The sequence below is a fragment of the Dickeya parazeae Ech586 genome (assembly GCF_000025065.1).
In the GTDB taxonomy this organism is placed as follows: domain Bacteria; phylum Pseudomonadota; class Gammaproteobacteria; order Enterobacterales; family Enterobacteriaceae; genus Dickeya; species Dickeya zeae.
In genome coordinates, this window is the sequence record NC_013592.1 from 2191518 (window position 1) to 2249188 (window position 57671).

General features: G+C 50.9%; 55 protein-coding genes, 1 riboswitch and 1 other annotated feature (1 of these 57 only partly in view). Of the genes, 28 read left to right on the top strand and 27 right to left on the bottom strand.

Annotated features, from left to right (window positions below; translation table 11 throughout):
* The 3 genes from mnmA to rluE form a co-directional block, all read right to left on the bottom strand.
* Positions 1–1098, bottom strand: the 5' portion of a protein-coding gene (gene mnmA, locus DD586_RS09575) for a tRNA 2-thiouridine(34) synthase MnmA (protein ID WP_012884610.1). 15 nt of this gene lie to the left of the window's left edge; 1098 of the gene's 1113 nt are visible here — the first part of the coding sequence; its start codon is at positions 1096–1098; the stop codon falls past the left edge of the window.
* A 189-nt stretch (positions 1099–1287) separates the two neighbouring features.
* Positions 1288–1746, bottom strand: coding sequence for an NUDIX hydrolase (locus tag DD586_RS09580; protein WP_012884611.1), 459 nt, complete (start codon positions 1744–1746; stop codon positions 1288–1290).
* Positions 1739–2365: a 23S rRNA pseudouridine(2457) synthase RluE gene (rluE, locus tag DD586_RS09585; protein ID WP_041164915.1), complete on the bottom strand. Its 627-nt coding sequence runs from the start codon at positions 2363–2365 to the stop codon at positions 1739–1741. The genes DD586_RS09580 and rluE overlap by 8 nt, the downstream gene beginning before the upstream one ends.
* Positions 2366–2496: 131 nt before the next feature.
* Between rluE and icd the strand changes: the two genes are divergently transcribed.
* From icd to ihfA, 15 genes are all read left to right on the top strand, one after another.
* The gene (icd, locus tag DD586_RS09590) at positions 2497–3750 is read left to right on the top strand and encodes an NADP-dependent isocitrate dehydrogenase (RefSeq protein WP_012884613.1); all 1254 of its coding nucleotides are present in this window, start codon (positions 2497–2499) and stop codon (positions 3748–3750) included.
* 849 nt (positions 3751–4599) lie between these two features.
* Positions 4600–6768 (top strand): sensor domain-containing phosphodiesterase, encoded by a 2169-nt coding sequence (locus tag DD586_RS09595; RefSeq protein ID WP_012884615.1) that lies wholly within the window; start codon positions 4600–4602, stop codon positions 6766–6768.
* Between the two features lie 510 nt (positions 6769–7278).
* Positions 7279–8163 (top strand): protease HtpX, encoded by an 885-nt coding sequence (htpX, locus tag DD586_RS09600; RefSeq protein WP_012884616.1) that lies wholly within the window; start codon positions 7279–7281, stop codon positions 8161–8163.
* Positions 8164–8383: 220 nt separating this feature from the next.
* Positions 8384–8842, top strand: a complete 459-nt coding sequence (gene tnpA, locus DD586_RS09605; RefSeq protein WP_012884618.1) for an IS200/IS605 family transposase — start codon at positions 8384–8386, stop codon at positions 8840–8842.
* 347 nt (positions 8843–9189) lie between these two features.
* Positions 9190–10356, top strand: a complete 1167-nt coding sequence (gene ogl, locus DD586_RS09610) for an oligogalacturonate lyase (RefSeq protein ID WP_012884619.1) — start codon at positions 9190–9192, stop codon at positions 10354–10356.
* Positions 10357–10566: 210 nt separating this feature from the next.
* Complete coding sequence (gene kdgR, locus DD586_RS09615; RefSeq protein ID WP_012884620.1) at positions 10567–11358, top strand: DNA-binding transcriptional regulator KdgR; 792 nt, start codon at positions 10567–10569, stop codon at positions 11356–11358.
* 169 nt (positions 11359–11527) lie between these two features.
* Positions 11528–11824: a YebO family protein gene (locus DD586_RS09620; RefSeq protein ID WP_012884621.1), complete on the top strand. Its 297-nt coding sequence runs from the start codon at positions 11528–11530 to the stop codon at positions 11822–11824.
* A 327-nt stretch (positions 11825–12151) separates the two neighbouring features.
* Positions 12152–14080, top strand: a complete 1929-nt coding sequence (gene thrS / locus DD586_RS09625; RefSeq protein ID WP_012884622.1) for a threonine--tRNA ligase — start codon at positions 12152–12154, stop codon at positions 14078–14080.
* A 3-nt stretch (positions 14081–14083) separates the two neighbouring features.
* Positions 14084–14626, top strand: coding sequence for a translation initiation factor IF-3 (gene infC, locus DD586_RS21375; protein ID WP_012884623.1), 543 nt, complete (start codon positions 14084–14086; stop codon positions 14624–14626).
* Positions 14627–14722: 96 nt separating this feature from the next.
* The gene (rpmI, locus tag DD586_RS09635) at positions 14723–14920 is read left to right on the top strand and encodes a 50S ribosomal protein L35 (protein WP_012769670.1); all 198 of its coding nucleotides are present in this window, start codon (positions 14723–14725) and stop codon (positions 14918–14920) included.
* A gap of 43 nt (positions 14921–14963) precedes the next feature.
* A complete protein-coding gene (gene rplT, locus DD586_RS09640; RefSeq protein WP_012769671.1) occupies positions 14964–15320 on the top strand; it encodes a 50S ribosomal protein L20 in 357 nt (118 codons plus the stop codon).
* A 168-nt stretch (positions 15321–15488) separates the two neighbouring features.
* Positions 15489–15612: a sequence feature (Phe leader region), on the top strand.
* The gene (gene pheM, locus DD586_RS22005; protein ID WP_106120997.1) at positions 15494–15538 is read left to right on the top strand and encodes a pheST operon leader peptide PheM; all 45 of its coding nucleotides are present in this window, start codon (positions 15494–15496) and stop codon (positions 15536–15538) included. (Overlaps the previous feature by 45 nt.)
* Positions 15613–15729: 117 nt before the next feature.
* Positions 15730–16713 (top strand): phenylalanine--tRNA ligase subunit alpha, encoded by a 984-nt coding sequence (pheS, locus tag DD586_RS09645; RefSeq protein ID WP_012884624.1) that lies wholly within the window; start codon positions 15730–15732, stop codon positions 16711–16713.
* 15 nt (positions 16714–16728) lie between these two features.
* Positions 16729–19116: a phenylalanine--tRNA ligase subunit beta gene (gene pheT / locus DD586_RS09650; protein ID WP_012884625.1), complete on the top strand. Its 2388-nt coding sequence runs from the start codon at positions 16729–16731 to the stop codon at positions 19114–19116.
* A gap of 3 nt (positions 19117–19119) precedes the next feature.
* Positions 19120–19419, top strand: coding sequence for an integration host factor subunit alpha (ihfA, locus tag DD586_RS09655; protein ID WP_012769674.1), 300 nt, complete (start codon positions 19120–19122; stop codon positions 19417–19419).
* A 123-nt stretch (positions 19420–19542) separates the two neighbouring features.
* Here ihfA and DD586_RS09660 read toward each other — a convergent pair whose 3' ends face one another.
* The 3 genes from DD586_RS09660 to nadE form a co-directional block, all read right to left on the bottom strand.
* Positions 19543–19890: a nitrous oxide-stimulated promoter family protein gene (locus DD586_RS09660; RefSeq protein ID WP_012884626.1), complete on the bottom strand. Its 348-nt coding sequence runs from the start codon at positions 19888–19890 to the stop codon at positions 19543–19545.
* A 74-nt stretch (positions 19891–19964) separates the two neighbouring features.
* Positions 19965–20873 carry an aromatic amino acid DMT transporter YddG gene (yddG, locus tag DD586_RS09665; RefSeq protein WP_012884627.1) on the bottom strand — a complete coding sequence of 303 codons (909 nt, stop codon included), beginning with the start codon at positions 20871–20873 and terminating at the stop codon, positions 19965–19967.
* Between the two features lie 137 nt (positions 20874–21010).
* The gene (gene nadE, locus DD586_RS09670; protein ID WP_012884628.1) at positions 21011–21835 is read right to left on the bottom strand and encodes an ammonia-dependent NAD(+) synthetase; all 825 of its coding nucleotides are present in this window, start codon (positions 21833–21835) and stop codon (positions 21011–21013) included.
* Positions 21836–22063: 228 nt separating this feature from the next.
* Between nadE and osmE the strand changes: the two genes are divergently transcribed.
* Positions 22064–22393, top strand: a complete 330-nt coding sequence (osmE, locus tag DD586_RS09675) for an osmotically-inducible lipoprotein OsmE (RefSeq protein ID WP_012884629.1) — start codon at positions 22064–22066, stop codon at positions 22391–22393.
* Between the two features lie 70 nt (positions 22394–22463).
* Here osmE and DD586_RS09680 read toward each other — a convergent pair whose 3' ends face one another.
* The 11 genes from DD586_RS09680 to kduI all read right to left on the bottom strand — a co-directional run bounded on the left by DD586_RS09680 (position 22464) and on the right by kduI (position 34805).
* The gene (locus DD586_RS09680) at positions 22464–23855 is read right to left on the bottom strand and encodes an L-cystine transporter (protein WP_012884630.1); all 1392 of its coding nucleotides are present in this window, start codon (positions 23853–23855) and stop codon (positions 22464–22466) included.
* A gap of 144 nt (positions 23856–23999) precedes the next feature.
* On the bottom strand, positions 24000–24578 hold the full coding sequence (locus DD586_RS09685) for a metal-dependent hydrolase (RefSeq protein WP_012884631.1): 579 nt from the start codon (positions 24576–24578) through the stop codon (positions 24000–24002).
* Positions 24579–24655: 77 nt separating this feature from the next.
* A complete protein-coding gene (paeX, locus tag DD586_RS09690) occupies positions 24656–25624 on the bottom strand; it encodes a pectin acetylesterase PaeX (protein WP_041164401.1) in 969 nt (322 codons plus the stop codon).
* A 270-nt stretch (positions 25625–25894) separates the two neighbouring features.
* Positions 25895–26605 (bottom strand): oligogalacturonate-specific porin KdgM, encoded by a 711-nt coding sequence (kdgM, locus tag DD586_RS09695; RefSeq protein ID WP_012884633.1) that lies wholly within the window; start codon positions 26603–26605, stop codon positions 25895–25897.
* Positions 26606–26857: 252 nt separating this feature from the next.
* Positions 26858–28150, bottom strand: a complete 1293-nt coding sequence (locus DD586_RS09700; RefSeq protein WP_012884634.1) for an ABC transporter substrate-binding protein — start codon at positions 28148–28150, stop codon at positions 26858–26860.
* A 14-nt stretch (positions 28151–28164) separates the two neighbouring features.
* On the bottom strand, positions 28165–29292 hold the full coding sequence (locus DD586_RS09705) for an ABC transporter ATP-binding protein (protein ID WP_012884635.1): 1128 nt from the start codon (positions 29290–29292) through the stop codon (positions 28165–28167).
* Between the two features lie 13 nt (positions 29293–29305).
* Positions 29306–30208, bottom strand: a complete 903-nt coding sequence (locus DD586_RS09710) for a carbohydrate ABC transporter permease (protein ID WP_012884636.1) — start codon at positions 30206–30208, stop codon at positions 29306–29308.
* Positions 30201–31091, bottom strand: coding sequence for a carbohydrate ABC transporter permease (locus DD586_RS09715; protein WP_012769686.1), 891 nt, complete (start codon positions 31089–31091; stop codon positions 30201–30203). Before DD586_RS09715 ends, DD586_RS09710 begins: the two co-directional genes overlap by 8 nt.
* Positions 31092–31134: 43 nt before the next feature.
* Positions 31135–32766, bottom strand: a complete 1632-nt coding sequence (gene pelW / locus DD586_RS09720) for a pectate disaccharide-lyase PelW (RefSeq protein ID WP_012884637.1) — start codon at positions 32764–32766, stop codon at positions 31135–31137.
* Between the two features lie 260 nt (positions 32767–33026).
* Positions 33027–33788 carry a 2-dehydro-3-deoxy-D-gluconate 5-dehydrogenase KduD gene (gene kduD, locus DD586_RS09725; RefSeq protein WP_012884638.1) on the bottom strand — a complete coding sequence of 254 codons (762 nt, stop codon included), beginning with the start codon at positions 33786–33788 and terminating at the stop codon, positions 33027–33029.
* 180 nt (positions 33789–33968) lie between these two features.
* Positions 33969–34805, bottom strand: a complete 837-nt coding sequence (kduI, locus tag DD586_RS09730; protein ID WP_012884639.1) for a 5-dehydro-4-deoxy-D-glucuronate isomerase — start codon at positions 34803–34805, stop codon at positions 33969–33971.
* Positions 34806–35127: 322 nt separating this feature from the next.
* Here kduI and DD586_RS09735 point away from each other — a divergent pair, with 322 nt between their 5' ends.
* Both DD586_RS09735 and DD586_RS09740 read left to right on the top strand, forming a co-directional pair.
* The gene (locus tag DD586_RS09735) at positions 35128–35460 is read left to right on the top strand and encodes a cupin domain-containing protein (protein ID WP_012884640.1); all 333 of its coding nucleotides are present in this window, start codon (positions 35128–35130) and stop codon (positions 35458–35460) included.
* A gap of 268 nt (positions 35461–35728) precedes the next feature.
* Complete coding sequence (locus DD586_RS09740) at positions 35729–36277, top strand: YniB family protein (RefSeq protein ID WP_012884641.1); 549 nt, start codon at positions 35729–35731, stop codon at positions 36275–36277.
* A gap of 137 nt (positions 36278–36414) precedes the next feature.
* On the opposite strand, the gene DD586_RS09745 is transcribed toward DD586_RS09740, so the two are convergent.
* Entirely contained in the window at positions 36415–37272 is an 858-nt protein-coding gene (locus tag DD586_RS09745) for a fructosamine kinase family protein (protein ID WP_012884642.1), read from the bottom strand.
* 1226 nt (positions 37273–38498) lie between these two features.
* Between DD586_RS09745 and DD586_RS21380 the strand changes: the two genes are divergently transcribed.
* From DD586_RS21380 to rlmA, 3 genes are all read left to right on the top strand, one after another.
* Positions 38499–38615: a DUF2627 domain-containing protein gene (locus tag DD586_RS21380; protein WP_071526204.1), complete on the top strand. Its 117-nt coding sequence runs from the start codon at positions 38499–38501 to the stop codon at positions 38613–38615.
* Positions 38616–38654: 39 nt separating this feature from the next.
* Positions 38655–38864 carry a transcription antiterminator/RNA stability regulator CspE gene (cspE, locus tag DD586_RS09750; protein WP_012769694.1) on the top strand — a complete coding sequence of 70 codons (210 nt, stop codon included), beginning with the start codon at positions 38655–38657 and terminating at the stop codon, positions 38862–38864.
* A 66-nt stretch (positions 38865–38930) separates the two neighbouring features.
* Positions 38931–39758, top strand: coding sequence for a 23S rRNA (guanine(745)-N(1))-methyltransferase (gene rlmA, locus DD586_RS09755; protein WP_012884643.1), 828 nt, complete (start codon positions 38931–38933; stop codon positions 39756–39758).
* Between the two features lie 67 nt (positions 39759–39825).
* Here the strand turns inward: rlmA and mntP are convergent, their stop codons facing one another.
* The 5 genes from mntP to manX form a co-directional block, all read right to left on the bottom strand.
* Positions 39826–40398: a manganese efflux pump MntP gene (gene mntP, locus DD586_RS09760; protein WP_012884644.1), complete on the bottom strand. Its 573-nt coding sequence runs from the start codon at positions 40396–40398 to the stop codon at positions 39826–39828.
* Between the two features lie 7 nt (positions 40399–40405).
* Positions 40406–40589: riboswitch (yybP-ykoY riboswitch) on the bottom strand.
* A 195-nt stretch (positions 40590–40784) separates the two neighbouring features.
* Entirely contained in the window at positions 40785–41243 is a 459-nt protein-coding gene (locus tag DD586_RS09765; protein WP_012884645.1) for a DUF986 family protein, read from the bottom strand.
* A 169-nt stretch (positions 41244–41412) separates the two neighbouring features.
* Entirely contained in the window at positions 41413–42249 is an 837-nt protein-coding gene (locus tag DD586_RS09770; RefSeq protein WP_012884646.1) for a PTS mannose transporter subunit IID, read from the bottom strand.
* 14 nt (positions 42250–42263) lie between these two features.
* On the bottom strand, positions 42264–43061 hold the full coding sequence (locus DD586_RS09775) for a PTS mannose/fructose/sorbose transporter subunit IIC (RefSeq protein ID WP_012884647.1): 798 nt from the start codon (positions 43059–43061) through the stop codon (positions 42264–42266).
* Positions 43062–43129: 68 nt separating this feature from the next.
* Positions 43130–44086, bottom strand: coding sequence for a PTS mannose transporter subunit IIAB (gene manX / locus DD586_RS09780; RefSeq protein ID WP_012884648.1), 957 nt, complete (start codon positions 44084–44086; stop codon positions 43130–43132).
* Positions 44087–44670: 584 nt separating this feature from the next.
* Here manX and DD586_RS09785 point away from each other — a divergent pair.
* Positions 44671–46221, top strand: coding sequence for a TerC family protein (locus tag DD586_RS09785; protein ID WP_012884649.1), 1551 nt, complete (start codon positions 44671–44673; stop codon positions 46219–46221).
* Positions 46222–46322: 101 nt separating this feature from the next.
* On the opposite strand, the gene DD586_RS09790 is transcribed toward DD586_RS09785, so the two are convergent.
* From DD586_RS09790 to pabB, 3 genes are all read right to left on the bottom strand, one after another.
* Positions 46323–47684, bottom strand: coding sequence for an L-serine ammonia-lyase (locus DD586_RS09790; RefSeq protein ID WP_012884650.1), 1362 nt, complete (start codon positions 47682–47684; stop codon positions 46323–46325).
* A gap of 271 nt (positions 47685–47955) precedes the next feature.
* The gene (locus tag DD586_RS09795) at positions 47956–48579 is read right to left on the bottom strand and encodes a CoA pyrophosphatase (RefSeq protein ID WP_012884651.1); all 624 of its coding nucleotides are present in this window, start codon (positions 48577–48579) and stop codon (positions 47956–47958) included.
* An 18-nt stretch (positions 48580–48597) separates the two neighbouring features.
* Positions 48598–49968 (bottom strand): aminodeoxychorismate synthase component 1, encoded by a 1371-nt coding sequence (pabB, locus tag DD586_RS09800; RefSeq protein ID WP_012884652.1) that lies wholly within the window; start codon positions 49966–49968, stop codon positions 48598–48600.
* Positions 49969–50114: 146 nt separating this feature from the next.
* On the opposite strand from pabB, the gene DD586_RS09805 reads away from it, so the two are divergent.
* Positions 50115–50300, top strand: coding sequence for a YoaH family protein (locus DD586_RS09805; protein ID WP_012884653.1), 186 nt, complete (start codon positions 50115–50117; stop codon positions 50298–50300).
* 61 nt (positions 50301–50361) lie between these two features.
* Here the strand turns inward: DD586_RS09805 and DD586_RS09810 are convergent, their stop codons facing one another.
* Positions 50362–50709, bottom strand: coding sequence for a RidA family protein (locus tag DD586_RS09810; RefSeq protein ID WP_012884654.1), 348 nt, complete (start codon positions 50707–50709; stop codon positions 50362–50364).
* A 273-nt stretch (positions 50710–50982) separates the two neighbouring features.
* Here DD586_RS09810 and DD586_RS09815 point away from each other — a divergent pair, with 273 nt between their 5' ends.
* The 5 genes from DD586_RS09815 to rnd all read left to right on the top strand — a co-directional run bounded on the left by DD586_RS09815 (position 50983) and on the right by rnd (position 57617).
* Positions 50983–52902, top strand: coding sequence for an ATP-dependent DNA helicase (locus tag DD586_RS09815; protein WP_012884655.1), 1920 nt, complete (start codon positions 50983–50985; stop codon positions 52900–52902).
* A 65-nt stretch (positions 52903–52967) separates the two neighbouring features.
* The gene (gene tsaB, locus DD586_RS09820) at positions 52968–53669 is read left to right on the top strand and encodes a tRNA (adenosine(37)-N6)-threonylcarbamoyltransferase complex dimerization subunit type 1 TsaB (protein WP_012884656.1); all 702 of its coding nucleotides are present in this window, start codon (positions 52968–52970) and stop codon (positions 53667–53669) included.
* A gap of 75 nt (positions 53670–53744) precedes the next feature.
* Positions 53745–54374 carry a Slp family lipoprotein gene (locus DD586_RS09825; protein ID WP_012884657.1) on the top strand — a complete coding sequence of 210 codons (630 nt, stop codon included), beginning with the start codon at positions 53745–53747 and terminating at the stop codon, positions 54372–54374.
* A 255-nt stretch (positions 54375–54629) separates the two neighbouring features.
* On the top strand, positions 54630–56300 hold the full coding sequence (gene fadD / locus DD586_RS09830) for a long-chain-fatty-acid--CoA ligase FadD (RefSeq protein ID WP_041164404.1): 1671 nt from the start codon (positions 54630–54632) through the stop codon (positions 56298–56300).
* A 195-nt stretch (positions 56301–56495) separates the two neighbouring features.
* The gene (gene rnd / locus DD586_RS09835; RefSeq protein WP_012884659.1) at positions 56496–57617 is read left to right on the top strand and encodes a ribonuclease D; all 1122 of its coding nucleotides are present in this window, start codon (positions 56496–56498) and stop codon (positions 57615–57617) included.
* The last annotated feature ends 54 nt before the right edge of the window (positions 57618–57671 follow it).

Consider the following 57671-nt stretch of genomic DNA (forward strand, 5'->3'; position numbering starts at 1 on the left):
CAGGCGTTCTTCGATGATGCCGCCGCCAAGGCAGACTTCGCCCTGATAGAATACGGCGGACTGGCCCGGCGTGACAGCGGCGACCGGTTCCTCAAAGCGGACGTCGATACGGTCTGCATCCAGCGGTGTCAGCAAACACGGGATATCTGCCTGACGATAACGGGTTTTTACCGTGCAACGCAGCGGGGCGCTCAGCGGTTCGCGGTCAACCCAGTGGAGTTGTTGGGCAATCAGACCGACGGACATCAGACGGGGGTGCTCATGCCCTTGTGCGACGTACAACACATTGCTGGCGACGTCTTTATCAACCACGTACCACGGGTCATCACCGCCTTCTTTAACGCCACCAATGCCAAGACCTTTGCGTTGCCCCAGCGTGTGGTACATCAATCCCTGATGTTCACCCATCACCTTGCCATCATCAACAGATAATATCGGGCCGGGCTGGGCAGGCAGGTAACGAGCCAAGAAATCACGGAACTTGCGCTCGCCAATAAAACAGATGCCAGTCGAGTCTTTTTTCCTGGCGGTTGCCAGGTCCAACTGCTCGGCAATTTTCCGCACTTCGGGTTTTTCCAGCTCACCCACCGGGAACAGACTTTGCGCCAATTGCTGGTGACTGAGGGTATAAAGGAAATAGCTCTGGTCTTTGTTGCCGTCCAGACCACGCAGCAGACGGCTTTTACCGTCGATATCCTGACGGCGGACATAATGGCCGGTGGCGATGTAGTCGGCGCCTAAATCTTCTGCCGCAAACTCCAGGAAGGCTTTGAATTTGATTTCTTTGTTGCACAGAATATCCGGGTTAGGTGTCCGACCCGCGCGGTATTCCGCCAGAAAATGCTCAAAAACATTGTCCCAGTACTCGGCGGCGAAATTTACGGTGTGCAGCGTTATGCCTAACTTGTCGCAGACCGCTTGCGCATCGGCCAGGTCGGTGGCGGCGGAGCAATACTCCGTGTCGTCATCCTCTTCCCAGTTTTTCATGAACAGGCCTTCCACCTGATACCCTTGCTGTTGCAACAGATAGGCGGATACCGATGAGTCAACACCGCCGGACATACCGACAATGACTTTTTTCTGGCTGTTATCTGACATGGACATCTCGCGAACTCAAACTCAGTGAGGTGGTGTAAAGCGTTAAAGCGAAAAACAAGCGCGATAGGTTAACACATTTATTGTGATCACACATTTTCTTGCGCGTCATTGACCTGATAGCGCGATACCTGAAAACCGGCTTTCAGGTGAAACGAGTTCGCCGCTGGCTAAACGGCGAATCGGAAGATATCAGGCAGGGATGGGAAATGGCCAGTTAAACGCTTCCAGCAGATCCAACGGATAACGCTGGCCGCGTTGATAACAATGCAGGCTGGCGGCCACCAATGGCGAGCGTAAACACGATGCCTGAAGAATCTCCTCCGGCTTCAGCCAGTGGCAACAAAGAATATCGCTATCGTGCGGCGTGGTTGGGAGGCGCTCGGGTAGATCAATGGTAAAGCTAAAACGCAGGAAAGGGGTGCTATCTGGCGCGATCCACTGGTGAAGTTGCAGAAAATGTTGTGGCATGGCACGGATGCCGGTTTCTTCGAACAGTTCACGTTGGGCTGCCTGAATCAGCGTTTCGTCCGCTTCCAGGTGGCCTGCTGGTTGGTTCCAGAGTCGACGATGGTTAATTTCTTCTTCCACCACCAAAAAATGGCCTTCTGCCTGTACGACACAAGCCACGGTTACGTGCGGTTTAAACATGATCAATCTCCTTCCAGTCGCCGGGGAGTAATCCATCAAGAGTGAGGTTAGCCATACTGTAGCGAATCAAACGTAGCGTCGGATAGCCGATATGCGCCGTCATCCGTCTTACCTGGCGGTTACGCCCTTCGTAGAGTGTGATTTTTAGCCAGCTTACCGGAATGTTTTTGCGTTGGCGGATAGGCGGCTGGCGTGGCCATAGCCAGACAGGCTCGTCCACACATTCGGCGCCAGCGGGTAGTGTTGGACCATCGTTTAACACCAAGCCGGTGCGAAAAGCACGCAACGCGTCTTCATCGGGAATGCCTTCAACCTGGGCATAGTAAATTTTGGGTGTTTGCTTGCCGGGTTGGGTTAGCCGAGCTTGCAATTTGCCGTCATTAGTCAGGATGAGCAGGCCTTCGCTGTCGCGGTCTAATCGCCCGGCGGCGTAGATATCGCGAAAGGGAACGTAGTCTTTTAGCGTAGGGCGGCCGCCCTCGTCGGTAAACTGAGAAAGCACATCGAACGGTTTATTAAGCAAGACGATGCGCCTTTGGGTAACGACGACAGGCTCATTTTTTTTTGGTCGAGAGCTGAATCGTTTAAGTTGGTGATTTCTAACAGGGAATTTATTCATCTTATTACTGGCTGTGAATGACAAAAACATTATACTCGAAATGGTTTGTGATTGGCTCAGGCTAAATATTCAAGTAGTATTGACACGCATCTTACAAGTCATTAACAAAATGGCGCTCGAAGGAGAGGTTAATGGAAAGTAAAGTAGTTGTACCGGCAGAAGGGCAGAAAATCACGGTTGACGCCCAGGGTAAACTGGTCGTGCCTGCTAATCCGATCATTCCGTTCATCGAAGGTGACGGTATCGGTGTTGATGTTACGCCAGCCATGATTAACGTTGTCGATGCCGCGGTAAACAAAGCCTATCAGGGTAAGCGCAAAATTTCCTGGATGGAAATTTACACCGGTGAGAAATCCACCCAGGTGTATGGTCAAGATGTTTGGTTGCCAGATGAAACGCTGGATCTGATCCGCGAATATCGCGTTGCTATCAAAGGGCCGCTGACTACGCCGGTAGGTGGTGGTATCCGTTCTTTAAACGTGGCACTGCGTCAGCAACTGGATTTGTACGTCTGTCTGCGTCCGGTTCGTTATTATGAAGGTACACCGAGCCCGGTGAAACAACCTGAACTGACTGACATGGTCATCTTCCGTGAAAACGCTGAAGACATTTATGCCGGTATCGAGTGGAAAGCTGGCACACCGGAAGCGGACAAAGTCATCAAGTTCCTGCAAGATGAAATGGGTGTGAAGAAAATCCGTTTCCCGCAGCAGTGTGGTATCGGTATAAAACCATGTTCCGAAGCTGGGACTAAGCGTCTGGTTCGTGCCGCCATTGAATACGCTATCACCAATGATCGCGATTCTGTCACGCTGGTGCACAAAGGCAACATCATGAAGTTCACCGAAGGCGCGTTCAAAGACTGGGGTTACCAGCTGGCTCGCGAAGAATTCGGCGGCGAACTGATCGATGGTGGGCCGTGGGTGAAAATCAAGAATCCGAAAACCGGCAAAGACATCATCGTTAAAGATGTGATTGCCGATGCCTTCCTGCAACAGATCCTGCTGCGTCCGGCGGAATACGATGTCATCGCCTGTATGAACCTTAACGGTGACTATATTTCTGATGCGCTGGCAGCTCAGGTCGGCGGGATCGGTATCGCTCCAGGGGCTAACATTGGTGACGAATGCGCACTGTTTGAAGCTACTCACGGTACGGCGCCGAAGTATGCCGGTCAGGATAAAGTGAACCCTGGTTCCGTGATTCTGTCTGCTGAAATGATGCTGCGCCACCTGCAGTGGTTTGAAGCGGCTGACCTGATCGTGAAGGGGATGGAAGGCGCTATCAGGAACAAGACGGTCACCTATGACTTCGAACGTCTGATGGAAGGCGCTACGCTGCGTAAATGTAGCGAGTTCGCTCAGGATATCATCAGCAACATGTAATCGATGGCGACATCGAGTCAAACCTCACGGCGGCCAGGCTTCCGTGAGGTTTTTTTTATCTCTAGCTACGTACGACTCGTGCGGCCTCTCCGATGTATTCCCCTGTAGACCTTGCTAATTTTGCGGTTATTGCCCTCTGCTTTTTTCCTCCTTCGCTTTTTTGTGCTATCAATTTTGAACCATCACTTTACGTTCTTTTCTCGTTTTTGATGCTTTTTATCCACATTTATCGCCGAGTTTTGATTGTTATAACGCCAGAGGGTGAATAGTACTTTGTTTTGTTGCTCATTTTGGCATCGAATCAGAATAGAAACTGAGGTTGATATATCATCAGTAGGCTAATTGTTATTTTGATTTTGTACGTCGATTCCCTTAAAGAAAAAGTCTTTTCCAGTATTTAACCGTTCGGAGAAAAAATATCCGGTGATTGGTTGGCTGTGAAAAGTTACCGACAATAACATTGTATAGCGATAAGTTATCAAGTTCTGATTGATGATTGGGAATAACGATCTATTAGGATAATTAACCACTTGCGTTTATCGCTATTTTTATTAAAAGCAGAGAATCTCAGAAAATGTTGAAAACAGGGTCTTCCTCCTCGTCGGCATTTTGCTATTCTGTTGGCGCTGCCCGATAATTTGCATGAACGATGTGCTCCCTGGTGTGGGGAAGAGACAGAGCAAAGAGGGATAGTAGCCAGTTATCGTTTTAAATTTAATCGAAAGATATCGATGGATTTTATTCGTCGATGATTTTTTTTGCGTGAAAAGTTACGGTAAGTGCCGTCGCGGCAACAGGCTACAATTTTTTCTGACAGAAAAAACAATGGATAATGTGAGGGGAACCCCCATGAGTCGAGCCCCAGCAAATAAAGATGAGACAAGCCGACTTGCGGCATTAAGAGAGTACGGCATTAGCAAGCCGCTGTCTGATCCTGGTTTTGATAATCTTATCAATTTGGCGGCTAACGTTTTTAACGTACCTATCGTGTTGATTTCGCTGGTAGAGGAAGAGCGACAGCTGTTCGCTGCCAGCATTGGCATGCCGATATGCGAGACCTCCAGAGACGAATCCTTCTGTGCTCATGCGATTCTCAAAAAACGGATCATGGTGATCCCCGATACGCGCAAAGACCCCCGCTTCCAAGATAACCCACTGGTCACTGGCGAACCGCACATCCGTTTTTATGCCGGTATTCCACTGCGAACACCTGGCGGCTTTCCTATCGGCGTGCTGTGCATCATCGACAATAAACCCCGTTCTTCTCTTAGCGCCCGTGATGCGCATAACCTGCAGGATTTTGCTGCGCTGGTGATGGACAAGCTGGAAATGCGGCGGTTGGATTTGGCGCGCCGGGCCAGTCAGGCTCGCTTTGAAAGCATTGCCGAGTCGTCTCCGGACGCCATCTTGTGCGTCAACGACAGAGGGACTATCACCTTCTGGAATGAGTCTGCGGAAAAAATGCTGGAATACAACCGCGAGCAGATTATCGGCGAGCACATCAGCATCATCGTTCCGGATATGTTTGTTGTGCAGTTGCACCATCTGGCGACGGACAAAACCGCAATTTTTAAAGGCAGTTCGATTGAGCTGGAAACCCGCGCGCTGTCTGGCTCGTTGATATCCACCGAGCTGACGGTGTCCATGTGGCGGGATGGTAATCAGACGCGTTATGGCATCATTCTGCGCGATATGACGGAAAGACAGCGTTACGAGGAGCGGCTCTTTTTGCAGGCGCACCGTGATCCGCTTACCGGACTGGCTAATCGAACCTTGCTGACGTCCACGCTGGATCAGGTGCTAAAAAACGGTGAACCTGCCGCCATCATGATTATTGATCTGGATGGCTTTAAAGATATCAATGACAGCCTCGGTCATGCCAGCGGTGACGAAATTTTGGCCAGCGTGGCCAGAAGACTGCAGGACAACGCTCATTCCGGCGATCTGGTTGCCCGCATGGGGGGCGACGAGTTCGCGATTTTGTTGCCAAACCAGAGCGATGAAGGGCAGGTTGCGAGACTGGCGGAAAAAATCATTCATGATATTTCGCAAGCCGTTCCCGTTGATGACAAACAAATCAACACTAGCGCCAGTATTGGGTTAGTCATGTACCCGGCGCATGGAACTACTGTGCAGGACTTGCTGACTAGCGCCGATCTGGCGCTGTACCAGGCGAAGGCTGACGGGCGAAACTGCTATCGCTTCTTTACCCGGGAGTTGAGGGAAGTCTTTCAGGCACGTCATGCCTTTCAACTGGAATTCATCCGGGCGTATGAGCAGGAGGAGTTTGAGGTGTTCTATCAACCTCAGGTCAATCTGGTCAATAACCAGATTGTAGGGGCAGAGGCGTTGCTACGCTGGCGTCATCCCTACAAAGGATTGCTGGGCCCGGCGGCGTTTATGTCAGCACTGGAGCGCGGTCCCTGGGCAGAACGTATTGGTGATTGGGTTGTGCGCTCAGCCTGTCAACAGGCCTCCGACTGGTGCCGAGCCGGGGCAAAAAATTTCCGGATCAGCATCAATTTGTTTGCAGCGCAGTTCCGCTCAGGCATGTTGGCGCAGAAAATCAGGGATGTCCTGGCGCAAACGGGCTTGAAACCCAGTGCGCTGGAGCTGGAAATTACAGAGAACATCATATTGCGACATGACGAAAATATGATGAAGCCGCTCAATGAGCTGCGTAACAGCGGTATTGGTATCGCGTTTGACGACTATGGCACGGGCTATGCGTCACTCAGTATGTTGAAACATTACCCGGTTACCCGGCTTAAAATCGATCAAACCTTCGTGCGTGCCATGTGCGAGTCAGCACCCGATGCGGCGATTGTCCGCGCTATTCTGTATCTAGGTAAAAGTTTTGGTCTGGATGTGATTGCCGAAGGCGTGGAAACCCAGGACCAGTGTGAAAGATTGCTTAATAAAGGGTGTGAGCAGGCTCAAGGGTATCTTTTTGGTCGGCCGATGCCAGCAGCGGAGTTCGAGAAATTGCTCGACCTGGAGGATACGCCTCTGGGTTGATGCTTCACCAGGCAATGTAGCCGCGTCGGCCCGTCAACGAATGGCAGATAAAGGCGGGGCATTTCTTGTCATCAGTGCGGAGCAGTGTGAAAGCGGCAGACAATTTCTGTATTGCTGCCATTAACCATGCAGTTTTGGCATCGATGGTTGGGTTAGAGCGATAGGATGGTGCGATTGGCCTTGATACGGTGAGCATTCCTTCACTATATTACATTCGTTATATTTACTTACACCCCGTTTGCGGGTTAGTCAGGTACTCGCCTGATTTCGGATTGCACACAAACTGTATGTCCTGCTAGTTGTCCTATTCAAAATAGCGTTCAGAGACAACCCGTGCTCTGAGCCTCTAACCTCCTTGTTTTATCCGAATTACGCATAAACAAAAGTGTAAAGTTATGTTAATTTAGTAACATAAAGGTTATGGATGCTTGAAAATGATGGCGCAGCCCATACGATGTGGTTGTTGCAAACACTTTTGTTGCTTTTGCTGAAAGAGGAAATCTTAATCATATGATGCGTATTGCGCTTTTCCTGCTCACCAACCTGGCGGTGATGGTGGTATTCGGGCTGGTACTCAGTCTGACGGGAGTCCAGCACAACAGCATGGCGGGCTTGATTATCATGGCCGGTGTGTTTGGTTTCGGCGGGTCGATTGTTTCGCTGCTGATGTCTAAATGGATGGCGCTGCGCTCCGTCGGCGGTGAGGTGATTGAACAGCCACGTAATGAAACCGAACGCTGGTTACTGGATACCGTGCGGATGCAGTCTCAGCAGGTGGGTATCGCTATGCCACAGGTTGCTATCTATCATGCTCCCGATATCAATGCATTTGCGACAGGTGCCCGTCGCAACAGCTCGCTGGTCGCGGTGAGCACCGGACTATTGCAGAATATGAGCCGTGACGAAGCCGAAGCGGTTATTGCTCATGAGATCAGTCACATCGCTAACGGTGACATGGTTACGATGACGTTGGTACAAGGGGTAGTGAATACCTTCGTTATTTTTATCTCCCGCATCATTGCGCAAATTGTTACCGGTTTTCTTTCCGGCAACCGTGACGATGGTGAAGAGGGTGGTAACGGTAACCCGCTGGTTTATATGGCGGTTTCCATGGTGCTGGAACTGGTATTTGGTATTTTGGCCAGCATCATCACCATGTGGTTCTCCCGCTACCGTGAGTTCCATGCTGACGCCGGCTCGGCGAAACTGGTTGGCCGCGAGAAGATGATTGCTGCGTTACAGCGCCTGAAAACCAGCTATGAGCCGCAGGAGGCCAGTAGCATGATGGCGTTTTGCATCAACGGCAAGTCTAAGTCTCTTAGCGAGTTGTTCATGTCGCATCCGCCGCTGGACAAACGTATTGAGGCGCTGCGTGCTGGTGAGTATCTCAAGTAATCCGTGCGTAGTAATCAATCTGCAAGTCTTCAATGAGATGGTTTTATGTGCAAAGGCCCTGCGGGGCCTTTGTTTTTTGTATATAGAAACCCCCAGCTAGGCTGGGGGTTCCGTAAAGCTTCCAGCTTTGGGGCGGATATAAAAACCCCTTTTGATTTGTTAAAACACCTTGTGGTCTGGCAACTGCAATGGTCAAACAAGAAATCAAAAGGGGGTCCCAATGGGGGACGAAAAGAGCTTAGCGCACACTCGCTGGAACTGTAAATATCACATAGTTTTCGCACCCAAATACCGAAGACAGGTCTTCTACGGTGAGAAACGGCGTGTAGTAGGGAGTATCTTAAGAAAGCTGTGTGAATGGAAAAATGTGCAGATTCTGGAGGCGGAGTGCTGTGCTGATCACATACATATGCTCGTGGAGATCCCGCCGAAGATGAGTGTATCGAGCTTCATGGGGTATCTGAAAGGCAAAAGCAGTCTGATGCTCTATGAACAATTTGGTGATCTGAAATTCAAATATAGGAACAGGGAGTTTTGGTGCCGAGGGTATTATGTAGATACGGTGGGTAAAAATACATCGAAGATCCGGGACTACATAAAGCACCAACTGGAGCAGTATAAACTGGGCGAGCAGTTATCAATCCCGTATCCAGGTAGCCCGTTTACGGGCCGTAAGTAAAGGATTTGGATGCAAATGTCAGATTGCGATGCGCCTGTTAGGGCGCGGCTGGTAACAGAGCCTTATAGGCGCATATGAAAAACCTCCGGCTATGCCGGAGGATATTTATTCTGGTAATCAGCCTGCTATACCACTGCCTTATCCGATTCCTTGTCTGGCAAAATAATCTTGCGCAAACGCAAACAGTCAGTGAAAAGCGAAAGAATGTTTTATAAAATAAAACCATGATCACGGAAAAGTGAAACATTGTTTCTACAATACCGGTATAACAAGGCGATTTGCCGGAGTGACAGGTTCTTTCACCTGGCGGCGTCTGATTTTTCACGATAAGCGCTAAGGATTTACGGATGGCCAAAGGTAAAAAGCTTTCTTTTACGTTCCATACCTACCAGGACTCAGTCACCGGCACCGAAGTGGTGCGTCTCACCCCTCCCGATGTCATCTGCCACCGCAACTACTTCTACCAGAAGTGTTTTTCCAATGATGGTAGCAAACTGCTGTTTGGCGGAGCATTTGATGGGCCGTGGAACTATTACTTGTTAGACCTGAAAACCCAGCAGGCTACCCAACTGACCGAAGGTACTGGCGACAATACCTTTGGCGGCTTCCTGTCTCCGAACGACGACGCACTGTATTATGTGAAGAATGTCCGCAACCTGATGCGCGTTGATCTTAATACACTGGAAGAAACCAATATCTATCAGGTACCGGATGACTGGGTCGGATACGGTACCTGGGTCGCCAACTCTGATTGCACCAAGATGGTGGGGATCGAGATTAAAAAAGAAGATTGGAAACCGTTGACCGACTGGAAAAAATTCCAGGAGTTCTATTTCACCAACCCGTGTTGCCGTCTCATTCGTATCGATCTCAAAACCGGTGAAGCCACGACCATTTTGCAGGAAAAACAATGGCTGGGTCACCCGATTTACCGTCCTGGCGACGATAATACGGTCGCGTTCTGTCATGAAGGCCCACATGATCTGGTGGATGCCCGGATGTGGTTTATCAATGAAGATGGCACCAACATGCGTAAAGTGAAAGAGCATGCTCCGGGTGAAAGCTGTACTCATGAATTCTGGGTGCCGAATGGCTCTGCGCTGGCTTATGTTTCTTATCTGAAAGGCAGCACTAACCGCTTTATTTGCAGTGTTGACCCCGTTACGCTGGAAAACCGTCAACTGACAGAAATGCCGCCGTGCTCGCATCTGATGAGTAACTATGATGGCACGTTAATGGTGGGTGATGGCTGCAACGCCCCGGTAGACGTGAAAGATGATGGCGGCTACAAGATTGAAAACGATCCTTTCCTGTATGTGTTCAACATGAAAACCGGGAAACATTTCCAGGTTGCTCAGCACAATACGTCATGGGAAGTGCTGGAAGGCGATCGCCAGGTTACGCATCCGCATCCATCATTTACACCAGACGATAAACATATTCTGTTTACGTCGGATGTTGATGGTAAACCGGCGCTCTATCTGGCCAAAGTGCCTGATTCTGTCTGGCACTAACAGCACCTGCAACCGTGCCCATCGAGGGCGCGGTTTTTTTTCGCTTTACCATAAGATTATTAATCCGGCAGTACTATTGCAGTGGGCAATATTTAATCATGTTGTCTGTTATAGTAATGCCTGATTGCCATATTCAGAGCGTTCCCTTTATACTAAAACAAGTGTTCTATTTTTTTTAAAACAAAAATACTGAGTAGGGTAACCAAAAAAATGGCTATTGCAGATTTAGATAAACAACCCGATTCCGTGTCGTCAGTCTTAAAGGTTTTTGGTATTTTGCAGGCATTAGGCGAAGAGCGTGAAATTGGCATCACTGAACTATCACAACGTGTGATGATGTCTAAAAGTACGGTTTATCGGTTCCTGCAGACGATGAAATCTCTGGGATATGTTGCTCAGGAAGGTGAGTCAGAGAAATATTCACTGACGCTGAAATTGTTCGAACTGGGTGCTAAAGCATTACAGAATGTGGATTTGATTCGCAGTGCGGATATTCAAATGCGCGAATTGTCGGCATTAACACGCGAAACTATCCACCTCGGCGCGCTGGATGAAGACAGTATTGTCTATATTCATAAAATTGATTCTATGTATAACCTGCGCATGTATTCTCGTATTGGCCGCCGTAACCCGCTGCACAGTACCGCGATTGGTAAGGTATTATTGGCCTGGCGCGATCGTGAAGAGGTGAAAGGCATTCTGTCACATGTCGAGTTCAAACGTAGCACTGTGCACACCATCGGTAGTACGGAAGAACTGTTGCCACAACTTGATCTGGTTCGCCAGCAAGGCTTCGGCGAAGACAACGAAGAGCAGGAAGAAGGGCTGCGTTGTATCGCTGTTCCGGTCTTTGATCGTTTTGGTGTAGTGATTGCCGGCCTGAGTATTTCTTTCCCGACGATTCGTTTTTCAGAAGATAACAAGCATGAGTATGTGGCGATGTTACATACCGCAGCACGCAATATTTCTGATCAAATGGGATATCACGATTACCCGTTCTGAGAGGGGAGTGTGCATTACCGCTCTCTGGCAATTAGCCTGTCCCAGTGACAGGCTTTTTTATGGGCAGAAGCTGCTTTTCAGCCGGGGAATTGCGGTATGACTGTCGAATTGTCTGGCGGCACAGTGCTAGAATGCGCGCCTGAGTCAGGTTATGTAACAGGTTTTAGACATGAGTAGTTTTGCTTCAGACATGCTGGAAGTGGTTTTTGTTGCATTGATCGTACTGCTGGTGATCCTGGTGTGGTTCTTTATCAATCGTGCCAGTGTCCGGGCCAATGAGCAGATAAGATTGTTGCATGAGATTGTCGAGCAGCAGCAACAACAAATCACGTTACTACAAGCGCTGGTGCCGGTAACGGTAACAGAGCCGCAGAGCGTAGAACCGGCAACGGAACAGCCAGTATTGCCTGAAACTAAAGAAAGCGAAGTTGAGACCTTGTTCAAGGACATGATCCCTGAGCGGTAGTCGTTTGATGTGTAGCGATATACAGCCGAACGGACTCAATACGTCTACATTCTTTGGTGTCTTATCGATTATCTGTCGCCTGTTTTGGTCCAACGGGTGGCATCGCCCGGAGCATGGTGCTACTCTACGCCGTCGGGCTATTATTGGCGTACCTGGCTGAACCGTTGTACCGTGCGTCAGCCATCACCATGTTACCTGTCAACAGGATGGGACTGATTTAACAATTGTGGGTTAAATCCTTTCTCTCCAACTTTCTATATATCAAACACAATTATCTTTTGTATGTGGGCTTTCGTGTGGCTCACCACTGCAAATAAGGGAATTTACATGCCTGTTATTACGCTTCCTGACGGCAGTCAGCGTCATTATGATCATGCCGTTTCTCCTCTTGATGTCGCGTTGGATATCGGCCCTGGCCTGGCGAAGGCTTGTATTGCCGGTCGGGTTAATGGTGAACTGGTTGATGCGGTCGATGTCATTGAATCTGACGCACAGCTGGCCATCATCACCGCCAAAGACGACGTGGGGATGGAAATTATCCGCCATTCCTGTGCGCACTTGCTGGGACATGCAATCAAGCAACTGTGGCCGGATACCAAAATGGCGATTGGTCCGGTAATCGACAACGGTTTTTACTATGATGTTGATCTGGAACATACGCTGACGCAGGAAGACCTGGAACTGCTTGAAAAGCGGATGCATGAGCTGGCTGGCAAAGACTACGACGTTATCAAGAAAAAAGTCAGTTGGCAGGAAGCGCGTGATACGTTTGCGGCGCGCGGCGAAAGCTATAAAGTGGCGATTCTTGATGAAAATATCAGCCATGACGATCGCCCTGGGCTGTACCATCATGAAGAATATATCGATATGTGCCGTGGCCCGCACGTACCGAATATGCGTTTCTGTCACCACTTTAAACTGCAGAAAACGTCCGGTGCCTACTGGCGCGGTGACAGCAAAAATAAAATGCTGCAGCGTATTTATGGTACTGCCTGGGCGGATAAGAAACAGTTAAGCGCTTACCTGCAACGTCTTGAAGAAGCCGCTAAACGTGACCACCGTAAAATCGGTAAGCAATTAGACCTGTATCATATGCAGGAAGAAGCACCGGGTATGGTGTTCTGGCATAACGATGGCTGGACGATTTTCCGCGAACTGGAAGCCTTTGTGCGCATGAAGCTCAAAGAATACCAGTATCAGGAAGTTAAAGGCCCGTTCATGATGGACCGTGTGCTGTGGGAAAAAACCGGGCACTGGGAAAACTATAAAGAGGCCATGTTCACGACCTCGTCTGAGAACCGTGAATATTGCGTCAAACCGATGAACTGCCCAGGCCATGTGCAGATCTTCAATCAGGGGCTGAAATCCTACCGTGACCTGCCGTTGCGTATGGCGGAGTTCGGCAGTTGCCACCGTAATGAGCCGTCAGGTTCCCTGCATGGTTTGATGCGTGTACGCGGCTTTACGCAGGATGATGCCCATATCTTCTGTACCGAAGAGCAGGTGCGTGACGAGGTAAACAGCTGCATCAAGATGGTCTACGACATGTACAGCACCTTCGGTTTCGAGAAAATCGTGGTGAAACTGTCAACGCGTCCTGAAAAACGTATCGGCAGTGATGACATGTGGGACCGGGCTGAAGAAGACCTTGCTGCTGCATTGACTGAAAACGCTATTCCGTTTGAGTATCAACCGGGCGAGGGTGCGTTCTACGGTCCGAAAATCGAATTTACGTTGCATGACTGCTTGGATCGCGCCTGGCAGTGCGGTACGGTACAGTTAGACTTCTCGTTGCCAGGCCGCCTGAGTGCATCCTATGTCGGCGAAAACAACGAGCGTCAGGTTCCAGTCATGATTCATCGAGCTATTCTCGGGTCGATGGAGCGTTTTATCGGGATTTTAACCGAAGAGTTTGCCGGTTTCTTCCCAACCTGGCTGGCGCCGGTTCAGGCTGTTGTCATGAATATTACCGATAGTCAGTCTGATTATGTCAGCGAATTGACAAGAAAATTGCAAGATGCGGGCATTCGCGTTAAAGCGGACTTGAGAAATGAGAAGATAGGCTTTAAAATCCGCGAGCACACTTTACGGCGTGTTCCCTATATGCTGGTTTGTGGCGATAAAGAGGTGGAAGCAGGAAAAGTCGCTGTTCGCACCCGCCGCGGCAAAGATCTGGGAAGCATGGACGTCAGTGAAGTAATCACGAAGCTGCAAGAAGAGATTCGCAGCCGTAGTCTTCATCAGTTGGAGGAATAAGGTATTAAAGGCGGAAAACGAGTTCAACCGGCGCGTCCTAATCGCATCAACAGAGAAATTCGCGCACAAGAGGTACGTCTGACGGGCGTTGATGGCGAACAAATTGGTATTGTTAGCCTGAATGAAGCGTTAGAGAAAGCTGAGGAAGCAGGTGTTGATTTAGTTGAAATCAGCCCGAACGCCGAACCGCCGGTTTGCCGAATCATGGATTACGGCAAGTTCCTTTACGAGAAGAGTAAGGCCACTAAAGAACAGAAGAAGAAGCAAAAAGTTATTCAGGTCAAGGAAATCAAATTCCGGCCTGGTACCGATGATGGCGACTATCAGGTCAAACTACGCAACCTGGTTCGCTTTCTGGAAGATGGTGATAAAGCCAAGATCACACTGCGTTTCCGCGGTCGTGAAATGGCGCACCAACAGATCGGTATCGAAATGCTTAACCGCATTCGTGATGATCTGAATGAATTATCTGTCGTCGAGTCGTTCCCAAGCAAGATCGAAGGGCGTCAGATGATTATGGTGCTGGCACCGAAGAAGAAACAGTAAGGCATTCAAGTAACAACATCCGCGCTGCCTTCGCGTAGCGCGGTTTTTGTTCGCCTTATCTGATTCATTGTTTAACAATGCGAAGTGGAAATAACAATGCCAAAGATTAAAACTGTACGTGGCGCCGCTAAACGCTTCAAAAAAACCGCCAGCGGTGGTTTCAAGCGTAAGCATGCTAACCTGCGTCATATTCTGACCAAAAAAGCGACTAAACGTAAGCGTCACCTGCGTCCGAAAGCCATGGTTTCCAAAGGCGATCTGGGCCTGGTTGCAGCATGTCTGCCTTACGCATAAGTAACTTTTTTTAACTCAGAATTAAGACTTTAGGAGAGAGCATATGGCTCGCGTAAAACGTGGTGTGGTTGCTCGTGCACGTCACAAAAAGATCCTGAAACAAGCGAAAGGTTACTACGGTGCCCGTTCGCGCGTTTATCGTGTTGCCTTCCAGGCAGTAATCAAAGCTGGTCAGTACGCTTACCGTGACCGTCGTCAGCGTAAACGTCAGTTCCGCCAGCTGTGGATTGCACGTATCAATGCAGCAGCCCGCCAGAATGGCTTGTCTTACAGCAAATTCATCAATGGCCTGAAAAAAGCCTCTGTTGAAATCGACCGTAAGATTCTGGCTGACATCGCCGTATTCGACAAAGTGGCTTTCAGCGCACTGGTTGAAAAAGCGAAATCAGCTCTGGCGTAAGTCAGATGGAAGAGGGAGCTTGTCTCCCTCTTTTCGTCTCTGCCGCCGTGAAAAAAGCTGACAATGTTCCATTATCGTGGATGAAAGACTTTCAGAACGAGTGAAATTGGTATATTGTCAACGGGTTAGACAGTAATAGCCCATCAACGATGACAGCAAAAGGTAACGCAAGTATGAACGCTGCTATTTTCCGTTTCTTTTTTTACTTTAGCGCCTGAACGTCGGGGGCTTTGCGCGTAAGAAGAGAAACGAAAAGTAGCGCCTAAGCCTCCTCCGTGGAGGCTTTTTTATTGGTTCGGATTTCTTGATTCGTAGTCATAATTCGTAGCCATAGTTACGTTTGGCGCACTGAAAACCGTATCTTTCCAATCATGATTGTCGGCCATACAGGCAGAAGAAGAGGAATGCAATGCAACATCTCGCAGAACTGGTTGCTAAAGCCAGAGCAGCCATAGAACAGGCCGGAGACGTCGCCGCACTGGAAAATGTGCGCGTCGAGTTTCTGGGCAAAAAAGGTCACTTAACCCTTCAGATGACCTCGCTGCGCGAGCTGCCTGCTGAAGAACGTCCTGCCGCGGGCGCGGTGATCAATCAGGCGAAGCAGGAAGTACAGGACGCGCTGAATGCGCGTAAGCAAACGCTGGAAAATGCTGAGCTGAATGCCCGTCTGGCAGCGGAAACCATCGATGTCTCTCTGCCTGGCCGGACGATGGAAAACGGTGGTCTGCATCCGATTACCCGCACGATTGATCGCATTGAAACCTTCTTTGGCGAGCTGGGGTTTGCCGTTGCATCTGGTCCGGAAATTGAAGACGACTATCATAACTTCGATGCACTGAATATTCCCGGACATCACCCGGCGCGTGCTGACCATGACACGTTTTGGTTCGATGCTACCCGCCTGCTGCGTACACAGACGTCCGGTGTTCAGATTCGTACGATGAAGAAACAGCAGCCGCCGATTCGCATTATCGCACCGGGGCGTGTCTACCGTAACGATTACGATCAGACACATACTCCGATGTTCCATCAGATGGAAGGGCTGATCGTGGATAAAAACATCAGCTTCACCAATCTGAAGGGAACGCTGCATGATTTTCTGCGCAACTTCTTTGAGGAAGATTTACAGGTGCGTTTCCGCCCGTCCTACTTCCCGTTTACCGAACCCTCCGCCGAAGTGGATGTTATGGGCAAGAATGGCAAATGGCTCGAAGTACTGGGCTGTGGCATGGTGCATCCAAACGTGTTGCGTAATGTCGGCATCGACCCGGAAGTGTATTCCGGCTTTGCATTTGGTATGGGGATGGAACGTCTGACCATGCTGCGCTATGGCGTGACGGATTTGCGCGCCTTCTTCGAAAACGATTTACGCTTCCTCAAACAGTTTAAATAAGGCAGGAATATCAAGATGAAATTCAGTGAACTCTGGTTACGGGAATGGGTTAACCCAGCTATCAGCAGCGATGCCTTATCTGAACAAATCACGATGGCGGGCCTGGAAGTGGATGGCGTCGAGCCGGTTGCAGGGGTCTTCCACGGTGTGGTCGTCGGGGAAGTTGTAGAATGTGCACAGCATCCGAATGCGGATAAACTGCGTGTCACTAAGGTGAATGTTGGCGGTGAGCGCTTGCTGGATATCGTTTGTGGCGCGCCTAATTGCCGTCAAGGGCTCAAGGTGGCGGTAGCCACGGTGGGCGCAGTATTGCCGGGTGATTTCAAAATCAAGGCTGCCAAACTGCGTGGCGAGCCGTCTGAAGGCATGCTGTGTTCTTTCTCCGAACTGGGGATTTCCGAGGATCATAGCGGCATTATCGAACTGCCGTCCGATGCACCGTTGGGTACTGACATCCGCGAATATCTGAAATTGGATGACCATACCATTGAAATCAGCGTAACCCCTAACCGTGCCGACTGTCTGGGCATTTTGGGGGTAGCGCGTGACGTTGCAGTATTAAATGCAATGGAACTGACTACGCCGACGACTGAACCGGTGTCCGCTACGATTGCCGATCAATTCCCGATTCAGGTTGAAGCGAGCGATGCCTGCCCACGTTATTTGGGGCGAGTGGTCAAAGGTATCAATGTGAAAGCGGCTACGCCGTTATGGATGCGTGAAAAACTGCGCCGTTGTGGTATCCGCTCCATCGATCCGGTTGTGGATGTCACTAACTATGTCTTGCTGGAACTGGGTCAGCCGATGCATGCGTTCGACCTTAATCGTCTGGAAGGCGGTATTGTGGTACGCATGGCGAAAGAAGGGGAAACCCTGCGCCTGTTAGACGGCACTGACGCCACCCTGAGCGCTGACACACTGGTGATTGCCGATCATCAAAAAGCGCTGGCGATGGGGGGGATTTTCGGTGGTGAGCATTCCGGCGTAAATGGTGGCACGCAAGATGTGCTGCTGGAATGCGCCTATTTTAATCCGTTGTCGATTACAGGGCGTGCCCGCCGTTATGGTCTGCATACAGATGCATCACATCGCTATGAGCGTGGTGTGGATCCGGCATTGCAGTATCAGGCAATCGAGCGTGCGACGCGTCTGCTACTGGATATTTGCGGTGGTGACGCTGGCCCGGTCGTGGATGTGAGCAGTGAGAAAGATTTACCGGCATGCGCGACCATCACGTTGCGTCGCGAAAAGCTAGATCGGTTGATTGGTCATGAGATTTCCGATGAGAAAGTTAGCGATATTCTGAACCGTTTGGGTTGTCAGGTGACGAAAACCGCTGATGGCTGGCAGGCGGTGGCGCCGAGCTGGCGTTTCGATATGGCTATCGAGGAAGATTTGGTAGAAGAAGTGGCGCGTATTTACGGCTACAACAATATTCCGAATATTCCTACTCAAGCGCCGCTGAAGATGACGCAACATCGCGAAGCGAGTCTGACGCTTAAGCGTGTGAAAACGTTGTTGGTAGATCGCGGTTTTCAGGAAGCGATCACATACAGCTTCGTTGATCCTAAGATTCAGTCGCTGATTCATCCCGGTGAAGAGGCGCTGATTCTGCCGAGCCCGATTTCGGTAGAAATGTCCGCTATGCGCCTGTCTCTGTGGAGTGGGTTGTTGGGGGCTGTGGTGTATAACCAGAACCGTCAACAAAGCCGTCTGCGCGTGTTTGAGAGCGGTTTACGCTTTGTTCCGGACCAGAGCGCCGATTTGGGTGTGCGTCAGGAAACCATGCTGGCAGGGGTTATCACGGGGACTCGCTACGAAGAGCATTGGGATCTGGCACGCCAGACCGTTGACTTCTATGATTTAAAAGGCGATTTGGAAGCGGTATTGGCATTGACTGGGAAACTGTCTGCGATTGAGTTTCGCGCAGAGAGTCACTCAGCATTGCACCCAGGGCAGAGCGCGGCTATCTATCTGGCTGGCGAGCGTATCGGTTATATCGGTGTTGTTCACCCGGAACTGGAGCGCAAGCTGGACTTGAACGGCCGTACCGTGGTGTTTGAAGTGCTGTGGGATAAGCTGGCTGATCGTGTGGTGCCAGAGGCGGCGGACATTTCTCGTTTCCCGGCAAACCGTCGTGATATTGCTGTGGTAGTGGCTGAAAGCGTGCCTGCTGGCGACGTTTTGAACGAGTGCAAGAAAGTTGGCGCAAATCAGTTAGTTGGCGTAAACTTATTTGACGTGTACCGGGGCAAGGGCGTAGCGGAAGGGTATAAGAGTCTTGCTATCAGTCTGGTATTGCAGGATACCGCTCGTACACTGGCAGAAGAGGAAATTGCTGCTACCGTTGCGCAATGTGTAGCAGTACTAAAACAGCGATTCCAAGCATCCTTGAGGGATTAACCTATGGCGCTTACTAAAGCTGAAATGTCTGAATACCTGTTTGAAAAGCTTGGGCTCAGCAAACGGGATGCCAAAGAGCTCGTCGAGTTGTTTTTCGAAGAAGTACGGCGCGCTCTGGAAAATGGTGAGCAGGTTAAGTTGTCGGGGTTTGGCAACTTTGACTTGCGGGACAAGAACCAGCGCCCGGGACGTAACCCAAAAACCGGCGAAGATATTCCGATTACGGCGCGTCGGGTCGTTACGTTCCGTCCAGGGCAAAAATTAAAGAGCAGAGTGGAAAACGCGTCACCCAAAGAGTCCTGATTTGACAAAAAGGCCGCATTAGCGGCCTTTTCCTTTTACAGAATCGTCTGAAAATGGTGTAGTCGATTCAGGCTTTTTTACTACTTGAGCTGAACTACTGGCGCTGAACGACTTTTCGCAGAACTATTTGCGTGGGCGTTGCGGCGCGGCAGGCGCAGGCTTGCGGTCATCTAACAGATGTCGGATGGCCAGTATCGGATGGTGCAACAACATTCTTGGCCCGGCCCATCGCATGACAACCTTGATCTCCTCTCGCTTCGCAGGCTGATAGCAATGGATCGGACACTGTTTGCAGGCGGGTTTATTTTCTCCGTAGTAACATTTTTTTAGCCGGTTTAAGGCGTAGTCCTGCAGCCTGATATAATAATCCGTATCATCGGCAGGGGCTGGAAAGGTACGTTCATACAACGTGATCATTGCCTGAATGGTACGGATTTCCCGTTGAATGCGTTTGCCGGAGGAAGAAGACATCGCTGTGCTCCCATGGTGATCATTAAGTTGCATAATAAATGCATTTTAATCGAGAAACACAATCCTGTCGCCGTTTAAGGTGCTCCACGTGTCGCCAGCCAGGATAGCAGCGACCCCAACGTCACCATGATAACGCCTTGCCAGAACGCCACCGAAGGGGTGGTTTGTAGCCACAGCGTTGCCATCAGCGTCGTCAGTATCGGGGTAAAATAAGATGCCGTTGCCAGCAATGCCATGTTGCCGCGTTGAATGCCGGTATCCCACGCGGCATAGGCCAATGCCGTTGAACCGCCGATAAATAGCAATTCGAGCAGAGTGCGCATCGAGAAAGTACGCATCGAGAAAGAGAATGTCGGCGCGTCACTGTGCAGATATTGTCCCCATAACACCACCGCCGTGACGATGAAAAACAGCAGTATGCCACTTTTGCCATTACCGAAACGGCGCGAGATATTGCAGTACAGCGCCCAGACCAGCGCAGCGGCCAGCGCCATGCAATAAGCCAGTGGGTTGCTGCTGACATTCTGCCACATCAGGGTGGGAGTCCAGTCACCGTTACCTTTCAGAATCCATAGAATACCGACTATCGACAGGGCAAGGCCCGGCCACAGCCATAATCGAGTTTTCTGTTGATTGATAAACAGTGAAAACAGAATGGTCAGGCAAGGCCACAGGTAATTAATCATTCCCAGCTCCATTGCCTGCAGACGGTTTTGTGCCATCCCAATCGACAATGAAAAACAGATTTCGTAGCTGACGAATAAGGCTCCGCCGAGTAGCAGGTAGATTCTGGCATGAGTACGAAAGGTGGGGCGATGCCCGAACAACAGCAAGCATATCGCGCTGGTCGTGTAAATCATGGCCGCGCCGCCTAGCGCACCGAGTGCTTCGGTCAGACTACGGATCACCCCAACAGAGGTGCTCCAGAGGACGATTGCCAGTAAACCAGCTAGCGTAGCGCGACGAGGGGTTATGGGTATCATTAGTGGTTATCGACTATCATGGTTATTGATTATCAATGGTTATTTATTATCAATAGTTATTGGCTATCACGTGGCAAGAAAGCGGGCAGATGCCAGTGAGTCGCACCTGCCCGGGGAGATTAACGTGGTGAAGGCTATTAACGCCAGAAGTCGTCAAAAACGGTAATTGGCGGGCGGCGTTTATGCTCGGTTCTGCGATACCAACCTTCAATAACCGCGACGTCAATCGGATCAAGCTGTTTGCCTTCCAGATAATCGTCAATTTTCTCGTACGTGATGCCGAGAGCCATCTCATCCGGTAAGGAGGGACGATCATCTTCCAGGTCTGCCGTTGGTGCCTTGGTATAAAGGTGGGACGGGCAACCCAGCAGCGTGAGTAAGGCTTTACCTTGCCGTTTGTTGAGACGGAAAATCGGGTTAATGTCGGTGCCGCCATCACCGTACTTGGTGAAAAACCCGGTGACGGCTTCCGCTGCATGGTCGGTACCCACGACCAATCCAGCGTTCATGCCAGCGATGCTGTACTGTGCTTTCATGCGCTCACGCGCTTTTTCGTTGCCTTTGACGAAGTCAGACAACTCGATGCCGATAGCGCGCAGCGTCGCTTCACTGGCATCTACCGCCGGTTTGATATTGACTGTCAGCACCTGATCAGGCTCGATAAACTGAATCGCATCCTGACAGTCCTGCTCATCGGCTTGCACGCCATACGGTAACCGTACCGCAATAAAGCGATAATCGGCTTTGCCGGTTTCCTGGCGCAACTCGGTGATAGCGGTCTGGCATAATTTGCCGGTTAGTGTCGAATCCTGCCCGCCGCTGATCCCCAGTACCAGGCTTTTGACGAACGGGTGCGCCTTAAGATAATTCTTTAAAAAATCAACGCTCACCCGAATTTCCTGTGCCGGATCAATCGCGCTTTTTACCCCGAGCGCCCGAATGATTTCTTTCTGTAATGACATGTCCACCCCCTACTGAACCTATTGATGTGCCAGAACAATTACTCACATCGCCAAAGAGTAACGTTAATTCCGACGGAGTAAAAGAACAAGAAAAAGCCGGTGGCTTTACAGTGATTCGGGGGCTTTTTCGCCAATTATCAGCCTGTTGAAAGACAATAAGGGATTTGAAAAAGCTGTGGTGGCTATCTAGTCTTAGCAATACCGATAGCGAATGAGTGAGGTCATTCCATGAAGAAGCGTGATTTATTCCTGTGTATCGCAGCAAGTACCCTGATGCTCACTGGGTGTGTGGCTTACGATCGTGCAGAAAATTTTTTCACTAAACCGGTGGTGAAGGACGTGAAAAAAGGCATGAGCCGTCAGGAGGTGAACCAGATTGCCGGGCCTGCATCGACGCAAGCCACGATGCTTCATGCTCGGGGAACCTGTAATACTTATGTGCTAGGTACCCGCGACGGTAAGGTGCAGTATTACTTTGTCAGCTTTGATGAGACCGGACATGTACTGAACAAGGGGTTCCAGAGTTGCCAGGAATACGACACCAATCCAAAATTCTAAGTGGTAAAAACCATGCCGACGCGAGGAATACCCGTGTTGCCGGCATGGTTTTATAACATTACGACAGGGATTAGCGGTGAGTTAACACCGTATCATCATCCGTGTTAAACACGGCTTTATCGGTTTGTCTGAGCAACTGGCTGGTCACGGTGCCTGCTGTCATAGAGCCGCTGACGTTCAGTGCGGTACGGCCCATATCGATGAGCGGTTCAATCGAAATCAGCAGTGCCACCAGTGTTACGGGTAAGCCCATGGCTGGCAGGACAATCAACGCAGCGAAGGTGGCTCCGCCGCCAACCCCCGCGACACCGGCTGAACTGAGCGTGACAATGCCAGCCAGCGTGGCTATCCACATTGGGTCCCACGGATTGATACCGACCGTTGGGGCGACCATGACGGCCAGCATCGCCGGATATAACCCCGCGCAACCATTCTGACCGATGGTGGTACCAAACGACGCGGCAAAGCTCGCAATAGATTCTGGTACGCCGATACGGCGCGTCTGCGCTTCGATATTCAGCGGGATAGTGGCTGCGCTGGAACGGCTGGTGAACGCGAAGCTCAGCACCGGCCAGACTTTGCGGTAGAAGCGGGCAGGATTGATGCCCGTCAACGCCAGTAACACGGCATGCACGCCAAACATTAACCCCAGACCAAGATAGGATGCCACAACAAAGCCGCCGAGCTTGAGGATATCTTGCAGGTTAGAGCTGGCGACCATTTTGGTCATCAATGCCATCACGCCATAAGGTGTGAGGCGCATAACCAAACGGACTAGCTTCATTACCCAGGATTGTAAGGTATCAATCGCCGTCAGTACGCGTTCGCCTTTCACCGCATCGTCTTTGACCAGGTGCAGGGCGGCGACACCAAGGAAGGCCGCGAAAATGACCACGCTGATGATTGACGTCGGGTTGGCGCCGGTCAGGTCGGCAAACGGGTTTTTCGGAATAAATGACAGCAGCAGTTGTGGTACGTTCAGGTCTGCGACCTTACCAACATAACTCGTCTGGATAGTCGATAGCCGTGCGGTTTCCTGTGAGCCTTGCACCAGCCCTGAAGCGGTAAGTCCAAACAGGTTGGTCACAAAGATACCGATTAAAGCGGCGATCAGCGTGGTAAACAGCAACGTACCGAGAGCCAGCAGGCTTATTTTCCCCAACGATGACGCGTTATGTAAGCGCGCCACTGAATTAAGAATCGACACGAACACCAGCGGCATCACGATCATTTGCAGTAATTGCACGTAGCCGTTGCCAACGATGTTGAACCAGGCGATGGATTGTTTGATGACCGGGTTGTCATCACCATAAATCAGGTGTAATACCAGTCCAAACAGAACGCCAGTGACCAGACCCAGCAGTACCTTTTTAGACAGACTCCAGCTTTTATTACCGCCATACCCTAGTGCGAAAAGTAGCATAGCAAAAACAAGCACATTGATTATCAGCGGAAAATTCATCCCACTACTCCTTTTTTAATGTTTATCACCGCTACGGTCAGAAGAAACGTAGCCAGCGCAGTAGAATAACAGGTCTTTTATATTGCGGTTATAGAGATAACTAACATTGATTAAACCGAATGGAATAACGAGGTTGGCGTTGATTTAACGCATCAGTAGTTCATGCAATTGTTGGCCGAATTGCTGCAACCAGCGCGCAGGTTCGCCGTAGTGCCAGGATTCCAGCGGTTGTTGTGGTTGCCATAACATAAACAGAATAAGGCCTACACACAGTATGCGCTCCAGTTGGTTTCCTTTATCACTATTGAGAATGGGCAGACGAAAGCGCCAGCGGCACGGCCATAACAGTGGTACGCCAGCGGTCGTCAACATATCTGCGACGATGTGGCTTAAATACCCAACGATCATGGCATGGTAAACATCACCCGGTAAGGGCCAGTCGACCGGTAGCCGGGTACGAATAACATAAACGCCGACCAATATCGCCAGCAGGCTATGTGTAAAACCACGGTGACCACACAACCTGGCAATCGGCACGGAAATCCATTTCAGGCGCTGGCCCAGAATCGACTTTGGGTGATCGATGTCCGGTAACAGGGCCGTTAGCATAGCGGCGGGAATAATATGCCACCAGTCGCCCGTTGCCAGAGCGGGCGAGAGTTCTGCTTTCTTTGCAAAGATTGCGCTGGCTACGGCAAACAGGAGGTGGCCTTCCGCGGTCATGAAACATCTCAAAAACTGTCATTTTATACAGTATAAGAGATTGTAACGATCGACGAAAGGTGTGACGCTGTAACCAGTTATGTTTTATCTGGTTGATTCCCGGTCTTTTTATCTAATTGCAGTGATTTTATCCAGTTATTTAATAACTGTGGCCACATAGCTACAGGTAGTCCGGTTGTCCCTCGGATACCAAAACCATGTTTCCCTTGTTCAAACAGATGAATTTCAGCCGGAATGCCGTGCTCTCGCAGTGCTGCCAGCATCACCAGGCTGTTGTCTACTGGCACCGAGGGGTCATCAATCGCATGTACCAAAAATGTCGGTGGCGTTTGCGTACTGACCTGTTTTTCTGCGGAATAACGCTGAATTTGTGCGTCGCTGGGGTGGGAACCTATCAGCGCTTTGCGCGAGCCCGGGTGAGCAATATGTTCCTGCATAGAGATGACGGGGTACATCAGCATCATAAAGTCGGGGCGGGCGCTGGCGTAGTCTATTTCGTCCTGAGCCGGATAAACGGTTTGTGCAAAACGGGTACCCAGGCTGGCTGCAACATGCCCGCCCGCAGAAAATCCCATCACGCCGATATGGTGCGGGTTAATGCGCCATTGTGCAGCATGGGTACGCAAAGTGCGGATCGCGCGTTGAGCATCGGCCAGTGGCGCATCGGCACCTTCCTGATGGCCATCGGCTGGCATACGGTAGGTCATAACGAACAGGGTATAACCTTGTTGAGTGAAATACGGTGCCAGGTCACTGCCTTCTTTATCCAGTACAACACGCTGGTAAGAGCCGCCAGGGGTAATTAATAGGGCGGTACCGTTAGGGTTTTCTGGCGCATAAACCGTGATTTCTGGTCGGCGTATGCCGGTTACGGCACGGTCTGGCAGTGTGGGATCTTTGCTGCGCTCAACCACTTGCTGCTGTACTGACGATGTGACCGCACCGGGAGCGTCGCCTTGCGGCCATACCGGGAAGGTGGTGTCGGCGAAGGTAAGTCCACTGACAGACATGATAAGTGTTCCTGTAATGAATTTGCCTAGTGACATAGCCGTTTATCCATGGTGTTTATTGGGTCAGTATGACGGTGGTGGGGATAAAAAAACAGGTAAACATTTCATCGAAGAGAATAAAATGTTTACCCAAACTGGCGAGTAAAATTATTTCCCATAAAGGGAAACAGGCACAGAAATTTAAAATGACGAATTGATGGTTTGGTTAATTCCTGGCAGATATTAACCTGGATAATAAAAATGTCGCACTAATAACACGGTTATTATCCGTTTTGACGCAATATTCCAGATGTCGTGGTCAGTGAATTAGAAACTGTACTGCACACCGACGCGGTAACGCGTTTGACGTTCGTCGGTGGATTTAGAACCAGCAACGTTACCCACTTCAACATAAGGTTTCCAATTCTTGTCCCATTTATAAGACAATTTCACGTTATGAGTGATTTCATAATCATCGTTATCGGCAAGAACAACTTCACCTGAGGTGGCTTTTTTATATTCCAGCTCGTAACCGATGGTGTAAACCTGCAGGAAGGTATAATCGATATTACCGGTTAAGGTATAACCTTTGTCTGTCGTATTATCCTTACCAATATTGCCACTATTACGTTTGAAGTAAGGACGATAACGTAACGCGACGGAAAAATCATCGGTGACATTAGCGCGACCGCGAATGTAAGGGCGATAGTTGTTGCCGGATGATCCTGATTCTAAAGACAAACCTGGCTCGATAGAAAAGGTGTTATTGAATTTATAAACATAGCTGGCAATCACCTCAGTACCGTTGCTGACTTGCTCATTGAAGGGCTTATCCGGCGTTTTGTCATTGCTGGATTGCGCCCATTTCACTTCGGAAGATAATCCGAAGCCATTAGCAAAGCGATGAGCAATTGTCAGACGGTCTTTATGGCCCGCTTTAGCGGTATCCTGCATTTCATGACGATAATCGATGGATACAGCTAAAGCGTTAACGCTAACCAGAGATGCAACAGCCAAAGTTAATAATTTAATCTTCATTGTATTTTCCCTATATATATACAGATAAAGAAAAGAATAAAAAAAATAAAATCGATGTGTTCTTATGGAACGAGTTCTATTTTATGGATTATTTAATTTCGTTTTGTGATCTTGATCTTTTAGAATCACAATAAATTCAAAATCATTTCAAATTGTGACGATGATCGACATAATGATTCATTTTGTTTCAATTTAAATAAAAAAAAGCCCCGGCTTGGCGCACGGGGCTTTAAATAGAAAATCAAATGGCAATTATTCTTTCATTGCACGTTTCAGAATACGATCAGCCTGACGTTGGAAATATTTAGCCGTTTCTTCCACGGATTTCTGACCATAATCGATATATTGAATGGCATCACCAAATAATGCGACAATTTGTGGGTCATCGAAATAAGGTGATGTCTTGGTTTCATGTGGTAAAGACAATGCCAGATTCAGACCAGCAACTGACGGATCGTTATCTTTGATCACACCATCAGCACGCAATTGAGCAACGGCTGCTTTGCTCAACGGCACGCCACGCTCCAGACCCAGTGCCTGGATCCCTTCCTTGCTGTTCAACAGATAGTTGATCAGCATGGCCGCTTCTTTCGGATGCTTGCTGGATTTGCCGATGGACAACATCTGGGCAGGTTTGAAGAACAGCCCTGCCTCTTTAGCGCCTGGCAGCATGGGGTAGGAGCCTAACTCCAGTTTTGCCGGTGGCTGCAGGTTGTCGGAGTATTTGGTGATGGTGGAGTTCCACATGTAAGTGCCGCCCCATTCACCCGCAATCCATGGCTTCATTTCATACATGTTGCTCTTGCCAAACGAAGCGTAGTACTTCGCAGACGGCATGACGTGGGAATCAACCAGCTTTTTATACGTCTCGAAGAATTCTACCCACTGTGCGTCGGTATAAGAGAATTTCTTGTTCTTCTCGTCTACCGCCGGGATGTTGTATTTCTGAACCATGTAGGAGTTCAGCAGTGCCAGGGAGTCCTGATGCTCTAATACCAGCGGGTAGAATTGGTCGCCCAGTTTTTCCTTGAAGACTTTACCGGCGTTCATTAACTCATCCCAGTTTTTCGGGTAAGTTAAGCCGGATTTCTTCCAGGTTTCGATGTTGTAATAGAACACACGAGCTGTCACCGAGATCGGAATCCCGTTCAGTTTGCCGTCTACCGTCGTGGCCTGCAGTTCTTTCGCGTCAAATTGCGACAGATCCAATACGTCTTTCACTTTGTTCAGGTCGTAGAAACCATCACCCGTGCGGGAGAAAATCGGCAGCCAGTTCCAGTTGGTCTGCATCACATCCGGTTCGGTATTGCCCGCGATTTGGGTAGTCAGGCGGGACAGGTGACCATCCCAGCCGGTGTATTCTGCTTTAACTTTGATGTCCGGGTACTTTTTCTGGAATTCCTCGATGGCTTTCAGTGTCACCTGGTGACGACCGTTACCGCCCCACCATGACATGCGCAGGTCAACCTGGTCAGCAGCAAAAGACTGGTGCGCCATCAGCGCCAGAGAAGAGGCAATTAATGTCCGTAGGATCACTTTTTTCATCGGTTATACTCCTGTTAGAGAGAGATATTTTGTTCTGTTTTTGCATCAAAGATATGGCATTTATCCATATCAAATTTGAAATACACCTGGCGATGCATGCTGTTGTTGATAATCGTCCGCGCTTCATCTGACGGCATACGACTGGTCAACTCAAACCCATCAACCTTGATGTACATAAAGAACTCGTGGCCCATGTTTTCGGCACGTACCAGATCTCCCTGGAAGTGGCCGCCATCGAAAGGTGTTTCCGATACCGTGACGTATTCAGGGCGAACGCCGAAGCAGATATCTTTACCCACATAATTGCGGACTTTATCCTGCTTGGATTGATTCAAACTCATGGTGTATTGGCCGACCTGCAATGAGATCTGACCGTTTTCTTCCAACAGTTTGCCCGGCTTGATGTTCATTTCTGGCGCACCGATAAAACCGGCGACAAACATGTTTTTCGGGAAGTGATACAGGTTATCCGGCGTATCTACCTGCATGATGTGACCCAGCTTCATGACACAAATGCGATCGCCCATCGTCATGGCCTCGGTCTGGTCATGGGTCACGTAGACGCTGGTAGCGGGATGACCACTCTTTTTCAACTGTTTATGCAAATCTGAGATACGGATACGCATTGAGGCACGTAGCTTGGCATCCAGGTTGGAGAGTGGTTCATCGAACAGGAATACATCCGGTTTTTTCACGATAGCGCGGCCTACCGCCACACGCTGCGCCTGACCGCCGGATAGCTGCCGTGGCAGACGATCCATCAATTCTTCCAGTTCCAGAATTTTGGCTGCTTCATTCACCTGTGCTTCGATCTTGTCTTTCGGCATCTTGCTAAGTTTCAGGCCGAAGGCCAGGTTTTCGCGAACCGTCATGTGCGGGTAGAGCGCGTAGTTCTGGAACACCATCGCGATACCGCGATCTTTCGGTGCCAGATTGTTGACGATCTTGTCGCCGATACGAACTTCACCGCCGCTGATGGTTTCCAGACCGGCCAGCATGCGCAGGGTAGTGGACTTGGCACAACCAGACGGCCCGACGATGACCATGAACTCGCCATCTTTGATCGTCAGGTCGATACCGTGAACTGCTTTGAAACCGTTGGAGTAAACTTTTTCCAGTTTGTTGAAAATGACTTCAGCCATGATAATTCCTCAATTAACCTTTAATTCCGCTGCTGGTAACGCCCTGAACGAAGTAGCGCTGAGCCATGAAGAAAATGATGATGGACGGCAGAATGGAGATGCTTGCCATTGCCAGAATTTCGTTCCACGGTGCGCCTTCCGTTACGTCGATAGACATTTTCAACGCCAGCGCAATCGGGTATTTGTCGACGCTGTAAACGTAAATCAGCGGGCCGATAAAGTCGTTCATTGACCACATGAACTGGAACAGCGCGACCGAGATGATGGCCGGTTTCAGAATCGGCACCACGACATACCACAGTACCTGCCAGGAGTTGCAGCCATCGATCTGTGCGGCTTCTTCCATGTCACGCGGTACACCACGCAGGAACTGAATCAGCATGAAGACAAAGAATCCCTGGGTGGCGAACGCGACCGGCACATACAACGGCAGATAGCTGTTCAGCATGCCCATTTCACGGAACATGATGTACTGCGGAATCAGCAAAACGGTGCTTGGCAACAGCATGGTGCCGATCAGCGTGGCGAACCAAAAGTTCTTCCACGGAATCTCGAACCGGGCAAAGCCGTAAGCCACGATGGTGGAGGAAATTACCGTCAACACTACCTTCGGAATCACATACTTGAAGGTATTGATCATGTAGTGACCGAAGTTGTATTCGGTGCCGGTTTTCCAGCCATTGATAAAACCATCCCAGGTGGCGTGAGTCGGCCACAGACTGAGTGTCGTGAAAATTTCATGGTTCGGTTTAAACGACGCTGAGAACATCCACGCCAGCGGATAGAGCATCAGGATGCCGACTGCCAACAAAATGATGTAGCGGATGCTGGCGCTGATTTTTTCACGGCGCAGCGTGCGACGAACTTCTTCTGCAGCGATGTCCTGCGCAGACAGTGGAGAATGAATATCAGCCATTTTTTCCTCCTTTATCAGCGGAATAGAACACCCAGTATTTAGACGATTTGAAGGAGATAGCGGCGAAGACGGCTACCACCAGGAACAGCACCCATGCCAGCGCAGCACCGTACCCCATATCGAAATACTTGAACGCGGTATCGTAGATATAGAGCGAGAACAGATAGGTGTAGTGAGTTGGCCCACCGCCGGTAATCACGTAGGGCGCAGTAAACTCCTGGAACGCCTGCGTTGTCTGCATGATGAAGTTGAAGAAGATAACCGGCGTAATCAGCGGTACGGTGACCTTCAGGAACATCTGCCATTTCGAGGCGCCATCGATCATCGCCGCTTCATATTGGGATTGCGGCACGTTCTGCAGAGCAGCCAGGAAGATAACCATCGCGGAACCGAACTGCCAAACACGCAGCAAGGTAACCGACATTAACGCCAGTGAGGGTTCGCCCAGCCAGTTAACCGGGTCTAAACCGAAGACGCCGATAAAGCTATTCAGTAACCCATCAATGGCGAACAGGGCGCGCCACAATACGGCGATAGCCACGCTGCTACCGAGAATTGACGGCACATAATAAGCGGTACGGAAAAAACCGATGCCACGTAACTTGAAGTTCAGCACGAAGGCGATAAGCAGTGCGAAAATCAGTTTCAGCGGAATGGTCAGGAACACATAAGCAAACGTTACTCCCATGGATTTCCAGAAAAGATCGTCCTCCATAAACATCCGGTGGTAATTTTCCAGGCCGGTGAAGGTGGGCGGACTCATTAAATCGTATTCAGTAAAACTGAGTACGAACGATGAAAGAAAGGGAAAAGCGGTAAAGACTATCAGCCCTATTATATAGGGGGAGATATAAGCTAACCCCAGCATTCTGTTTTCATTCATAATGCTTACCTACTTTTGTAATGGTGAGTCTGTAAAAATAAAATCAATGAATTAGTTTTTCTGGGTAAATAAACTCCGTGTCATAAATAACCCGGCTTTCTCCATTAATCCGATAATCGCCATGGATATATCCCCCCTGGGTTAATATCGTAGGAATTTCCTGCCATTTATTTCTGCAGGCGGCGATCAACGTCAACAGAATGGCAGGGAAGGGATCATCAATGCGTACATAACGATGGTGTTCAGAGCGCACAAATAAACCGTGGTGGAAATGGCGCTTAAATAAAATTTCTGCCATTTGCCAGGCATATTCAGCCCATTGTGCCGATTGCTGGGTGTGCGCCAGTTCGGTAATAGCCAACAACAGGAAAGGTGAGGCAGATTGATGAAAGCCTTCTTTTTCCAGCCGTGACAGCATCGTCATGATCAACGTATACAGGTCGCTATCGTGACTCAGTCGCCAGGCGCGGACTAATGGCAGCAGATAATCGCCTTCCAGTGGAAACGGCTTTAACACCGTACCCGCCTTGCCGTAGTAGCCATCGCGTTTGAAGCAGTAGCCGGTCATGTCCTGGCCGTCGTTCCACATTGGTCGCAGGCTATTGCTGTCGACATCGTAAGCGTATTGGTAGTAGTTTTTCAGGCCAGTGATGACCCAGGTGAGCGTTTCGGCGTCAGGGCGGTGTTGTAAAATATCGAGCATCGCCAGAGGGTTATCGATCAGCAATGGCCGCATGTCGCGGAACAACACGTTAGCTTCGCGGGCAATGGCACCAAATTCCGGACCAAACTGCCGCTGCGCACGGTCGCCGAACCAGGATTGGGTTTGATTGTCATCAGCCGGTACGGGCTGGCGCTGCAATGGCGAACTGAATTGGTAAACCGGCATACCGGTTTCCGGGTTACGCGCCAACACATACTGGCGGTAGAGGTGTTTACCCCAATCAGCCGCGTGAGTATCACCGCTGTGGCGAGCATAAGCGAAAGCGGCATAGATCAGGTCAGTACCGGCATTCACGAAGGTTAGCCCTTTGGTTAACGGGAGTTCCGGCCACCTGGCAGGGTCGACGACATCATGCCGTGCATGTTCAAAGACCTGGGGATCGCGTACCTTGGCGTAATCGCCGTGGCGCCCTAAATCCAGACTATCCCAATTTTCTACATGTGCGTTCCAGAATCCCTGAATAAAATGATGGGTTTTCTCAGGATTGACCTGATACAGGAATTCGTAATAGGGAAGGTGGTGTTTTAATTCATGTACCAGAGATTTTGATTCTGGCCCTTCACTGGCTAATGTGTCGAGATGAATAAAACGATGGCCGCCCCAGTAAAAAAGTCCGCTATTTTCATCGACAAAATGGTCTAGAAAATATTCACATTGAGCAAAAGCGGACTGGCGATATTTTTCTGTTTCTGTGACTGCGCTCATGGATATTAATAAACGCAGCCAATTTTGCTGACTGGCGAAGTTAGAAATCGGTGCATCATGACCATCGGGAAACCGCCAGACAACGGGAGATTGTGTTTTTATCTCAAATCCGTCAGCCAATAACGGCGTGGGATTGACCGCGCTGTGAGCGTATTGCTGAATCTTTTCAATGTGGCTGTTAATCGCCGATAACCACTGGTCGATTTGCCATTTTCTGCTGGTGTTCAAATCAGTAAAAATACTCATGGACTACCTTCTTGCAGAACTGGAAGAAACAGTTCCTTATAAATAGAAACATTGTTTTGATTGATTATATTGCCCAAGTTATATTTTCGTCATGTGCTCAGTATCGAAAGTGTGATCAAAGTCGGAACGTTGTTTTGAAAATTTTTTATGGAGAATTTGGAAACCGGGTGGGAAGGAGTGGAAAGAGTAACTTGCTGATAGATAAAAGAAAGGCACAATACTAAATTGTGCCTTTATCCATAAAGAAATTTTGTGGAAAATTAGCGAGCCAGCCAGCCGCCGTCGACCGCGATGGTGTAACCGTTCACATAATCGGAGGCGCTGGATGCCAGGAACACGGCCGGACCTTGCAAATCCTGCGGCAGACCCCAGCGGCCAGCCGGGATACGATCCAGGATTTCTTTGCTGCGGTCTTGGTCAGCACGCAACTGCTGGGTGTTGTTGGTTGCCATGTAACCAGGGGCGATAGCGTTTACATTAATATTGTGTTTTGCCCATTCGTTGGCCAGCAGGCGGGTGATCCCCATGACGGCGCTCTTGGACGCGGTGTAAGACGGTACGCGGATGCCACCCTGGAAAGACAGCATGGAGGCGATATTAATAATTTTACCGCCATGACCCTGTTTGATGAACTGACGGGCAACGGTCTGTGACATGAAGAACACGCTCTTGATGTTCAGATTCATCACATCGTCCCAGTTCTTTTCACTGAACTCGATGGCGTCTTCACGGCGGATGATGCCAGCGTTGTTAACCAGAATGTCCACTTTACCGAACTCAGCAACGGCTTTTTCCACCAGTGCAGCATGGCCAGAGATATCGCTCATATCAGCGGTCAGGCTGAGGAAACGACGGCCTGTGGCAGTGACTTTTTCGATGGTTTCTTTCGGCTCAACGATGTTGACGCCGACGATGTCACAGCCTGCTTCTGCCAGACCGACAGCCATACCCTGACCCAGACCGGTATCACAACCCGTGATCAGTGCCACTTTGCCCTGTAAATTGAATGCATCTAGAATCATAGCTTTAATCTCTCTGTAAACGACATGTTTTGTCGTGAGCTTGTTACTGTAGGGAAATACCGGTTATACCCGTCATTTTTCAGGTTGCCGGTCGAGTGGCTGCGTTCACCATCCCCACTACGGGACACGGATTTGCCTGCTTGCCGCTTTCCTGCAACGCGAAATCTGGTGGGTAAGCTGCTAGCGCAATTCGCTAACTTTGACGTGATCCATGTCTGAGAAAACCTGATTCTCGCCAACCATACCCCAGATAAAGGTGTAGCGTTTGGTGCCTACACCAGAATGAATCGACCAGCTCGGTGAAATCACCGCCTGTTCGTTGTGAACCAAAATATGACGCGTTTCCTGTGGTTGCCCCATCATGTGAAACACGGCCGTTTCCTCGTCCATATCAAAATAGAAATACACCTCCATACGGCGCTCATGGGTATGACATGGCATGGTGTTCCACAGGCTGCCTTCCGCCAGTTTGGTCAGACCCATTGTGAGCTGGCAGGTCGGTAACACATCAGGAACGATATATTTGTTGATGGTACGACGGTTGCTGGTCGCGTCATCTCCGACGGTTTGGGGAGAAGCATCAGCCGCGGTAATCTTGCGTGTTGGATAAGTGGTGTGAGCAGGCGCGCTGTTATAGTAGAAGCGAGCCGGGGCGGATGGGTCTACGCTGGTAAAACGGACATCCCGTGCGCCTTTGCCAATGTAAATCGCTTCTTCGTGACCAATTTCATAGCGCTCGCCGTCAACGCTGACTACGCCGTTGCCGCCGATATTGATGGCGCCCAATTCACGACGCTCAAGAAAATAGCTGACGCCCAATTGTTTCCCCACGTCTTCGCCTATCGTCACCACCTGATGGACGGGCATAACGCCGCCTACGATGATTCTGTCAATATGGCTATAAGTCATGGTACAGGCGTCTGCATCAAAAACGCGTTCGATCAGAAATTCGCGCCGCAGGCCAGCAGTATCAAGCTGGCGGGCGTGGTCGCTGTGGATGCTCTGACGGACTTGCATGGTTGCTCCTCGCTTTCAGATAGACATCAGGCCGAGGCCTGACAGGAAAGCGCCGGGCGGAACAGGTCACCTTGCGTGGCAGTGACAACGTCACCTGAACCTTTTTTGCCCGGTTCTTTCGTGTTATGGCGCGATAATAGTGTGGTTGAGATGTGAATTCAATAAAAATGAAATAATGTTTTATTTATTTCTTGAGAGACGTCATGGTTTTGCTTATTTTATGTTTAATCTGATGCCGTTGTTACTAGAATAGCGGCATGACCCCTTTGTGTGACCTTGTTCACATCAGGGAAGCACGTTGTATTATCTTTGAGGAGAAAGCATGAGAAGGTACTTTATTGACGACGAAACGCCGTGGGAAGAACTGGGCGGCGGTATCAAACGTAAAATCATCACCTGGAGTGATGACCTGATGATGGTGTGCGTCCATTTTGCCAAAGGCGCTATCGGTACGCCGCACACGCACGACATCCATGATCAGATAGCCTATGTCGCGGCAGGTAGCTTCGAAGTGGTGATCGAAGGTGAAAAGCGCATTCTCAAAACTGGCGATGCTTACATGGCGGTGAAGCATGAAATGCACGGTGTGGTATCGCTGGAAGAAGGTAGCGTACTGATTGACACCTTCTCGCCAAAACGTGCCGATTTCCTCTAAGTTTTTCGCATAATCTGCGTTCTTCGATTTATTTTCTTCTATTCATTAAGGTGTCGGCGGCGGTGTCGACACCTTGCTTATATCCTGTTCTTATGTTCTGCTTCTCATCGTCTGGATGGCTATCGTAGTCGAAAATAGGTAGCCGGGTGGCCGGGAAAGAAAACGTTGACTCTGTTAAAACCTGAAGTACCCTGCTAACGGGTTTTATGGGTCTACACTTTTTTGCCCACCGTGGCACTGGGCGTGACGTCACGCACAAGGGGAACACATGACGTATCAACAGGCTGGCCTTTTTGCCGTGATTAAGCGTATTACGGGGTGGGTCGTCTTCCTTCCTGCTTTGCTATCGACCATTATCTCGCTGGCCAATCTCGTCCATGCTTTTACTGAGAAAAAGCAGGGGATCAATGGTGTGATGCAGGACTTCTTACATCTTGTTGTTGAGGTGTTGCGTTTCAATACACCGTTTTTAAACCTCTTTTGGTACAACTCACCGGTGCCTGATTTTGGTCGTTTGTCTTCACCTGCTACTGTGATGTTTTGGCTGATTTATGTGCTGATGTTTGTTGGTCTGGCATTGCAAGTGTCTGGTTCCCGTTTGTCTCGCCAGGTAAAACATATCCGGGAAGGGTTGGAAGACCAACTGATCCTGGAGAAGGTTAAAGGGGATGAAGGCAAAACGCGTGAGGAATTGGAGTCGCGTGTAGAGCTGCCCCGACATACGATTTTGTTGCAATTCTTTCCGCTATATATCCTGCCGGTTGTCGTTGGCGTCATCGGTTACCTGACACTGAAAGTCGTCGGCATACTGGGGTGAGCTTACCGGGGCCTGTGTTGCCCCGGTATCGAGTCTTATGGTTTGCGTACGACATTATCTACGTACGAGAATCAACTGGCTGCGTACGAGAACCAACGTGCGCACGATAACAATGTGTGCACTGCATTTGTTGTGCACTATAACAACTGATGTTCTATCGCCTGTTGAGCCGTTACCACGTGTTTGCCGCCAAACAGGTTCGCCCGATTAAGCAAATAGTAAATTTGATAGATTGGCTGTCGTTCAACGAAATCCTTTTCCAGCGGCCAGATGCTTTGGTAACCATCGTAAATCTGCGGCGGTAATTCAGGGTGCAGCGGCAGCATCGCCAAATCGCATTCTCTGTCTCCCCAGTAACAGGCGGGGTCAAACAGGTAATAACCTCGCTCGGTGTTAAGGGTATTTCCAGACCATAAATCACCATGCAGCAACGACGGCTGTGGATGATGACCGCACAGGCGTTTTTCCACCAGCGCAATCAGCGCATCGATATCACCAAAATGTAACCCTTTCTCTGCCGCTAGCTGTAGCTGCCAGCCGATACGTTGTTCGGCAAAAAAACTGGACCAGCGGCGCTGCCAGGCATTGGGCTGGGGGGTAGTCGAGAGGTCATTATCGAAATCGAGTCCAAACTGCGGTTGCTCGCTCCATTGATGCAACTGTGCCAACTGCTGCCCCAGCCGCCATGCATCGTGGGCGGATGCTGGTTTGGGGACTAAGTATTCCAGCAGTAGAAAGCTGTAGTCGCGGTTGCTGCCGACACCATAAACAGCGGGTACCTGTACTGTTTGGCTACGAGCCAGAAGTTCCAACTGCTCGGCTTCTGCACGAAATTTAGTCAGTAATTCACGGGCATCACATTTGACGAAAACATCGTGCTGACCGTAGCGCAGATGCCAGGCGGAATGGACTTCACCACCGGGTAATTCCTTCCGTTCTAAAATATCACCGGGGCCAAGATGTTCTTCCAGCAGTTGCTCAATCGTCTGCCACATAGGTCACCTCCCGTTGATGTTGCCGATGTACCATTACGTTAGCGATTTATGCAGGGTAAAAACGGAATCTGGCGCACAGCTGGCAGCGTTATCGTTGCTACCGGAAATGAGGATTGCAGATGTGCATCATCATGACGCTTAGACTGACTGGTCTGCCCCTCAGAAAAAGATGAACCCGCCGATGCCGGTATAGACGTGAATGATTGGATAGTGGCGGTAATGACACAATAACTCGCTGTGTCAGGGTTGTCACGATGGATATCAAAAAACGAGCACATATCGGCAAATGAACGAGCGGAATAGTGAATTGACGTGGGATGATGTTGTTTATTACTGATGGATGCGCCAGAGGTTGATGCAGATTAATTTTTTGTTCCGTGCAAAATGTGATCACCTCGATTGAATGGTGGTGATACAGGCAGAGTGAGAAATATAACTCCGTAACATTTTTGATGCATGAGAAATAAACAAAAAAGTCATCAAGTAATAATCGGGTATAAACATTTTTTCTGCGGCTAAAAAACAGAAATGAATCTGCAATACGATGGACATAAATCATGACTACATCATTTTTTTGAAAAAATAATGTAATCCCTGTTCTGGGTGTTGAATGTGTGCCCTGGTAGAGCGGGCGTTGCCAGTGTGTTGATTTATTACTCAAGCTAACACGTGTCTTGCAACGTTAGGACAGCGGTGGTGGGCTATATGACGATACGGTTACCCATGCTCAGCATGTGTTTGCGTTCTGAAGGGGGCGATGCTCAGAATTATTTTTCATATCTATTTGCTATGTTTCATTATTATAAAAGCGGATAGTCACGATTAGAAATAGACGGTCTACAGTGCTGTACCCGGGTATAGGTGTCTTTCTTATTATAAAAGAGTAAAAAGAAAGCCTTAGTCACACTTTTGGTCAACAGTGTCTGGACAGCCACTACATCCTGTGATTGATGAGTAATATTATTTTTTTATGGCATAGTACATTCTGCAATAAGTCGATCATAGCGGCTTGCGTAATTGAAATACCGTGCACATAATCAAATGGTTGGATGCACCGCAGAGAATGCTTCGGTGTATCAATATCCCGAGATATTGTAGAGTGGATATTAATGATACATTAAAGGTTCTAATTTGTGCGACATGTCCATTGCTGGTAAAAAATGGCTTGCCAACGATTACATAGTATGTAATAACGCATCTGGGTAAAACGAGGTACAGTTCTGTATATGAATGGCATTTTCAGTAAAGAAGTCTTGAGTACAAACGTTAGCGTTGAATACCACTTCTCTGCCGATCCTTATTTTAGTGCCTCAAGCAGTAACGACTCTGGTTTTTCTGTATAACGCCTCAGTGCGGTTTAAACTATTCAAGGAAACTTTGAAATGGCAAAGATTAAAGGTCAGGTTAAGTGGTTCAACGAGTCTAAAGGCTTCGGTTTCATTACTCCGGCTGATGGCAGCAAAGACGTGTTCGTACACTTCTCTGCAATTCAGGGCAACGGCTTCAAAACATTGGCTGAAGGCCAGAATGTTGAGTTCGAAATTCAGGATGGCCAGAAAGGTCCTTCTGCAGTGAATGTTGTTGCGCTGTAATTTCCAGCTCATGCCATAAAACCCGCCTTGTGCGGGTTTTTTGCTTTTCTCATCATCAAGAATGCTATGCAAAAATCCTCAGTGCCTTACCAATGCCCACTCTGTCATCAACCTTTGTACGCCGAATCCGAACGCTGGTCTTGCGGACGACACCACTTTGATCGCGCACGGGAAGGGTATGTCAATTTACTGCCAGTGCAGTTCAAGCGTTCCAAACAGCCGGGGGACAGTGCTGAAATGATGCAGGCCCGTCGTGCTTTTCTTGATCATGGGCACTATCAGCCACTGCGCGATCGGGTATCAGAACGCCTGTCTTTCTGTATGCAGGAACTGTCGGGTGCCGTATTGGATATTGGGTGTGGTGAAGGGTATTACACGGCCGCGCTGGCAGACACACTCACGTCACAACAGATGCCTGTGTATGGACTGGATGTATCTAAAGCAGCGATACAGCGAGCAGCTAAGCGCTACACCCAGGTCATGTTTTGTGTGGCATCCAGCCAACGGCTGCCTTTTCAGGACAACTCTCTGGCCGCAGTATTGAAAATTTATGCGCCCTGCAATGGCGACGAGCTGGCGCGGGTTATTCGGCCAGGAGGAGGGGTAATGACCGTCTCGCCAGGGCCCAACCATTTGCTGTCGCTTAAAGCGAGGGTTTACCAGGATGTAAAACCACATCCCGAAATTGATGAAGTATTTCCGGGGTTTGTGCTGGAAACGGTTGAGCGGCTACAGTATCGCATGTCGATGACGGGAACGGATGCCGCCAGTCTGTTACAGATGACGCCGTTTGCGTGGCGAGCGACGCCGGATGTACGTGACGGATTAATGGCAGAATCGCAGTTTGACTGTGAAACCGATTTTCTGATTCGATTTCATCGGCGCGAACGTTGAAGGGCGAGAACGTTGAAGCGCGTGGCGTAGCGAAACGGGCAGCGAAGGCTGCCCGTTAGTGTATTCATCAGGCGAGATCGAGCAGGTGTTCGTAAAGAATGTTGCAGCCAATGCCGATCAGAACCACGCCACCAAGAATTTCGGCTCGTTTACCCAGGATGGGCCCGACATATCGGCCAATCATCATGCCGATTGTCACCATGATCATGGTCGCGCAGCCGATGGCCATCGCGGTGTGGAAAATATTCACCTGCAGGAACGCCAGCCCGACGCCAATCGCCATTGCATCCAGACTGGTGGCGACAGCGGTGCACACCAAAACGAACAGACTGTGTTTGGAGATTTTCTCGCAGTTACAGGCGTCTTCGCCTTTTAACCCTTGCATAATCATACGGCCGCCCAAAATAAGCAGCAGACTGAAAGCAACCCAATGGTCCCAGGCGAGAATAAAACGGCTGGCATAAAATCCGAGAGCCCAGCCGATTAACGGCGTCAACGCCTCGACAAAACCGAAGATGAGACCGGTTCGTATAGCTTCACGGAAACGGGGATTGTGTAGTGTGGCACCTTTACCAATAGACGCAGCGAAAGCGTCCATAGACATGCCAAAAGCAAGAATGAGTGTAGCGGATAAATTCATAATAAATGGCCTCGGCTGGGCAGTTCTCCATATCCACGTAATCCCCCCCCAACCAGACGACGGATCACGTGTCTATGGTCTCGCCTGCCAGTCTGGCCGCCCGTACCACGTTCAGTGAAGAACGAGTATGTTGATACGAGCATTCCTGAATGTGAGACATCAGGAATCGGCTACTCCCCAAGGACGGCGCAAAGATACCATATTATTCCTGCAGGAAACAACAATAAATAATATATGGGTTTAATTGAAATTGAGAATTATTTTCATCTTTAATAAGCTGGAAACAATTGATGAAAATTAAAACAATGCCACGTGGTTAAAATAGCGGACAGATATATTAGGTGAATATGCATTGCGATTTATTCGCAATGCGAATTTATTTCATTTCATTGATTTTCAATCATAAAATTATATATCTTCTCCAAATCGTCCAAATCATTGACTGCCACCAGTAGTCGCCTTTTTTCAAGCCCAATCACCAGAATGCCATCTTCTGATAAATTCATATTTCTAATACGGTGATAAGGAATATAGGTATTGGCATAAAAGAAACCCTGATCTTTGAAGAGTAATTTTGGGTAACGAATCATGGTCAGATATATCGCCATCAGTATGAGCGAAAAAAGCAGCAATGTCGTCAGGTAGGCGCCCTGCGTTGTGACATTCTTGTAGATGAGTATCGCCACCAATACGATAAAGATCAGCGCATCAAGTCGATGTTTTCGTCGCAATTGTACCTTGAGCAGGGTATGACCATGCTGTCGACCCATGATGAATTCATCGTAAATGGCGAACAGCAGTGACAGGGCAATAGAGACCATCAGAACAACGTCGGTAAAAGTCATGTACAACTCCAATGGCGGTGTAAGAGGCGCTAAAAACAGTTTTGGATGATGAAAGCGGCAAGTATTGTCAGGAATGTAACGCTATAACAGTCTAACGATATAACAGGGTAACAATACAAACAGTAACATGACAAAAAGTAATATGGCCGGGTTGCCCCGGCCAGTAGCGTCAGAGTCCCAACACGCCAATCCAGTAACCGATGATGCCGATAACGAAAAAGCCGACAATCAACCACAGTGCATTTACTTTGCGACGCAGAAGCCACATACAGCCAAACGTCAGCAGTAACGGCACCAGGCCTGGCATCAACTGGTCAAGTATCGATTGCACCGTCGTGACGGTGGTATGCCCATCCTGTCCGGTTACGCGTGACACCACCAAAGGAATATTAACGTGGGTCCATTTATTGACCAGCGCGCCCATGACGAATAGCCCCAGAATCGACGCCCCTTCAGTCATTTTTTGCAGCAAGCCGCCACCCATATCACTTACAATATCTGCCCCTTTGCGGTAACCGTAAGCCACACCGTAATAGCGTACCAGCAGGCGCACCAGATTAAACAACACAAAAAACAGGATGGGGCCGAGCAGGCTGCCGCTCATGGCGATGCCCGCACCCAGCGCGGCGAAGACAGGACGCGCTGTTCCCCAGAAGATCGGGTCACCCACACCGGCCAGTGGCCCCATCAGCCCGACTTTTAGGCCGTTTATCGCAGCATCGTCGATCGGTGCGCCGTTGGCTCGCTGCTCTTCCATCGCCATCGTCACACCCAGAACGGGAGCGGCGACAAACGGCTGTGTATTAAAAAACTCCAGATGGCGTTTAATCGCCTGTTTCCGCTCTTCCGAGTTTTCCGGGTAGAGGCGACGAATCACCGGTACCATGGAAAAGCAGAAGCCCAGTGCTTGCATGCGTTCAAAATTCCACGACCCCTGGAACAGGTTCGAGCGCAGGAACACAGCGCGAATGTCGCTGGGAGTCAGTTTCTTTGTGGTATCCACCATGGCTTGCTCTCCTGTTAATCCAGTTCGTTATCAAGATCGTTGTTTGACGATGCAGCCGCTGCACCATGAGCTTTGTTGTATTTAGGGCTGAGTTGGATATACAGCACCGCCATAACAACACCGATAACGCCCAGTGCGACCAGATTGAAATTGGTGAAGGCGGCGGTAACAAAGCCCAAATAGAAAAATGGCATCAGATAACCGGCGCGCATCATGTTGATGACCATCGCATAACCGACGACCACGATCATACCGCCGGCGATGTTCAGCCCGGTGGTGACCACCTCGGGGATGGAAGAGAGCAGACTGTGTACCGCTTCTGTCCCGACTGAAATGGCAACAATTACCGCTGGGATAGCAATACGCATGGCCTGCAGCAGCAGGGCGGATACGTGAATCCAACTGATAGCGGAAAGGTTGCCGCGTTCAGCAGCGCTGTCAGCGGCATGCTGGAAGGCGACGGTGATAGTCCGCACAATAATGGTCAGTACCTGACCTGCAGCGGCCAGTGGGATAGCCAGAGCGATCCCGGCACCGACGCTTTGGCCGCCAGCGATAACCAGAATTGTGGAGATGATGGAGGCCAGGGCCGCATCAGGTGCAACCGCCGCACCGATGTTCATCCAGCCTAACGCGATCATTTCCAGCGTACCGCCGATAATAATCCCGGTTTTAAGATCGCCCAGCACCAGCCCGATGAGGGTACAGGCCACCAGCGGCCGGTGAAACTGGAATTCGTCGAGAATAGAGCCCATACCTGAAATACAGGCCACAATAAATATCAGCACGATTTGAAACGTGGTGATCTCCATGGTACTTCTCCTGTGAGAATAGTGGTCCAAACAATAACGTCGTCACGCGCTCCGTTGTTCCGGAGGCGTCAATGCGCCACTTTGGTGATCAAGTCCATCATATTGAGTTTGGTATCTGTCGATACCTTACGGACTTCCAGCTCAATACCACGCGCATGGAGCTTGTTGAACGCGTCGATATCCTTGTCGTCAATCGATACCGCATTATTGACCTGGGTTTTGCCCTGACGGTAAGCCATCCCGCCGATATTGACCGACTTAATCTCGACGCCGCCTTCTACCAATCGCAGTACATCAGTTGGATTGGTGAACAACAGCATCACGCGGTCAGCGGCGTATTTCGGGTTATCGTAAACCCTGACCGCCTTGGCGACATCGACCACATGCGCGGAAACGCCGGGGGGGGCGACTTGAGTCAGTAGCGTTTTTCGCACGTTATCCGCTGCCACTTCGTCGCTGACCACAATAATCCGGTTGACGTTGGTTTCCTTGGTCCAACGGGTCGCGACTTGACCGTGAATCAGGCGGTCGTCAATGCGAGCCAACCCGATTTTCATGTGTCCACCCGCTCCCGGCGGCGCGCTTGGCTTGGCGCTGACAGGGGCAGGGCGAGGCGCTTTTTCCGGTTCGGGGGCTTTCAGTGCTTTGACGCCAGCACGACCGGCCTCCAGGGCGATAGCAACCAGTTCGTCGAAGGCTGGGTTATCGTCGCGGGCCATAAATGTTTCGGCCAGCATGGGAATATTGACCCCGGTAATCACTTCGTGATTTTTCTTGTCATTCACCAGACGGCTGGCCGCGTTAAACGGGCTACCGCCCCAGGTATCGACCAGAAAAAGCACACCTTGCGAGGTGTCCAGTTCGGTTAGTTTCGCCTGATATTTTTCCATCAGGATTTCGGCGTTTTCGCCGGGAACAAAATCAATCCAACCAACGTTACTCTGTTCACCAAGAATCATTTCAGCTGTATTTAACAGCGGACCGGCCGTGGCGCCGTGAGTGCATAGTATGATGGCAATACTCACTTGCTCCCTCCTTTCAAGAATCACCGTTTTGTTGAGAGTGAAATCTGTCTGATTATCTGGATAAATTTCGTCACGTTTATCTGTGAGCGATATTCAGTATGGCTGCAATACCGTTTCTTGCCCGATTCTTTCCCGATATGGGGCACAAAAAGCGTCTAAGTTACGTATTACGCCGCTTTATGAATCGATTCAGGGCAGACTGACATCGGCAGGATTTATTTTAGGGGTCGAATAAATAAATTATGTGATATCGGTCGATAATCGGTGGCTGAATTGTGCTGGTGATGGCTGTATTGCTCGTGATGCGACCCGCTTCGCGGAGTCACAGAAAATCGTTGTGGAAAATAGCATTGACTCTGTTAAAGTTACTCTCCCTTTAATTACAGAGGAGTTACGGGTAAACGCCCTTCCTATGGACTGTCACCGACGATTCATTTCTTTTACTCCGGCGCTGGCCGGTGGTGTTCTTCAGCCAATAGGCCATTCAGGCCGTATTCAGCCTTGTACTGATATCTCCCTTTTTCTTTTGCTGCACAATGCGACGGCATTGATGTCGTTTGCTCGTTCATTTTCCGGAGTCTGACATGGAATTTTTGCTGGATCCCTCAATCTGGGCAGGCTTACTGACGCTGGTGGTACTCGAAATTGTATTGGGTATCGATAACCTGGTGTTCATCGCCATTCTGGCAGATAAACTGCCTGCCAGGCAGCGTGATAAGGCGCGTATCATCGGTTTATCGTTGGCGCTGTTGATGCGGCTTTGCCTGTTATCACTGATTTCCTGGATGGTGACACTGACTCGACCGCTGTTTTTCGTCGGGCAGTTTAGCTTTTCGGGCCGCGATTTGATTTTACTGGCCGGGGGGATATTTTTGCTGTTCAAGGCAACGATGGAGTTGCATGAACGGTTGGAAAATCGCCCGCATGATCCCAATGCCAACCGTGCGCAGGCAAGTTTCTGGGCCGTAGTGGTACAGATCGTTATCCTGGATGCGGTGTTCTCGCTGGATGCGGTGATTACGGCGGTAGGTATGGTCAACCATCTCGGTGTGATGATGACCGCCGTGGTGATCGCGATGGCCATTATGTTGTTGGCATCGAAGCCGTTAACCCGTTTTGTGAACGCGCATCAAACCGTCGTTGTGCTTTGTCTGAGCTTCTTGCTGATGATCGGCTTGAGTCTGGTAGCGGAAGGATTTGGTTTTCATATCCCGAAAGGCTACCTGTACGCGGCGATCGGTTTTTCGATCATTATCGAATTGTTTAATCAGGTTGCCCGGCACAATTTCATCAAACACCAGTCGCACCGACCGATGCGTGAACGTACCGCCGAAGCGATTTTGCGTCTGATGGGGGCGCGCAAAGCGACCCATGATGAGGAAGAGCAGCCGCTGCAACAACCGGAAGAAACGTTTGCGGAAGAAGAACGCTACATGATAAGTGGGGTGCTGACGCTGGCTTCCCGTTCCCTGCGTAGTGTTATGACACCGCGTACCGATATTTCCTGGGTAGACAGTGAACGGTCGGTGGAAGATATCCGCCTGCAATTACTGGATACGCCGCATAGCCTGTTTCCGGTGTGTCGGGGCTCGCTGGATGAGCTGGTCGGTGTCGTGCGCGCCAAAGACTTGCTGGTCGCGTTGGAAGAGCATATCGATGTGGAGCAGTTCGCTGCCAACAACCCGCCGATCGTGGTACCTGAAACATTGGATGTGATCAATCTGCTGCCGGTATTACGCCGGGCAAAAGGTAGTTTGGTGATCATTACCAATGAGTTTGGCGTGGTACAAGGGCTGGTTACGCCGCTGGATATTCTGGAGGCGATCGCTGGCGAATTCCCGGATGAAGATGAAACGCTGGATATCATCGAAGAGGGTGACGGCTGGCTGGTGCGGGGGGGGACCGATCTGCATTCGTTGCAGCAGGTGCTCAATGTGCAGGATCTGGTCGACCCGAAAGAGGATTATACCTCGCTGGCAGGACTGCTGTTGGCGCACAGTGATGAGTTCCCCAAAGTGGGTGACACATTGGAACTGCACCGGTTGCGTTTCCTGATCGTAGAAGCGACGGACTATCGTATCGAGCTGGTCCGGGTGGCCCGTATACCGGAAACGACCGCAGAAAACGCTGTATAAGTGGTATTGGTCGTTTGAGGTAGTAACGCCCGCCGTTATGGCGGGCGTTACCGACTGAAAGTTTCAATCAATATCAGGATGAATCTGTACGTTGTTTGCGATCAGTCGCATTGCACCTTGATTGCCAGCCCACCGCGGGAGGTTTCGCGGTATTTGGCGTTCATGTCTTTGCCGGTTTCGTACATGGTTTCAATCACCTTATCGAGTGATACGCGGGCTTCAGTTGTTCGACGTATCGCCATGCGGGTCGCGTTGATGGCTTTGACAGACGCGATAGCATTGCGCTCGATACACGGCACTTGCACCTGTCCGGCAACCGGATCGCAGGTCAGGCCTAAATTGTGTTCCATCCCGATTTCTGCGGCTACACACACCTGCTCCGGGCTGGCACCCAGCAATTCAGCCAGACCTGCTGCGGCCATTGAACAGGCCACTCCCACTTCGCCCTGACAGCCCACTTCCGCTCCGGAAATAGACGCATTCATTTTATACAACGACCCGATCGCACCGGCCGCCATGAAATAACGCAGGTAGATACCGGGGCCGACGGGTTCGATAAAATGATCATAGTAGGCCAGTACCGCTGGCACGATGCCACAAGCGCCGTTAGTCGGTGCGGTGACAACCCGTCCTCCGGCTGCGTTTTCCTCGTTGACCGCCAATGCGAACATATTGACCCAGTCCACAACGTTCATCGGGTCGTTAGATAGCTTGTCCGAAGAGACCAACATGCGGCGAAGCGCGGCGGCGCGGCGCGGTACCCGCAGCGGGCCGGGCAACACACCTTCGGTGTTCATGCCGCGATCCATACACGCGCGCATGGTTTGCCAGACCGCAGCGAAATAATCTTCAATTTCCTGACGGCTATGCAATGCCATTTCATTGCGCATCATCATGCCGGAAATGGAAAGCCCACTTTGTTTGCAGTGCTCCAGAATTTCCCGGGCGGAACGATAAGGATGCGGTACGGTGAGAGTGTCTTCCTGAGTTTGGCCAAAGTGCGCTTCATCGACGATAAACCCACCGCCAATCGAATAATACGTTTGGCGAAACAACGGAAGATCGCCAGCAAAAGCGGTCAGTGTCATGCCGTTTTCGTGCAACGGCAAATTTTCTCCCCGAAAGATCATGCCGCCTTCGCGGGGGAAGGCGACCTCATGCACTCCCGCCAGAGATAACCGCTCGGTCTGCTCGACTTCCCGAATGAACGTCGGGATAGCATCGATATCCACCGTATCGGGTTGGTTACCCGCCAGGCCAAGGATAATCGCGATATCGGTATGGTGCCCCTTGCCGGTCAGAGCCAGAGAGCCGTAAACCTCGACCATGACCCGATCGGTACGGGACAGCAAATCCCGCTGTTGCAGTTCATCGATAAATTGCTTACCGGCTTTCATCGGTCCAACCGTATGAGAGCTGGAGGGGCCAATTCCGATTTTGAACATGTCGAATACGCTTATCACGCTGAAACTCCTCTCAGGGCGTTGCCTGTTGTGACTATTTGCCTGTTGTGACTATATAGGAAGCGGGTCATTATAGGAAGCGGGTCATTGTTGCTCGCCATACCACCACTTATCCGGTGTGATGGCGCGAAGCTGACTCGCTTTAGAATAAAACTCGATAGAATGCGCTATTGTAGTGGAGAGTATGCTGCCATATTCGGCTTTTCACATGAAATAAAGTTATGTTATGCCGAAAAATAACTTATGGCTGGCTAGGAGGAACACGCAGAGATCAAACTGACTCCGGCATCGCCACATGCAGTGCTAATTGACGAATGATAGCAGCGGTTAACCCCCAGACCAGTTGCTGCTGATACCAGGAGAGATACACCCGGTGGCGTTGCTGATGGCGTTTGATATCAAGCGGGTAGTAGCGCTGCAAGGCAAACGCCTCGCGTAATGGCATTTCAAACAATTCTGCGACTTCATCAGCGTTGGGATGAAAGGGCGTGTCCTCCGGTAATAGCCCGACCACCGGCGTGACCTGATAACCACTGGAGCTGTCGAAGGCGGGTAGCGTACCCAAAATCTGAACCGATGCCGGAGGAATGGCGACTTCCTCCTGGGCTTCACGCAGTGCGGTGGCAATCAGCGAGGCGTCTTCTGGGTCTGCCGCTCCGCCGGGGAACGCTACCTGCCCGGCATGCTTACGCAGGTGGGGCGAACGGCGTGTCAACAGCAGGCACGGGTCCGGGCGACGGATAATCGGTATCAGTACGGCAGCCTGCCGTTGGTGGCGCGTAATCGGCAAAACCGGGGCCGTTTGTAACTGAAAGCGTGTAATAAACGCGTCCAGATCATAAGAGGAGTCATCCTCCGTATCGGACAAGAAAGGCAACAGCGTAGTATCCGTCATCTTGTTCAGCCCTCCGGTTTACTCCATGGTCGATACCATTAATAACGGCAGAATGCGGCCAATCTTGTCGAATGTTTCCTGATATTCTGCCTGTTCTTCGCTATCGGCCACAATTCCACCACCCGCCCAGCAGGAAAGTGTGCCGTTGGTGGCGATCAGTGTGCGAATGGTGATGTTGGTATCCATGGTGCCGCAAACGCTGAGATAGCCGATGCTGCCGCAATACGCATTGCGTCGGTGTGGTTCCAGTTCCTCGATAATCTCCATCGCCCGCACCTTAGGCGCGCCGGTGATTGAACCGCCGGGAAAGCAGGCGCGTAACAAGTCTGTGGCGTGCTGTTGCGACGGGAGTTGTGCTTCGATGGTACTGACCAGATGGTGTACTGCCGGAAACGGCTCCACCACAAATAGTTCGGGAACACGCACGCTACCTGGCACGGCGACCCGACCAATATCGTTGCGCAGCAGGTCAACGATCATCAGGTTTTCTGCGCGGTCTTTTTCGGAGTCAGCCAGTCGCTGTGCCTGACGGGCATCCTCGTCGGCATCCGATAGCCGCGGCAGCGTACCTTTGATCGGTCGCGTTTGAATGTGGTGATCGTGCAGCCACAGGAAACGCTCTGGCGAAATACTGAGCACGGCGCTATGCGGCAATCGCAAAAAAGCGGAAAACGGTGCCCGGTTGCTGGCGGAAAGCGTCAGAAATGCCTGCCATTCATCCCCTTGATAAGTCGCCTGAAAACGCTGAGCCAGATTGACCTGATAACAATCGCCTGCACGCAGATAGTCCTGAATCCGGCGGAATTTTTCACCGTACTGGTCACGACTCATGTTGGCTTGCCAGTTGCGGGTCAGGCAGAAGGTACCCGGTTCAACGGGGGCAAGGTTATTTAGCCAGTCCAGTCGGCTCGCTACATCGCCATGACACACCAGGGTCAGGCGCTGTTGGTGATGATCGGCAATTAGCGCCCAATCGTAAATCCCCACCGCCATGTCGGGCAGGTCGATATCCCGCGCCGCCACAGACGGCAGGTGTTCCACCCGTCGACCCAGATCGTACCCAAACAGGCCTAGTGCGCCGCCCTGAAACGGGTAATCCGGATGGGGCGGCACGTTGACTGCCAGCGCGTCGATATGCTGTTGCAGCAATAAAAACGGGTCTTCAGTCGATATCTGCCGGGTATCGCCTTGTTGGATAGTGGTTTGCGTACCGGTGGTCTCTAGCGTCAGACGCGGCTCCGCCACCAGAATGTCAAATCGGTTATGGGGATGGTCGGCAAATCCGGAATGGAGCAACATCGCCCAAGGCTGATGTGAGAGCGTGCTAAAAAGGCGTAACAGCACATCCGGTTGGTAGGGCAGAGCATGATAGACTATCGGTGTCGGCATAACGGTATTGGTATGGTCTCACGATGTTGGTCATACCGGCAGCCAAGCGCTGAACCGGCAGCAGGCGTTGCAGTGTTGCAAGCGTACCACAAACCGCAGCCTGACGCGGGCATAGTCGGCATAAAAAGGTTTTCAGGAGACGAATGATGTTTGCAGGTATCCCGGCGCTGACCCATGATCAGCAGCAACAGGCGGTGGAAAGAATACAGCACCTGATGGAGGAAGGCATGAGTAGCGGTGAAGCCATTGCCCAGGTCGCGGAGGAGTTGCGTCAAAACCATCAGGGAGCACGGGTGGTAGCGCGTTTTGAGGATGACGACGCACCAGAGTAATGCAAGAGTAATGGCTGACGGGCGGCGTACTTCATTGCCGCCCGTCAGCCGCCCGCGAGTGTTATGCCACAGCGGCGATCGCTTTGATTTCCACTTTAAATTTGGGGTTCATCAGCTTCGCTTCGACGGTGCAACGCACCGGCGCGCTGCCTGCCACCACCCAGGCATCCCAGGCGGCGTTCATGGCGGCGAAGTCCGCTTTGTCGGCCAGAAAAATAGTGACATCCAGCAGGCGACTCTTATCGCTGCCCGCCTGTTGCAAGATGGCATCCAGCGACGCGAGCGCGTTTTCGGTTTGCGCCTTGGCATCGTCATCCAGATTTTCCGGCACACTGGTGTAGTACAGCGTGTTGTTATAGATAACCGCGTCGGACCAGCGTGCGTCAGGATTGATACGGGTAATGGCCATGAAGTCAGTCTCCTTGTGGCGTGTGCGCGTTGCAGGATTTGCGTATTGCCGCATGTGCAGTGCAGTTGTGCAGAATTGCGCAGAGTAGAACAGGCGCTAAAACCGCAGAGACTAACACAGTTCGGCTTTCCGTGTGACCCCAGCGTGGGGCGCAAATATTAGCGTGCGGTGGAGACTTGAGCCGAAGTGGTGTCGCGCACGCAGGCTTGGCATAATCAGCCACCTTAATTCCGCCGCATTCAGGTGACGGCATTGTCAGACAAGAGAGACCGCGTGATAGCAGAGAGCACAATCGACGATTTTGCAACGGATGGCGTACTGGCGCGGGCGATTCAGGGCTTCCAGCCGCGTGAACCGCAACGCCAGATGGCGGCGGCTGTGCTGTCAGCCATCGATGCCCGACAACCGCTGGTGGTAGAGGCGGGTACCGGTACAGGCAAAACCTATGCGTATCTGGCACCTGCGCTGCGTTCTGGTAAAAAAGTGATTGTGTCTACCGGTTCGCGCGCGTTGCAGGATCAGTTGTATAGCCGTGATCTACCGACAGTCGCCACCGCATTACAGTTTCAGGGTAAGCTGGCGCTACTAAAAGGCCGTGCCAATTATTTGTGCATCGAACGCTTAGAGCAGCAATCGCTGGCGGGCGGTGATTTGGGTCATGACGTGTTGCGTGAGCTGGTACGGTTGCGTGGTTGGAGCCGCGAAACTGAAGACGGCGATATCAGCCAGTGCGGCGATGTCGCTGAAGACAGCGCGGTATGGCCGCTGGTGACCAGCACCAACGATAACTGCCTTGGCAGCGATTGCCCGCATTATAAAGACTGTTTTGTGGTGAAGGCCCGTCGACGGGCGATGGATGCCGATGTGGTGGTGGTGAACCATCATCTCTACCTGGCGGATATGGTGGTCAAAGAGAGCGGGTTTGCTGAACTGATCCCCGATAGCGACGTGGTGATCTTCGACGAAGCCCACCAGATTCCGGATATTGCCAGCCAATACTTTGGTCAACAGCTCTCCAGTCGCCAGTTGCTGGATCTCGCCAAAGATATCGTGATTGCCTACCGCACTGAAGTGCGTGACGCCAGCCAGTTGCAGAAAAGCGCCGATCGATTGAGCCAGAGTACCCAGGATTTCCGGCTGGCGCTGGGTGATCCGGGATTTCGCGGCAATTTACGTGACATCGTCACGGATAATGTATTACAGCGGTCATTGACGTTGTTGGATGATGCGCTGGAACTGTGCTGCGATGTGGCGAAATTATCGCTGGGCCGTTCTGCGTTGCTGGATGCGGCTTTTGAGCGTGCGACCCTTTACCGGGCTCGGTTAAAGCGGCTGCGTGATGTACAGCAGCCTGGCTACAGCTACTGGTATGAATGTACCTCACGTCATTTTGTGTTGGCACTGACGCCACTGTCGGTCGCAGACCGCTTTCGCGATGTGATGAAAGAGAAACCGGCCTGTTGGGTGTTTACCTCGGCCACGCTGTCGGTTAACGAGCAACTCACGCATTTTATCGAACGATTGGGGCTGGATCAGGCACGCACACTACTGCTACCAAGCCCGTTTGACTACGCGAGTCAGGCATTATTGTGCGTACCGCGCAACCTGCCGGAGATCAATCGACCTGGTGCTGCCAGACAGTTGGCGCGGTTGTTGCGTCCACTCATTGAAGCCAATCAGGGGCGCTGCTTCATGTTGTGTACCTCACACCAGATGATGCGCGATCTGGCCACGGAGTTTCGTGCCTCGTTAACGTTGCCGGTGCTGGTTCAGGGTGAAACCAGTAAGCCGCAATTGCTGGCGCAGTTTTTGGCGGCGGGCAATGCGCTGCTGGTGGCGACTGGCAGCTTCTGGGAAGGGGTGGATGTGCGGGGAGATGCGCTGTCGTGTGTGATTATCGACAAGTTACCGTTTACCTCACCGGACGATCCGCTGCTTAAAGCGCGTATGGAGGATTGTCGGGTGCGCGGCGGCGATCCGTTTAATGAGGTACAACTACCCGATGCGGTCATTACGCTAAAGCAGGGTGTGGGCCGGCTGATTCGTGATGTGGAAGATCGCGGCGTGTTGGTGATTTGCGATAATCGCCTGGTGACACGGCCCTATGGCGAGGTGTTTCTGACCAGCCTGCCGCCTGCGCCAAGAACGCGAGATTTGCGCCAGGCTATCGATTTTCTGACGCGCAAACCGTGACGCTTACCGGCGCTGGCTGTTATGATGCGCGCCGTTGAAATATTCTCTCCCTGCCTGAGGTTGGCATGTCTACGCGAATTTTAGCGCTTGATACCGCAACGGAAGCCTGTTCTGTTGCACTCTGGAATGATGGTGAAATCCATTCCCTGTTTGAGGTTTGCCCTCGCGAACATACCCAGCGAGTATTGCCGATGGTCCAGCAACTGCTGGCCGAGCAGGGTATTACGCTCAATCAACTGGACGCGCTGGCGTTCGCTCGGGGCCCCGGCAGTTTCACGGGTGTGCGTATTGGTATTGGCATTGCACAAGGGTTAGCGCTGGGCGCCGGTTTGCCGATGCTTGGCGTGTCAACGTTGGCGACGCTGGCGCAAGGGGCATATCGTCTGACCGGCGCGAACCGGGTATTGGCCGCCATTGACGCCCGTATGGGCGAAGTCTACTGGGCGAGCTATGAGCGTGATCAGCAAGACCACTGGCAGGGCGAAGCGAGTGAGGCCGTGCTGGCACCGGTTCAGGTGCAGGCACTGACGGCATCACTGAGTGGCGACTGGGCCACAGCCGGAACCGGCTGGCAAACCTACCCGGCTTTACTTGATAACCCGGCTATCACCCTGAATCATACCGATGTGCTGTTGCCCCATGCACAAGATATGCTGCCGCTGGCCTGGCAGTTATGGTCGTCAGGCGGTGTGGTGAACGTTGAACAGGCTGAACCCCGCTATCTGCGCAACAATGTGGCATGGAAAAAATTACCCGGCCGCGAATAACAGCAACTTATCGCATCAGCTACAGTCTAATTCAGGTATCTGTCATAACTTAACGGCAGCAGGCAGGTGTATGTGATGACAATCGAATGTTTCGCCAATCAAGCATTTGAACGCAGACGGTCAGGGTGGACTCGGGGTGGGTGGTGCGCGCTGTTGTTGCTAAGCCTGAGTATGCTGTCAGGCTGCGTCACGGTACCGGATGAAATCCGTGGAACGTCGGCAACACCGCAGATGGACCTGATTCGGGTGATGAATGCACCCAATCTGTATGTTGGGCAGGAATCACGCTTTGGCGGCCGGATTGCGGATATGCGCAATGAAGCCAACCGCACCCGGCTGGAAATCGTGACATTACCGTTGGATGGTGCAGGCCGACCGCGGCTCGATGAACCATCGGAAGGGCGGTTGGTAGCCTACGTGAACGGTTTTCTGGAACCGGTAGAGTTTAAAAACCAACTCATCACGGTAGTCGGACCGATTACCGGCAGCGAGCAGGGTAAAATTGGTGAACGGCCATACACATTTGTAGTCGTGAAGGTAGAAGGCTACAAACGTTGGCGAGTGGTGCAGCAGATGGTGTTACCGCCACGGGCTTATGACCCCTGGTGGGATCGCCGCTATCGTCACGTCTGGGGACCAGGCTGGGGGCCGGGCTGGAATGATGGCTATGCACCGGTGCAGGTGGAGACGGTGGTGACGGAGTAATACTTATCATCCTTCAGGTACTGGCCTGATAGTCAGATGACCCGATAGTAAATAGTAAAAAGAGGCGGCGAGGGTCGCCTCATTTTTTTGTCGTTATGGTTTTTGCAGTAATAGCAATACGTTGAAATTAAGTGATCGTCTTCTCAACCTGAGCATTGTGAATTTCACAGTTGTTAATATGAGTTAAAATGTTGTTACAGATCACTCGGGTTGGGATTGATTATGCCACTTAAAAAATATCTCGGGAGTGACGTTTTGGAAAAAATCTGGTTAGCGCGTTATCCGGCGGATGTCCCTGCGGAAATTGACCCGGATCGTTATGCTTCGCTGATCGAACTGTTTGAACAAGCGGTAGCGCGTTATGCCGACCAGCCCGCGTTTATCAATATGGGCGAGGTCATGACGTTCCGTCGGTTGGAGGAGCGCAGTCGTGCATTCGCCGCTTATCTGCAACATCAATTGAAGTTGAAAAAAGGTGAACGCGTTGCGCTGATGATGCCTAACCTGCTGCAGTACCCGATCGCGCTGTTTGGCGTGTTGCGCGCCGGGCTGGTGGTGGTTAACGTCAATCCGCTATATACGCCGCGTGAACTGGAGCACCAGCTCAAAGATTGTGGTGCCTGCGCGATTGTTATCGTTTCCAATTTTGCCCATACGCTGGAAAAGGTGGTGTATAACACCCCGGTGAAACATGTGATTCTGACCCGGATGGGCGATCAGTTGGCACCAGCAAAAGGTACGCTGGTTAACTTTGTCGTTAAGTACATCAAGCGACTGGTACCCAAGTACCATCTGCCGGATGCCATTTCGTTTCGCCATGTTTTGCAGCAGGGCAAAAAGATGCCCTATGTGCGGCCGGAGGTTAATAACCAGGATCTGGCTTTTCTGCAATACACGGGTGGCACAACCGGTGTTGCCAAAGGTGCCATGCTGACTCATCGAAATATGCAGGCTAACCTGATGCAGGCCAAAGCGGCGTATGGCCCGGTACTCCATCAAGGACAAGAACTGGTGGTAACGGCGTTGCCGCTCTATCACATCTTCGCATTGACGGTGAATTGCCTGCTGTTTGTTGAACTTGGCGGCAAAAACCTGCTGATCACCAATCCGCGTGATATCCCCGGCATGATTAAAGAATTGGCGCATTATCCATTTACCGCTATTACCGGGGTGAATACGCTGTTTAATGCGCTGTTGAATAACGAGGCGTTTGGTCGGCTGGATTTCTCCACGCTGCGCTTGTCGGTGGGCGGCGGGGCATCGGTACAACAGGTGGTAGCGGAACGTTGGGAAAAACTGACCGGTATCCACCTGCTGGAAGGCTATGGGCTGACGGAAAGCGCCCCGCTGGTGGCAGGTAACCCTTACGATTTACAGCACTACAGCGGCAGTATCGGTTTACCGGTACCGTCCACCGATGTGCGAATCATCAATGATGACGGACAGGACGTAGCACCCGGTGAGCCCGGCGAGCTGTGGGTGCGAGGCCCACAGGTAATGTCGGGTTACTGGCAGCAACCGGCCGCCACGCACGAGGTGCTCAAAGAGGGGTGGCTGGCAACCGGTGACATTGTCACGTCAAACGAGCAAGGCTTTCTGAAAATCGTTGATCGCAAGAAAGATATGATTTTGGTATCCGGTTTTAATGTTTATCCCAACGAGATAGAAGAAGTCGTGGTTCGCCATCCCAAGGTCTCCGAAGCCGCTGCCGTTGGCGTGTCCAGTGAAACGTCAGGGGAAGCGGTAAAAGTCTTCGTGGTATGCCGTGATCCTTCACTGACGGTGGAGGAATTAGTGAGCCATTGCCGCCGTAACCTCACGGGGTATAAAGTGCCGCGATTGTTTGAGTTCCGAAGCGAGTTGCCAAAATCCAACGTGGGGAAAATTCTCCGGCGTGAGCTGCGTAATGAGCAGTCAGCCGCCTGATGGTTGCCTGTGGCGGTCATGACGGGTATGGTGAAGCCTGCCTGCTGAGCACCACAGGACAACATCACCTTTCGCCAGGCCCTTGCCTGCCCTGACGGACCGGCAGAACCGCATCGTGTTGGTGGTTCGTCATGAATGTGTTTTATGCCCTGAGTGCGGCTTTTCGCACCGGGGTACAACCAAGAGAATACCGTTTTGAATTATCAGTTGATTACTACCGATGAAGGATTATCAGCGGTGTGCGCGTTGGCGTGCGCGGTGTCCGAAGTCGCGCTGGATACCGAGTTTGTCCGTACCCGTACCTACTATCCGCAATTGGGGCTGATCCAGTTGTATGACGGCGATAACCTGTCGTTGATAGACCCGCTGGCAATCAGCAACTGGGAACCGTTCCGGGCGCTGTTGCAGAACCCGCAGGTGACTAAATACCTGCATGCCGGTAGTGAAGATTTAGAAGTGTTTTTGAATGCGTTCGGTTGCCTGCCGTCGCCCTTTATCGATACCCAAATTCTGGCGGCATTTCGGGGTAAGCCACTGTCTTATGGCTTTGCCGCGCTGGTGGCGGATTACCGCCAGATTGTGCTGGATAAAAGCGAGTCCCGCACCGACTGGCTGGCGCGTCCGCTGAGCGAGAAACAGTGCCAGTACGCGGCCGCTGATGTGTTTTATCTGTTACCGGTAGCCAGAGTACTGGTGGAAGAGACCCGGTTAGCTGGCTGGATGGAGGCGGCGCTGGATGAGTGCCAGTTGCTATGCCAGCGTCGTCAGGATGTACTGGCACCGGAGATGGCGTATCGGGAAATCGGTAATGCCTGGCAACTGCGGGGGCGTCATCTGGCTTGTCTGCAAAAATTGGCGGCGTGGCGTCTGCGTAAAGCACGGGAGCGTGATAGCGCGGTTAATTTTATTGTCCGTGAGGAGAACCTGTGGCAGGTAGCCCGTTGCCTTCCCGGTTCACTCGGTGAACTGGACTCATTAGGTTTGAGCGGGCCGGAGATTCGTTATCACGGCAAGACGCTGTTGTCGCTGGTGGCAGAAACCGCGTCGCTGAGCGAGGCGGATTATCCGCCTGCCGTGGTTAACCTGATCGATTACCCCGGCTACAAGAAAGCATTCCGTGATATCAAGGCGCTGGTGCAGCAGTGCGCCGAGCAAAGTGGTTTATCAGCAGAGTTGCTGGCATCCCGGCGGCAGATTAACCGTTTGCTGAATTGGCACTGGAAACTGGTATCGCGGGAGAACGCGCCGGAAATGGTGACTGGCTGGCGCGGCCGTCTGTTTGGGGATGGGTTGCAGACCATTCTTGCCGATTATTAAGCCCGGCAATCTGTCACGACGAAAAACCACCGCCCTTGATTTGCAGGGGCGGTG

Excerpts from the sequence above, each read along its gene's own strand:
- DD586_RS09580 (WP_012884611.1), bottom strand. The coding sequence starts at position 1,746 with ATGTTTAAACCGCACGTAACCGTGGCTTGTGTCGTACAGGCAGAAGGC.
- rluE (WP_041164915.1), bottom strand. The coding sequence starts at position 2,365 with ATGAATAAATTCCCTGTTAGAAATCACCAACTTAAACGATTCAGCTCT.
- icd (WP_012884613.1), top strand. The coding sequence starts at position 2,497 with ATGGAAAGTAAAGTAGTTGTACCGGCAGAAGGGCAGAAAATCACGGTT.
- DD586_RS09595 (WP_012884615.1), top strand. The coding sequence starts at position 4,600 with ATGAGTCGAGCCCCAGCAAATAAAGATGAGACAAGCCGACTTGCGGCA.
- htpX (WP_012884616.1), top strand. The coding sequence starts at position 7,279 with ATGATGCGTATTGCGCTTTTCCTGCTCACCAACCTGGCGGTGATGGTG.
- tnpA (WP_012884618.1), top strand. The coding sequence starts at position 8,384 with ATGGGGGACGAAAAGAGCTTAGCGCACACTCGCTGGAACTGTAAATAT.
- ogl (WP_012884619.1), top strand. The coding sequence starts at position 9,190 with ATGGCCAAAGGTAAAAAGCTTTCTTTTACGTTCCATACCTACCAGGAC.
- kdgR (WP_012884620.1), top strand. The coding sequence starts at position 10,567 with ATGGCTATTGCAGATTTAGATAAACAACCCGATTCCGTGTCGTCAGTC.
- DD586_RS09620 (WP_012884621.1), top strand. The coding sequence starts at position 11,528 with ATGAGTAGTTTTGCTTCAGACATGCTGGAAGTGGTTTTTGTTGCATTG.
- thrS (WP_012884622.1), top strand. The coding sequence starts at position 12,152 with ATGCCTGTTATTACGCTTCCTGACGGCAGTCAGCGTCATTATGATCAT.
- rpmI (WP_012769670.1), top strand. The coding sequence starts at position 14,723 with ATGCCAAAGATTAAAACTGTACGTGGCGCCGCTAAACGCTTCAAAAAA.
- rplT (WP_012769671.1), top strand. The coding sequence starts at position 14,964 with ATGGCTCGCGTAAAACGTGGTGTGGTTGCTCGTGCACGTCACAAAAAG.
- pheS (WP_012884624.1), top strand. The coding sequence starts at position 15,730 with ATGCAACATCTCGCAGAACTGGTTGCTAAAGCCAGAGCAGCCATAGAA.
- pheT (WP_012884625.1), top strand. The coding sequence starts at position 16,729 with ATGAAATTCAGTGAACTCTGGTTACGGGAATGGGTTAACCCAGCTATC.
- ihfA (WP_012769674.1), top strand. The coding sequence starts at position 19,120 with ATGGCGCTTACTAAAGCTGAAATGTCTGAATACCTGTTTGAAAAGCTT.
- DD586_RS09660 (WP_012884626.1), bottom strand. The coding sequence starts at position 19,890 with ATGTCTTCTTCCTCCGGCAAACGCATTCAACGGGAAATCCGTACCATT.
- yddG (WP_012884627.1), bottom strand. The coding sequence starts at position 20,873 with ATGATACCCATAACCCCTCGTCGCGCTACGCTAGCTGGTTTACTGGCA.
- nadE (WP_012884628.1), bottom strand. The coding sequence starts at position 21,835 with ATGTCATTACAGAAAGAAATCATTCGGGCGCTCGGGGTAAAAAGCGCG.
- osmE (WP_012884629.1), top strand. The coding sequence starts at position 22,064 with ATGAAGAAGCGTGATTTATTCCTGTGTATCGCAGCAAGTACCCTGATG.
- DD586_RS09680 (WP_012884630.1), bottom strand. The coding sequence starts at position 23,855 with ATGAATTTTCCGCTGATAATCAATGTGCTTGTTTTTGCTATGCTACTT.
- DD586_RS09685 (WP_012884631.1), bottom strand. The coding sequence starts at position 24,578 with ATGACCGCGGAAGGCCACCTCCTGTTTGCCGTAGCCAGCGCAATCTTT.
- paeX (WP_041164401.1), bottom strand. The coding sequence starts at position 25,624 with ATGTCACTAGGCAAATTCATTACAGGAACACTTATCATGTCTGTCAGT.
- kdgM (WP_012884633.1), bottom strand. The coding sequence starts at position 26,605 with ATGAAGATTAAATTATTAACTTTGGCTGTTGCATCTCTGGTTAGCGTT.
- DD586_RS09700 (WP_012884634.1), bottom strand. The coding sequence starts at position 28,150 with ATGAAAAAAGTGATCCTACGGACATTAATTGCCTCTTCTCTGGCGCTG.
- DD586_RS09705 (WP_012884635.1), bottom strand. The coding sequence starts at position 29,292 with ATGGCTGAAGTCATTTTCAACAAACTGGAAAAAGTTTACTCCAACGGT.
- DD586_RS09710 (WP_012884636.1), bottom strand. The coding sequence starts at position 30,208 with ATGGCTGATATTCATTCTCCACTGTCTGCGCAGGACATCGCTGCAGAA.
- DD586_RS09715 (WP_012769686.1), bottom strand. The coding sequence starts at position 31,091 with ATGAATGAAAACAGAATGCTGGGGTTAGCTTATATCTCCCCCTATATA.
- pelW (WP_012884637.1), bottom strand. The coding sequence starts at position 32,766 with ATGAGTATTTTTACTGATTTGAACACCAGCAGAAAATGGCAAATCGAC.
- kduD (WP_012884638.1), bottom strand. The coding sequence starts at position 33,788 with ATGATTCTAGATGCATTCAATTTACAGGGCAAAGTGGCACTGATCACG.
- kduI (WP_012884639.1), bottom strand. The coding sequence starts at position 34,805 with ATGCAAGTCCGTCAGAGCATCCACAGCGACCACGCCCGCCAGCTTGAT.
- DD586_RS09735 (WP_012884640.1), top strand. The coding sequence starts at position 35,128 with ATGAGAAGGTACTTTATTGACGACGAAACGCCGTGGGAAGAACTGGGC.
- DD586_RS09740 (WP_012884641.1), top strand. The coding sequence starts at position 35,729 with ATGACGTATCAACAGGCTGGCCTTTTTGCCGTGATTAAGCGTATTACG.
- DD586_RS09745 (WP_012884642.1), bottom strand. The coding sequence starts at position 37,272 with ATGTGGCAGACGATTGAGCAACTGCTGGAAGAACATCTTGGCCCCGGT.
- DD586_RS21380 (WP_071526204.1), top strand. The coding sequence starts at position 38,499 with ATGAATGGCATTTTCAGTAAAGAAGTCTTGAGTACAAACGTTAGCGTT.
- cspE (WP_012769694.1), top strand. The coding sequence starts at position 38,655 with ATGGCAAAGATTAAAGGTCAGGTTAAGTGGTTCAACGAGTCTAAAGGC.
- rlmA (WP_012884643.1), top strand. The coding sequence starts at position 38,931 with ATGCAAAAATCCTCAGTGCCTTACCAATGCCCACTCTGTCATCAACCT.
- mntP (WP_012884644.1), bottom strand. The coding sequence starts at position 40,398 with ATGAATTTATCCGCTACACTCATTCTTGCTTTTGGCATGTCTATGGAC.
- DD586_RS09765 (WP_012884645.1), bottom strand. The coding sequence starts at position 41,243 with ATGACTTTTACCGACGTTGTTCTGATGGTCTCTATTGCCCTGTCACTG.
- DD586_RS09770 (WP_012884646.1), bottom strand. The coding sequence starts at position 42,249 with ATGGTGGATACCACAAAGAAACTGACTCCCAGCGACATTCGCGCTGTG.
- DD586_RS09775 (WP_012884647.1), bottom strand. The coding sequence starts at position 43,061 with ATGGAGATCACCACGTTTCAAATCGTGCTGATATTTATTGTGGCCTGT.
- DD586_RS09785 (WP_012884649.1), top strand. The coding sequence starts at position 44,671 with ATGGAATTTTTGCTGGATCCCTCAATCTGGGCAGGCTTACTGACGCTG.
- DD586_RS09795 (WP_012884651.1), bottom strand. The coding sequence starts at position 48,579 with ATGACGGATACTACGCTGTTGCCTTTCTTGTCCGATACGGAGGATGAC.
- pabB (WP_012884652.1), bottom strand. The coding sequence starts at position 49,968 with ATGCCGACACCGATAGTCTATCATGCTCTGCCCTACCAACCGGATGTG.
- DD586_RS09805 (WP_012884653.1), top strand. The coding sequence starts at position 50,115 with ATGTTTGCAGGTATCCCGGCGCTGACCCATGATCAGCAGCAACAGGCG.
- DD586_RS09810 (WP_012884654.1), bottom strand. The coding sequence starts at position 50,709 with ATGGCCATTACCCGTATCAATCCTGACGCACGCTGGTCCGACGCGGTT.
- tsaB (WP_012884656.1), top strand. The coding sequence starts at position 52,968 with ATGTCTACGCGAATTTTAGCGCTTGATACCGCAACGGAAGCCTGTTCT.
- DD586_RS09825 (WP_012884657.1), top strand. The coding sequence starts at position 53,745 with ATGACAATCGAATGTTTCGCCAATCAAGCATTTGAACGCAGACGGTCA.